Below are 57,393 nucleotides of genomic sequence, written 5' to 3'. Positions count from 1 at the left end.
CGACGCGCGGGGGCCGACCACCAGACGGCCGCCGCCGCGACCCGCGGCGGCGGACCGCCGGACACTGTCCCGGAATAATCACGGGGCCCGTACAGCGGGCGCTGCTAGCGTCGGCGGGATGTCCTCACTGCATGCGGGAGTGATCCTCTTCCACGACCAACGCCTCGTCGTACACAGCGACTTGAGTCTGCCGCGGGCCCCCGTCCCGTCGCGCGGCGACCCCGCCGAGACCGCCCGCGCGGCTGCCCGCGACCTCCTCGGCGTCGAGGTCAGGACCGACGCCCGGCCCTGTCTGGAGGTGCGCGCCACCGGTGGCACCCAGCTGTACTACCGGGCCGCCGCACCACTGCCGTCCGGGCCCGCGCCCGCCCGGCTGCTCAGCCGGTCCGAGGCCCTGCACCTGCCGCTCGCGCCCTGGACGGCGTGGGAGGCCATCCTGCGCTCCTGGGACGGCCCGCCCTGGTGGCGGGGCCGTCTCGTGCTGGAGGACCCGCTCGGCCGGCCGCCCAAGCGGACCCGGGCCGGCGCGGTGATCATCCGCGACGGGCGGATGCTGCTCATCCGCTACCGGCACCGGCGCGGGGACTACTACGAGATCCCCGGCGGCGGTGTGGAGCCGGGGGAGACCCCCGAGGCGGCCGTGCTGCGCGAGCTCGCGGAGGAGACCGGCCTGAGCGGCACCGTCGGGCCGGAGATAGCCCGGGTGGACCGGGTCCAGCGCGGTTCGCACCCCGGGCACTACTTCCTCGTCGAGGCACACGGCGAGGTCGGCCCCCGCTCCTCCCTCGACCTGGAGAAGACCGCGACCCCCGGCTGGGTCCCGGTCGAGGACCTGCGGCACCTGCCGCTGTGGCCCAAACGGCTGGGCTGGCGCATCGCGCACTGGCACCGCGAGGGCTGGCCGGAAAGCCCCGCCGAGTTCTGCGACTCGCTGATCGACCTGCGGGTACCCTGCGACTGGTGACCCCGCGGGAACGGCCGGGCGGCCGGCCGGCCGCGGTGGCAGGATCGCCGGTATGGCACGCATCACCCTCGTCCGGGGCGACATCACGCAGCAGTCCGTCGACGCCGTCGTCAACGCCGCCAACTCCTCGCTGCTCGGGGGCGGCGGCGTCGACGGCGCCATCCACCGCCGCGGGGGCCCGGAGATCCTCGAGGAGTGCCGTGCGCTGCGCGCCTCGCGGTACGGGCGCGGCCTGCCGACCGGGCAGGCCGTCGCCACCACCGCCGGCCGGCTCCCCGCCCGCTGGGTGATCCACACCGTCGGCCCGGTGCACAGCGCCGGCGAGGACCGCTCCGGGCTGCTCGCCTCCTGCCACCGGGAGGCACTGCGCGTCGCCGACGAGGTCGGCGCGAGGACGGTCGCCTTTCCCGCGATCTCCACGGGCGTATACCGATGGCCCGTCGAGGACGCCGCGCGCATCGCCGTCGCCACCGTGCAGGCCACGGACACCGGGGTCGAGGAGGTCCGCTTCGTCCTCTTCGACGAGGCGGCCTACGGCGCGTTCGCGGCGCGACTGCCCGAGGGAGGGCACGGCGAGCAGTGATCCCGGCTTCCGGGCGGAACTCTTGGTCACCGGCCCGGCGGCCCGGCGGCCCCGGCGCGGTCACCCCGACCGCGCCGGGTCCGCCGCCCCCGCCGCTCAGCGGCGCAGTGCCAGCACCGTCTCGACGGTGTCCGCCTCGGCGGCCGTCTTGTCCTCGCGGTAGCGCAGGACGCGGGCGAAGCGGAGCGTGACGCCCGCCGGGTAGCGGGAGGAGCGCTGGAGGCCGTCGAAGGCGACCTCCACGACGAGTTCCGGGCGGACATGGACCGTCCACCCGTCGTCGCTGACGGCAAGTTCCCGCAGGCGCCCGGTCTGCCAGGCGAGCATGGCGTCGGTCAGCCCCTTGAAGGTCTTGCCCAGCATCGCGAAGGTGCCGTCGGGGTGGCGGGCACCGAGGTGGAGGTTGGACAGCCTGCCGGTGCGCCGGCCGTGGCCCCATTCGGCGGCCAGGACGACCAGGTCGAGGGTGTGCACCGGTTTGACCTTGAGCCAGGCCGCCCCGCGCCGCCCGGCGCTGTACGGGGCGTCGAGCGCCTTGGCCACGATCCCCTCGTGGCCCTGTTCCAGCACCTGGTCCGCGAAGTCGCGGGCCGCCCGCCGGGTGGCCGCGTCGCCCGGATCCGCGGCCACCAGCCGGCGTACCCGGCGCGGCGCGGGGGCGACCCGGGCCAGTTCCTCGTGGCGCTCGGCGGTGGACAGGTCCAGCAGGTCGCGGCCGTCGACCGACAGCAGGTCGAAGAAGACCGGTGCCACGGGCAGCGTCGCGCGCGCGGCCGCGACGTCCAGGCGCGAGCCCACCCGGGAGGAGGTCTCCTGGAAGGCGCGGGGACGCCCGTCCTCGCCGAAGGAGATGACCTCACCGTCGAGTACGGCCTCGGTCACGGCCAACTCCCGTGCCGCCGCGACGACTTCCGGCAGCCGGCCGGTGATCTCGTCCAGCGTGCGGGTGTACACGCGCACGTCCTCGTCCTTGCGGTGCACCTGGACGCGGATGCCGTCCAGCTTCTCCTCCAGCGCGCACGGGCCCAGCCGGTCCAGGGCCTCGTCCACGTCCTTCGCGGTCTGCGCGAGCATCGGCTGCACCGGCGTCCCCACCTCCAGCCGGAACGCCGCGAGCGCCTGCGGCCCTCCGGACAGCAGCGCTTGCGCGACGGCGCCGAGCGAACCGCCCAGCATCACCGCGCGGCGCACGTCCGGCGGGGACGCCCCCGCCGCCACGGCGAGCCCTTCGACCGCGAGCGCGTCGAGCGCCCCCTGCCGCAGTTCCCCGCCGATCAGCCCCAGCAGGAAAGCCTGTTCCTCCTCCGTCGCCGCGCCCATCAGCTCCGCCACCAGTCGCTTGCGTTCGGCCGCCGCCCCCTTGCCGGTGACCGCCGCGATCCGGTCGAGCGTCCCGTGCACCTCGCGCACCGTCAGCCGGGGCTCCGGCGCGGGCTCCCGCCGCTCCCGTAGGGTGCTCCAGCCCACCCCGGTGCGCCGCTGGGGGAGCCTGCCCGCCAGGTACGTGATCACCACGGGCGCGTCGTCGGGCTCCGCGGTACGCAGCAGCCGGGCCAGCGCCGCCACCTTCTCCGACCGGGCGGACGTCGCCGCCACCTGCCGGGACGTACGGGCGAGCTCCGCGAGCAGCATGGCTCCATCCTGGACCGCTGGCGCGCCGCGCGCAGCCGTGGGGCGGGGCAGGTCGTCCGGGCGGGAGCCGTCCGCCGCCGGCGGCGCAAGGGTTGGCGGGTTCCTCCGGCGAGCGGGTGGTGGTCCGGGGCGATGGGCCCGCGATGTCGTGAACGCGTACGTCGTTGCGGCGCCCGGTCCTGTCCGACGCCGGCGGGCGCGGCCGTGCGCGGCCGTGGGCGACCGCGGGGCGGGGCGGTTCGTTCAGGCGGGGGGTCGTCCGCCGGTCAGGCGGCGGTGCTGGACGATGCGCGAGATGTCGTCGCCGGTGACGATGCCGATGGGGCGGCCGCCGTCGACGACGATGACGCGGACGCCGCCGGCGCCGGGGCGGAGGCGGTCGAGGGCGTCGTTGACGGGTTCCTCCGCCGTGCCGGTGGTGGTCTGGGACAGCGGGACGGCGATGTCGCGCACCCGCACCTCGTCGCGGCGCTCCACCGGGACCGACGTCAGCCGGCGCACCTGCAGCACCCCGCTGAGGCGGCCGTCGAAGTCGACGAGGGGCAGGGCGGAGTGGCGGGCGTTCACGGCGACCTCGTCGATGAAGCGGTCCACGGGCAGCCAGTCGGGGCCGGTCACGACGGGCGCGGACATGGCGTCCGCGAGCCGCACCCCGCGCAAGGCGGCGTTGATGACCGCGCGCTGACGCTCGGCGCCCGCGGTGAGGGCCATGAAGAGGCCGACCAGGGCGAGCCAGAGTCCGCTGGGCACGCCGCGCGCGAAGGCGAGCCAGCCGGCCACCACGAAGAGGAAGCCGAGGACCTGCCCGCCGCGCCCGGCGACCCGGTCCGCGCGGTCGCGGTCCCCGGTCCGCCACCACAGCAACGCCTGCAGCACGCGGCCGCCGTCCAAGGGCGCGGCGGGCAGCAGGTTGAAGACACCGAGCAGCAGATTCGCCCAGCCAAGCCAGGTCAGCAACGCCCCCGGCACCGTGCGGTGGGCCGCCGCGTCGATGCCGATGCCCGCGCCGAGCGCGGCGCCGCCGATGACCAGGCTCGTCAGCGGGCCGCTGACCGCCACCAGGAAGGCCGCTCCCGCGGAGCCGGGCCGCCCCATGCGTGTCATGCCGCCCATGGCCCACAAGGTGACGTCCTCGACCGACAGGTGCTCGCGCCGGGCCGTCGCCGCGTGGGCGACCTCGTGCGCGAGCAGGCTCGCCATGAGCAGGACCGCGCCCGCGGCCGCGGCGACCGTGTAGACGGTCGCCGACAGGCCCGGGACCCAGGCGGGCAGGGTCTCGCGGCCGAGTCCGTAGGCGAGCAGCACAACGAGGACGGGGACGCTCCAGTGCATCCGGAGCGGAACCCCGAACACGCGTCCGACCTGGACCGAACCGTTCATGACTCCTCTCTCCAGTGTCACCCCACCCGGACCGCGCCGACGCGGTGCTCCTGGGGGCTCACCCCCCGCACCCGCTTGAAGGCGGCGCTCAGCGCGAAGGGGCTGCCGTAGCCGACCCGGCGGGCGACCGCCCCGAGCGTGGCGTCCGGCTCGAGGAGCAGATCCGCGGCGAGCGCCAGCCGCCAGCCGGTCAGGTAGGCCATCGGGGGTTCGCCCACGAGCTCGCCGAACCGCCGGGCCAGCGCGGCCCGCGACACACCCGCCTCGGCGGCGAGCCCGGCCACCGTCCACGGGTGGGCCGGGTTGTTCTGCAGCAGCCGCAGCGCCCGGCCCACCACGGGGTCGGCGAAGGCCCGGTACCAGGCGGGGGCCGCCTCCCCGCGCCGGGCGAACCATGTCCGCAGAACGGAGATCAGCAGCAGGTCCAGCAGCCGGTCCAGCACCGCCTCCTGACCAGGCTCGTCCTTGACGATCTCCTCGGCCAGCAGCGGCGGCAGCGGGCTCTCCCACTCGTCCGCCGGGAGCATCAGCAGCGGCGGCAGCGCGTCCAGCAGCCGCCGGCCCACCGCGCCGTCCACCTGGTAGGTGCCGACCAGCATGACGTCGCCGCCGTCGGCCCGGTTGCCCCAGGTCCGCACCCCCAGCGCCATGGCGTCGGCCAGGTCGTGGCCGTCCGCGGTGCGGCACACCCCGCCGGGCAGGACCCAGGCGTGCGGCGGCGTGGAGGGGAGGTCGGCGACCGTGTAGGGCACGGGGCCGCGCGCCACGGCCACGTCCCCGGGGCGCAACCGCACCGGCGCGCCCTCCTCGGGCACGATCCACGCCCCGCCGCGCGCGACCGTCATCACGCACAGCGGTGCCCGGTCCTCGATCCGCAGCGACCACGGCGTTTCCATGACCATGCGCAGCAGGAAGGCACCCCGCGCGCGGGGTCCGTCGAGCAAACCCGACAGTGCGTCCATGCCGTCAGCTTAGACGTCCGCATCACGTTGGGTAATTGTCCGGATCTCACGCGTCACTTCCGCGGCGCCCACGGGTCCCGGGGCGGGCGCCCGCCCGGCCCGGGACCGACCCGGCCGCCCGGGGGCCGTGTTGACCGTCACGTCCGCGGCCCGGAAGGCTGGGCCCGGGTGGGTCGGCCGACACGGGGAGCGCGCATGGGCGGCAGGAACGCGGTGGTGATCGGCGGCGGCCTGGCGGGGACGCTGGCGGTACGGGCGCTGCTGGGACACACCGAACGGATCACGGTGGTCGAGCGCGACCGCTACCCGCAGCGCCCGGAGTTCCGCAAGGGCGTACCGCAGGCGCGGCACCTGCACATCTTCGTCACCGCGGGCCAGGAGGCCCTGGACGAACTCCTCCCCGGCACCTGCGCCGAACTCGCGGCGGCCGGCGCCCGCACGCTGGAGATCCCGCGCGACCTGCTCACCTGCGGGGCGACCGGCTGGCAGATCCGCTTCCACGAGGGCCGCCACCGGTTCATGAGCTGCACCCGTCCCCTGCTCGACCACGTCGTGCGCCGCCGCGTCCTCGCCGCGGCCGCGGAGTCCGGCACCGAGGTGGAGATCCTCGAGGCCACCGAGGCCGTCGCCCTGCTCGGCTCCGCGCAGAGGGTCACCGGCGTCCGGGTACGCGGCCGCGGGGAACGGCGCGGGGAGCGGGAGATCCCCGCGACCCTGGTGGTGGACGCCGCGGGGCGCGCGTCGAGGGCACCGCGCTGGCTGGCGGAACTGGGCCGGCCGGCGCCGCGAGAGGAGACCGTCGACGCGGGGCTGCAGTACGCCACGCGCGCGCTGCGGCTGCCCACGCCGCCGGATGCCGCGGTCTACATCCCCTACCGCAGGGACAACTTCGCGGGCGGCGGACTGCTCCCGGTCGAGGACGGCACATGGCTGCTGACGGTCTCGGGGATCGGCGGGCTCGCGGCCCCGTCCTCCGAGGCCGAGTTCGCAGCCTTCACCGGCCGGCTGGTCCATCCGTACCTCCACGAACTGGTCGCCGGGGCCGAGCCGCTCTCGCCGGTCCACGGATCCCGCGAGACCTCGAACCGGCGCCGCCACTACCACGCGCCCGGCGGCGTGCCCGAGGGCTTCGTCGCGACCGGCGACGCCGCCTGCTCCTTCAACCCCGTGTACGGGCAGGGCATGGCGGTCGCCGCGCTCGGCGCGCTCGCCCTGCGCCGCGTCCTGGACGAACGGGGCGGTCCGCGGCCGGGGTTCGCGCCCGTCGCCCAGCGCGCCCTGGCCCGGGCCGCCGACGCCGCGTGGATGATGGCGGCCGGCGCGGACCGGCCTTACGCCGAGGCGGGGAAGGCCACCGCCCCCGCCCTGTCCCAGCGTGTGCAGGGCTGGTACTTCGAACGGTTCCTCGCCCGGGCCGCGGTCGACCCCGTCGTGGGCGCCGTCTACCGGGACGTCGTCACCCTCACCGCGCCGCCGGCCAGGATGTTCTCCCCGGCTGTGGCGCTGCGCACGGTCCTGCTGCCGCGCCGTCCCGCTTTGGCCGATCCCCCGCGGTAGGCCGCCGGGCTCACGGGCGGTGATGGCGTCGGCGACCCGTTCGGGCTCGTCGGCCCGGTGCGCCGCAGGGGTTGTGGGAGCGCTCCCATGAGGTGCATCATGCCCGCATGACCCCACGCGCCGTGATCCGCCCGTACCGCCCGGAGGACCGGGCCGCCGTCTACGACATCTGCGTGCGCACCGGCCACGAGGGCGGGGACGCACGGCACCTCTACGCCGACCACGATCTGCTGCCGGACAACTTCGCGGGCCCCTACGCCCACCTCGAGCCCGAACTCGCCTTCGTCGTCGACGACGGCACGCGCGCCGTCGGCTACATCGTCGGCACCGCGGACACCGCCGCCTTCGTGCGGCGCTTCCGCGCCGAGTGGCTGCCCCGCCTCGAGCACCGCCATCCGAAGCCGTCCGGGCCGCCGGTCACACCGGACGAGCTGATGGCGGACCTCCTGCACCGCCCCGAGCGCATGATCGTGCCCGAACTCGCCGGGTACCCCGCGCACCTGCACATCGACCTGCTGCCCGAGTACCAGCGGCGCGGCTACGGACGGGAGCTGATGGAGCGTCTCCTGTCCGCCCTCGCCGCTCAGGGCGTCGGCGCCGTCCACCTCGGCATGGTGACCGCCAACACCGCGGCCCGCGCCTTCTACGACCGGATGGGCTTCCGCGAACTTCCCGTCCCGGACCCCGGCCCCCTGACGTACCTGGGACGCGGGACGTCGTCCGCGGCGGCGCCGGCCAGGGGATGAGAGGGCGTCGCACGAGGGTCCCCGGTCCCGAGGCCGGGCGGGAGCGCGCCGCTGACCAGGTGGGCTCGGATTCTCGGTGGTGCCCCAGCCGTCACAAGCCCGACGACGAGGTGACCGTCACCCGGGCCGGCGGAGCCACCCACGGGGCCCGGCTGACCACGGCGGACGCGATCGTGGAATCCTCGCTCGCCAACGGTCGTTGAGGCTGCCATGAGCGACAAAGACCTCCTGCGCCTGCTCGCCGACACCAACGGGGGCGTGCTCGTCACCCTCAAGCGTGACGGCCGTCCCCAGCTGTCCAACGTCAACCACCACTACGACCCGGACACCAGGGTGCTGCGGGTCTCCCTCACCGACGACCGGGCCAAGACCCGCAACCTCCGGCGCGACCCCCGGGCGAGCTACCACGTCACCACGGCCGACCGCTGGGCGTGGACCGTCGCGGAGGGCACGGCCGAGCTCACACCCGTCGCGGCGGAGCGGGACGACGCGACCGTCGAGGAGCTCATCGACCTCTACCGGGCCGTGCAGGGTGAGCACCCCGACTGGGACGACTACCGCCGGGCCATGGTCGAGGACAAGCGCCTGGTGCTGAAGCTCCACGTCGAGCGGGCGTACGGCCAGCCCCGCCACGGGTAGCGGCCTTCCGGGCGCCGTCCCGCCGTCCGTCCGCACCCGCTGGGGCGGGCGGCGCCCGGCCCGCGGCAATGGCACCATCGAAAGTGCGGCGCGGCGATCTCCCGGACCGGCGAACTGCCTGGTCAAGGCAGTGCCGCCGGTCATGGGCGGAATCCGGCGGGCCGCCGCCGGCCGATCCCACGAAGGGGAGCGGAACCGGAATGACCGGTGTAGGAGTTGTCGCTGTACATACTGGTTCTGCCGGGGCCCGGACGGCTCACGGCACGTTCGTGACCGCCGACCAACGGGAGGTGCCGTGTCCGGCTCCAGTCCGAAGCGTTCCCTGCTCTCCAGCCTCATCCCCGCATTCGGTGACAACCCCTACGGGGAGAGGATGGAGCGCATCCGGCGGTCGCCGAACTTCGCCGACGGGGTGTTCACCAACCCCGTCGGCGCACGTACGGCGCCCTCCGGATCGATGCTGCGGTTCGCCCGGACGTACTTCCGCAAGGAGGAGCGGGTCCGCAGGGCCCCGGTCGGGGACATCCCGCTGCACACCACGACCCTCGCCGACCTCGCCGCCCCGCCCGCCTCGGGCCTGCGGCTCACCTGGATGGGCCACTCCACCGTCTGGGCCGAGATCGACGGGCGCCGCGTCCTGTTCGACCCCGTCTGGGGCGAGCGGTGCTCCCCGTTCTCCTTCGTCGGTCCCAAGCGCCTCCACCAGCCGCCGGTACCGCTGAAAGAGCTGGGCGAGGCCGACGCGATCGTCATCTCCCACGACCACTACGACCACCTCGACATGCCCACGGTCAAGGCGCTCGCCGGGTCAGGAACCCGCTTCGTCGTGCCGCTGGGCGTCGGCGCCCACCTGGAACGCTGGGGCGTCCCCGCGGACCGCATGACCGAACTGGACTGGCACGAGTCGACGCAGGCCGCCGGGCTGACCCTCACGGCGACGCCGGCGCGGCACTTCTGCGGCCGGGCGATCCGCAACACCCAGCACACCCTGTGGGCGTCCTGGGTCGTCGCGGGGCCCGAGCACCGCGTCTACCACAGCGGCGACACGGGGTACTTCCCCGGTTTCGCGGAGATCGGGGAGACGTACGGACCGTTCGACGCCACCATGGTGCAGATCGGCGCCTACAGTGACTTCTGGCCGGACATCCACATGACCCCCGAGGAGGGCGTCCGCGCCCACCAGGACCTGCGCGGCGGGCTGATGCTCCCCATCCACTGGGGCACGTTCAACCTGGCGCCGCACCCCTGGGAGGAGCCCGCCGAGGGCACCGTCGCGGCGGCGGGCGCGGTAGGGGCCCGGGTCGCCGTACCGCGCCCCGGCGAGCCCTTCGAGCCCACGGCCGGGCTGCCGCTCGACCCCTGGTGGCGGGCGATCGCGCACGGGGCCGCCACCCGCACCTGGCCCGCCCTCACCGACGACACGCGGCCGGCCGCCCCGCAGCCGGACAGCGCCCCGGCCTGAGCGGGCAGGGGGCGGGGCGCCCAGCGCGCCCGCCCCTTCCGCCGCGGGCCGTCAGCTCCCGCCCGCCACCTAACACCTGCCGCCTCGCCGCCTCGCCGCCTCGCCGCCTCGCCGTCGGCGCGGCGGCCGGTACCTCACGGGTGCGCGGCGGTCGCCCCCTCGGTCACGTCGATGCCCGTGAACCGGGCCCAGTTTCGGCCGATCTCGCCCCAGCCCGTCACCGGCTCGCCGTCCAGGCGGCCGGTGAACAGCGGGAGCAGGTCGCTATCGCGTTCCGCCCACGCCGCGGAGAACTGACTGCGCGTCACCCGGAGACTGGTGTTGAGCTGGACGACGGCCGCCCGGGCACAGTCCTCGCGCCATTCGTCGTCCGCCCAGGCGGCGGAGCCGACGGGGGGCCGCGCGGCCAGCGCCAGACTGAGGAAGCACGCGGCGTTGTAGTTGACGAGGTATCCGGCGGCGGCCCGGTTGGAACCGCGGTGCCGGGGTGCGGAACCGGCGATGCCCGCCCGGCGGTGGGCGTCCCCGCCCGCGTGGTCCGCGCCGTCACGGTGGTCTGCGTAGAGCAGGCGGCACAGCCCCCAGTCGGGCCCGCCCCACAGCCGGGCCCAGCGCGCCCAGCCCCCGGTGACCTCCCTCGCCACGTCGCGGAACGCGGTCCGCAGCTCGTCCGGACCGGGCGAGCCGTTCTCGCGCAGCACCTCGGCAGCGCTGGCGATCCGCACCGCCCCGCGGAAGGAGCGGCGGCGGGTGCGCAGGGAGGGGCGCGGCCGCTCCATGGCCCACCACTGCCGCCAGTATCGGCGCTCCCCGAGGTTGCGGCGCCCGGGGAGCCAGGTGCGGGTGTACCGGCGCAGGATGGCGCGCCGCGACAGGCGGCCGAGCAGCAGCCGCAGGTGCTCCCGCGAACCGGGTTCGCCGCGTCTTGCCCGCTCCTGCCTGAGCGCCGGGTGGCGGCTTTCCTCGGCGCGGGCGATGGAGAGCCGGTAGGCCGTCTCGAGGTGCTCCGGCCACAGCCGGACGCAGTACTGGTAGATCTCCACGGCCTGCCGGATGTGGTCGCCGGGCTCGGCGACGCCGGGGAACTGGCTCATCAGTTCCAGGACGCCCGCCTGGTGCAGCCGGACCGTGAGGTTGCCCGGAACCAGAGCCGCGGCCTTGTCGAAATGCTTCAGGGCCTCCTCGTACCTGGCCCGTTCGCGCGCCACGTCCCGGTGCTTGTTCGCGGCCAGCGCCTCCTCCTGCGCCTTGGTGCCCATGCGGTACCAGTGGTACGCGTCGGGGTCGTCGCCCCAGCTCTCCCAGCGCGGGATGCGGTCCTGCGAGCGCGGGTCGGCGAGGATCTTGACGGTGCAGTAGCAGGCGACGCGCTCGTACAGCTCCCGGTCGGCGCCGCGCCTGCCCCCGTCCGTCGCGCCGGGCTCCGGCGCGCCGGCCTCCATGATGGCCGCGGCCACCACCGTGTTCTTCGGCATGTACAGGATCCGCACCGAGAACCGGGTCGGCTGGTCGCCCGTCGACAGGCAGTGCAGCATCACGTGGTACGCACGGGGCCGGAAGAAGGCCAGGCGCTTCATCACGTCCACCCAGCCGTGCGGTGAGGAGGCGGTCTCGGGCGCGGGATCGGGCCCGATGGTCGTGCCGCTGCCGGGGGTCAGGACGTTCGGCCCGAGGGCGTCGGCGGCCATGTGCTCCGTGATGTACGCGGCCAGCTCGGCGGTGGCCGCGGACTCCTGGCCCTGGTCGGGCCCGCCCGGCCCGGCGCCGCGGTGGCCGTTGCCGTGACCGCCGAGCAGACCGCGGTCCTCGCACACCACCACCGGCAGCAGCCGGTTGCCGCGGTGGCGGCGCAGCAGCCCGGAACCCAGCCGTACCAGGCCGATGAACACGGCGACCGCGAAGATGCCGAGCACCCACACGGCGGTGCCCCCGGACTGCTCCCAGAACCCCTGAGGCCACGGTCCGCCCTCCCCGGCGGCCGCGGGCGCGGTGACGACCGTCCCCATGGCACATCCCCCCGACACATCCCCTTTGCGCACTCTTGTGGAGATCCCCACAACCGGAGATCGCCAAGCCCGTGCCGGGGTGGCGAATCGTCAACTCCCCGTCATCAGGGGGGCGCTGTGCGACGCGCTGGACGGATCGCGCCGAAGGGGGGCCACCTTCAGGCGGGAGGGGCGACCAGCGCGTCGGACTGCCCGGCCCGGCCCGCCGCCATCGCCTCGACCGACTTGCGCGCCGCGTCGAAGCACACCGGCTCCGCCGGCACGCCCAGCCGGGCGCCCGGCTCACGCGCGCTGTCGACGGTGACACCGCCGGGGGATTGCGCGGTGCCGTGCGCCGGCAGCGGGTTGCCCAGGTTGACCGACGCCCGCAGGACGCCCGTCGGCGCCGGATCCTTCACGACAGCAGCAGTCACGGTGCGCACGGTCCGGAGTCCAGGCCCCGCAGGCCCGCCATCCCCGGCGGCCCGGCACGGCCCCGCCGGCGCCCGCCTCCGTGGTTCCGGTTGCGGCCCGGCACCTTGTCAACAAGGAGACGGGGGCGTTGTCAGTGGCCTCGCCTACTGTTCCGGTGACTTGATCACGGCGTTGCAGGGAGGCACGCATGGGGTGGGTCACGGCGGGCGACTACGAAATCGCCCTCGACGGTGGGAAGGTCGTGTGCCGCAACGCGGCCGGCCGCCGGCTGAAGTCGGTGCCGGCCAAGCTGGCGGACGACCCGGCGGTGACGGGACTGCGGCAGCTCGCCGAGTGGCTGGAACGGCACGAACGCCAGTGCCTGACCGACGTCGAGCGCTGGATGGTGCGTTCGCTTCCCGTGCCCCTGGCCGTGATCGGCCGCGTGTGGCCCGACCCGGCCTGGCGGACGGCCCTGCGCGACCTCGTCGTCACCGGGGAGGACGGACAGGTCGCCGGCTTCCTGCGGGACGCCGACGCCGAGCGCGGCCTCGGCCTGGTCGACCTCGACGGCGACACCGTGCGCATCGCCCCGGACATGGTCCGCATCCCGCACCCGGTCCTTCTCGACGACCTTGAGGAGCTGCGGGAGTTCGCCGTCGAACTGGGTGTGGAGCAGAAGGCGCGGCAACTCTTCCGTGAGGTGTGGCAGCGGTCCGCCGGGCTCGACCCCGAGGGCACCCTCGTCGAGGAGTACGCGGGCGGCACCTTCAAGGAGCTGCGCTTCCTGCACGGCCGCGCCACCTCCCTCGGGTACCGGGTGCGCGGCGGGCACTCCGTCTGCCCGGTGCTGGAGGACGGCCGCGCGGTCGAGGCCCGTATCTGGATCGGCGACCACGACGGCTGGAGCGAGACCGAGACCGGGCCCCTGTCCTGGACCGACACCGCCGGCAAGACCCTGACGCTCGGCCAGGTCGGCCCCGTCGCCTGGTCGGAGGGCATGCGCATGGCGGCCGCGCTCTACGCGGGACGCGACATCGAGGACGAGGAGCAGGCGGCATGACCACCTACGACCCCACCACCACGGCCGCGCTGCTCGACGCGGGCGCCGTGCTGCCGCCCGGCACCAGCGCCCGCGAGGACGCCGACACCCTCACCGCCCGCACCTACAGCCACCCCGTGCTGGACGGCCGGCGCGTCGTCCGGCTCGTGCCCGGCACCCTCGGCGAGGCCGAGGACCTCGCCCTGGACTTCCTCGGCCTGACCCGCGAGGGCGAGGCCCCCGAGGTCGGCCAGGTCCGCCGGGAGACCCTCGGCTTCCCCGCCTGGGCCCTGGTCAACGACCCGGCCAACGGCCACCACGCGCTCGCCCTGGTCAAGGAGGTCGAGCGGCTCGCCAGGATGGCCAAGTCCCGTGCCGGCGCCGCCAAGGACGGCTTCGAAGCGCTCGCCGAGCGCCTGGGCCGCGCGGTCCCGCACTTCCTGCCCACCTTCCACGAGCAGGCGGCCCGCGCCTTCCTCCAGCACGAGAACACCGCGTACGCTGCGGCCTTCTTCGGCAAGGCCCGCGCCGCCGAGCGCGTCCACGGCCTCGCCGTCGACGAGGACCGGCAGCGCGCCGTCTTCCTGGAGTTCGCCTTCGCCGGCGCCCTCACCGTCAAGGCCCTCAAGGAGCACGTCAAGGATCTGGCGCGGCGGCTGGACCCGGCCGAGGCCTGGCGCCAGTTCCGCCGGCTGATCGTGGAACGCTGCGCCGCCGGGATGCCCCCGTACGCGTCGCTGCCGCAGGACGCCAGGAGCCTGATCAAGGCCGCCGGCCTGAACCGGGTCACCGAGGAGTGCGCCCTGCTCGCCGACCTCGTCGCCTCGCCCGCCGTCGTCCGCGCCCCCGGCTCCTTCTGGACCGCCTACCGCGCCACCCTCGCCGTCCTCGCCGAGCGCGAACCGGCCGTCCGCGCACGGCTGCTGGAGATCATGCCGACCGGACTCGGCCGCGACGCCGAGGGCGACGAGTTCTGGCTCGCCGTGCTCGCCGAGACCGGCGCCGACACCGTGCTCACCGGCGAGGCGGGGGAGGCCGCGCAGGCCGTCGACGCCGCGGACTGGCTCAGCCGCTGGGCCTCCCACCGCAAACACGGCTCCGCGAGCTCCGACCTCTCCCCGGCCACCCTCGATCTCGTCGCCCGCATGGCGCCGCGCCTTCGGGCCGACGGCAGGCCCGTCGACCTCTTCACGGGCCGCTGGCACGCCGGCGCCGAACTCGACCTGCTCGACCTGTGCGCCGCGGAGCGCGTGCCGCTGTCCGTGCCCGCCGAGAACGTCGCCGTACACCTGCCGCTCCACCGGTGGCTGAGCTCCACCGACCCCGCCCGCCGCGATCTGGCCGCCACCGCCGCCGACCCGCGCCTGCGGCGCCTGCTGCACAAGGCGATCGGCAACCTCGGCGAGGACCGGGGGCTGCCCGGCGTACTGGAGGCCCTGGCCGCGCACCCGGTGCTCGGCGCCATCCTGCGCGAGTGGCTGGACGAGGCCGCCGGGCAGTTCACCCACGCCACCGGTCTGCCCGCCGCCCGGAAGGCCTTCGCACGGCTGCGCCCGTTCCGCCCCGTCGCGGCCCGGGTCAACCCCGGAGCCGTGGCCCGCGTCGCCGCGCACGAGATCGCGCCGCTGCTCGGCCGCACACTCCGCGAGGGCGTTCTCGACGAACTGGGCTGGCCCGCCCTCGACGAGGGCCTGCGCCTGCTCGACGCGGCGGTCGCCAAGAACAAGGACAACACCCTGGCCGTGTCCGAAGCCTGGCCCGCGCTGATCCTCGCCCGCGGGGACAAGGCCGTCGTCGTCGGGCCCGACAAGGTGCTGCTCGCCCACGACCTGCGCATCCCCGTCGAACTCGACCGCTGGAACCGCCCCCACTTCCGCTGGGCCGACGGCGAACTGCTCGTCATGTGGCGGCAGGAGGACAAGCAGTTCGGCTACTGGTCCGCCCGCCCCTCCGAGGTGTTCACCCTCGGCGGCGAGCAGCTTCCGCACTGGTGGCACGGCCACGTCGCCGCCCCGTCGATCCCGCTGCCCGGCGGCGGGCGCGCCACCGGCGGCCGCACCCTGCACGCCGGTGACACCGTGCTGCCGCCCGGCCGCCCCGTCCTCGGCGACGGCACCGCCCTGTGGCGCCAGGGCAAGCAGGGCCGCGACGACGTGTGGCTGGAGTACGACCCGGCCACCGGCACCCACGGCCGCGCCTCACTGCCGGCCTTCCTCCGCTCCGGCATCCGCGACGGCGCGCGACTCAGCCAGGAGGACTGCGAGGTCCTGCCGCTGCAGCCCGGCCTCGAGCAGAGCCCCTTCGGCACCGACGGCACCGTCCTCGGCCGCTGGGTCCGCGTCGAGGGCGAGGGCGGGCAGTCCCGCACCGTCACCGGCACGCCCGACGGGCGCACCGTCGCGCTCCCCACCAGGAGCCATGGGTGGGCACGCTGTGTCCCGCTCGGCGCGCTGCGGCTCCCCGGCGGGGCCGAGCCCGTCGTGGCGCTCACCCACCAGAAGGTGTCGTTGTACGCGGCGGGCGACGCCACCTGCGACGACGAACTGGGCAGCGTCGCGTTCGCCGAGCAGGGCGGCGAGTTCGCCGCCGGCACGCGCTACGTGCCGCCGCTCGCTTTCTGGCACGCCCTGCGCCCGCGTGACGAGGGGGCCTCGGCGGTGCTTCGCGCCCTCACCGACGAGCAGGCCGCCGAGCTGATGCGCGTCACCGCCCAAGCCCTGGCGGAACACCACGCCGAAGTCAGCCGGACCAAGACGTACACCGGCCCGTCGGCGGAGACCGTCGCGCGGGCGGCCGTCGCGGGCACCCTCCCCGCGCTCACGGACGCACGGCTGCTCATCGGCGTCACCGCCCTCGTCCGGGGCACACTGCGCCACGCCGGGTCCGTCGCCTCCTTCGTCGCCCCTCCCGACGACACGCCGCGGCAGTCGCTGCGCCGCACCGAGGGCATGTTCGCCGACTACAAGCCGCCGCACGGCGACGACGGCACCCTGCGCTCCGCCCTGGACGGCATCGCCGGCCGGCGCGGCTACTGGTGGAACGGCACCACCCAGTGGAGCGCGCTGCAACAGATCCGGGCGGTCAACCACGTCCTGTCCGGCAAGGAAGCGGACGGCAAGCCACTGCCGGAGTCGGCCGGACTCGGTGCCACGGGCGGCGGCTGGAGCAGCGACGCGTACACCGTCCCCGGCATCGGCATGGTGTGGCTGTCCGCCCTGCCCGTGCTGCGGCCGCTCGCCTACCGGGCCGCGGCGCCCGCCCTCGCACCGGAGGCACGCGAGGCGCTCCTGCTGTTCTTCGACGCCATCAGCGAGGGCCCGCTGGCGGTACCCGGGAGCGGGCTCCGCGAGATTGTCCTCGTCGAGAAGCACGGCAAGCAGCAGCGCGCCGGCCAGGTTCTGCGCAAGGGCGGACGCACCGTCGTGATCCTCGGCTGCCAGAGCGTCGACGGCGACCGCGGCCGCGTCCACTGGCTCGCCCTCGACCACGACCCCACCGGGGTGTTCGGCGCCGTCGCCCACTTCAGCCTGGAGGACGAGACGGACCACGCGCCGGCCTTCCCCGCCGAGCGGCTCGCCGCCGTCACCCGCCTCGTCCGCGACAAGGGCCCCGCGCCCTGGCGCGCCGACGCCCCCGCCGCGCTCGCGGCAGCCACCGGCGGCGGCCTCGGCCCCGTCCAGGCGACGCTGCTCGTGGCCGGGCGACCGGAGGAACCGGGCGCCGAGGCGCTGGCCCTCATGGAACTGAAGCCACGCCAGAAGGACTTCGGCGACGGCATGCTGGAGTCGGTCTCCCGGGACGACCGCGCCGCCCTCATCGGGTCCCTGCTCCCCGACGAGCCCGCCGACCTGTGGACCCGCGGCCCCGACACGGCCGCAGCCGGCCGCCTCTGGCAGGAACGCCTCGGCTCCGCCGTGCGCCTGCCGGAGGACGTCGCCGCCGAACTCGCCGGGGTCACCGCCGCGTCCGCCGAAGCCGTGCTCAACCCCGCCCTGACGCCCTGGCTGAGCCGCACCACCGTGCAGCGCCCCGGCAAGGACGGCGAGCTCGTCCCCGCCGACCCGTCCGCGCTGCCCGGACGGCACGACATCACCAGTTCCGTCGCCACGCTCGCCGGACTCGCCTACGGGCTGCCGTACGGCCATCCGCTGCGCGCCGCCCTCCCCGAGGGCCTGGCCGCGCTGCGGCGGCGGATCGCCGACCCCGGCCTGCTGCTCGACCTCGACGTCGCCTGGACGGAGAAGGGCGGCCCCACCGCCGTCCAGATCCGCAAGGCCTACGGGCTGACCGCCGCCGGGGCCGGCACCCACGGCCTGACCCAGGTGGGCGACGCGCTCGTGCTCCGCCCCTGGTACAGCGACACCGAGGCGGTGCTCGTCCGCCCCGCCGGGCTGACCGGGTCCGAGGACCCCGTCCTCGGTCTCCTCGAGGGGCTCGTCGGCGTCCACCGCGGCGGCGGCGTGCAGGCGCTGCGCGCCGTGCTGGGCGGCGAACTCGCCCGGGCCGTCACGGCGGGCGGTGACCCCGGCGCGCCCGCAGGTCACGCCCAGGACCCCACGGTCACCGTGCCCGACCTGGTCACCGAGGTCGCCGCGGCCCACGGCCTGAGCGAGGACGCCGCCGGGCTCTACCTCCAGCTGCTCGCGCTGCCCGACCCCACGGACCGCAACTGCGCCCGCTGGACGGGCTGGAAGCCCACCCGCATGAGGAAGGCCCGAGCCGAACTGGCCGCGACCCCCCTCGTCGTCGAGGCCAAGCGCCCCCGCGCCGGCCGCACCCTCTTCCTGCCCTGCGGCTGGCGCGACCTCAAGGCCCCCGCCCTCCCCGTGGAGACCTGGAAGGAAAACCTCTACCCCGTCCGCCACCACGCCCGCGTCGTGCCGATGCTGCCCGTGCCCGAGCTGTTCGCCCGCGCCTGGGAACGCGTCCGCGCCGGCGACGCCCCCGCCTTCGAAGAACTCACCACCCGTGCCACCCGGAAGGGCCGCCGCCGATGACCACCACCGCCCCCGCCCCCGCCGCGCGGCAGATCACCCCGCCCGAGGACCGGTACGCCACCGAACTCGCCTTCCTCGCCGCCCACGACGGCGGACCCCGCCCGCCCGCCTGGCGGCTCACCCCGCGCGCCGTCGTCACTTTCGTCATGGGCAGCGACGGGCAGGTCCTGCGTCTGCCCGACGACGCCGAGGTCCCCGAGGGCGTGCCGCGCCGGCTCGTCGTCGAGGCCAAGTTCGTCGGCGACCGCGCCCTGGTGGAACGGTGCGTCGTCACCCTCGCCGGGGAACGCGGCCTGCTCCTCGTCGGCGAACCCGGCACCGCCAAGTCGATGCTCTCCGAGCTTTTGTCCGCCGCGGTCTGCGGCACCAGCGGGCTCGTCGTCCAGGGCACCGCAGGCACCACAGAGGACCAGCTCAAGTACGGCTGGAACTACGCCCTGCTGCTCGCCCAGGGCCCCAGCCGGCAGGCGCTCGTCCCCTCACCCGTGCTCACCGCCATGACGCGCGGCGCCATCGCCCGCGTCGAGGAGGTCACCCGCTGCCTGCCCGAGGTGCAGGACTCCCTGGTCTCCCTGCTCTCCGAACGGCGCATCGCCGTCCCCGAACTCGCCGGCGGCGACGACGCCCTGGCGCACGCGGCGCCCGGCTTCAACCTGATCGCCACCGCCAACCTCCGCGACAAGGGAGTCTCCGAGATGTCCGCCGCCCTCAAGCGGCGCTTCAACTTCGAGACCGTCGGCCCCATCGACGACCTCGACGCCGAGACCGCGCTCGTGCGCAGCCAGTCCCGCGCCGCCGTCGAACGGGCGGGCGCCCCGTACCAGGTCGACGACGCCGTCCTGGAGGCGCTCGTCACCGCCTTCCGCGACCTGCGCGAGGGCCGCTCCGCCGAGGGCTGGGAGGTGGAGCGGCCCTCCACGGTGATGAGCACCGCGGAGGCCGTCGCGGTCGCCGGCGCGCTCGCCCTGGCCGCCGCGTACTTCCCCGGCGACCGGGACGTGCTCGGCCTGCTCCCCGGCCATCTCCTGGGCGTCGTACGCAAGGACGACCCGGCCGACGCCGCCCGGCTGCTCGGCTACTGGGACGGCCCCGTCCGGCGCCGCGCCGAGCAGGGCTCCCCGACCTGGCGCACCCTGTGGGAGCTGCGCGCCGTCCTGGAAGGCTGAGCCCGTGTCCCTCACCCCGGACGAGGCCGCAGACATCCTCACCGACCCGGCCGCGCCCTACCTCGTCGGCGTACGGCACCACGCCCCGTCGCTGGCGGCGGCGCTGCCCGCCCTCCTCGACGGGGCGAAGCCCGACGTTCTGCTCGTCGAACTCCCCGGCGAGATGCAGGAATGGCTGACCTGGCTCGCCCACGAGGACACCCGGGCCCCCGTCGCCCTCGCCGCCGCCCCCGGCGACCGGGGCGGCGGCCCCGCCTTCTACCCCTTCGCCGACTTCTCGCCCGAACTCGCCGCCGTCCGCTGGGCGGCGCGGGGCGGCGTCCCGGTCGTCGCCTGCGACCTGCCGCTCGCCGACCGCGCCTGGCACGCCGGCCGCACGACAGCCGCGGCGGGGAACTCCGGACCCGGGCTGCACGCCGCCCTGCGCGCCCGGCTCACCGGCCGCCCCGGCGACGACCTGTGGGACCGCCTCGTCGAGGCCACCGCCCCGGGCTCACCGCCCGAAGCGCTGCGCCGTGCCGCCCTGCTGACGGGATGGGCGCTACGCCGCGACGCCGCCGAGGGCCCGGGCGTCCCCGGCCTCGACCTGCGCCGCGAGCGGTGGATGCGGGCCCGCATCGCCGAGGCCACCGCGGACGGCCGCCGCGCGGCCGTCGTCGTCGGCGCCTTCCACGCGCCGGCCCTCGTCCCGGCCGAGGTGTGGCCGCGGGGCACCGCGCCCGTGGAAGGCCCGGAGGAGGCACCTCCGGCACCCGGGAGCGGTGCCGCCTGGACGACCTCCCTGATCCCCTACGCGTACCCGCTGCTGGACGAACGCTCCGGCTATCCGGCGGGCATCCGCGACCCCGAGTGGCAGCACATGGTGTTGGAGGCGGCCGGCGACCCCGCCGCCCTCGAGGAGGTGCTCGCCCGCGCCGCCGTCCGCATCTGCGCCGAACTGCGTGCCCAGGGCCACCCGTCGGGCCCGGCCGACGCGCGCGAGATCAGCCGGCTCGCCGGTGACCTGGCACGGCTGCGCGGGCTGCCCGCGGCCGGCCGGGGCGAGCTCGTCGAGGCGGTGCAGACCGTGCTGGCCCAGGGTGAGCCGTACGGCCGCGGACGGGCCGTGGCGCGCGCCATGGAACGGGTGCTGGTCGGCACCCGCGGCGGACGCCCCGCCCCCGACGCTCCGCGCAGCGGTCTCGCGCCCGCCGTCGAGGCGGAACTGGCCGCGCTGGGCCTGCCCGCCCCCGGCCCGGACTCCGCCGCCCCGGCCGGCGCCCGGGACCTGCGCCTGGATCCGCTCCGCTCCGACCTCGACCGCCGCCGCGAACTCCTGCTGCGCAGACTGACCGTGTGCGGCGTGCCCTACGCCGAGCCGAAGGACGTCGCGGGGGCGGCCGGCACCGAGGGCCTCACCACCCGCTGGGAGCTGCGCTGGACACCCGCCACCGCGGCGCTGCTCACCGCCGCCGGGGTCCGCGGCGTCACCGCCGCCCAGGCCGCCGAGGGCGTGCTGCGCGAACGTCGCCGCCAGGAGACGGACGAGGGCGGCCCCACCGCGGCACAGACCCTCACCGGACTGGCCCAGGCCGCCGAGTGCGGGCTCCCCGCACTCGCCGGGGAACGCCTGGCCGAGACCGCCGAGGTGCTCCCCGCCTCCGGCACGCTCCCCGAACTCCTCGCGGGGCTCGCCTTGCTGGACCGCGTCCGGGCCGGCCACATCGCCGGGCTCGGCGCGGACGAGGCCCGCACCGCCCGCGCCACCGCCGTCGCCGACCTGCTGACCGCGGCGGCGGTCCGCCAGGTGGACGGCCTGACCGGCTCCGAGGACCCCGCCGACGCGCACGCCCTGCTCGAACTCGCCCACCGCGCCGACCTCCTGGGCGGCGTCCGGCTCACCGACGCCCTCGCGCGACTCGCCGCGGACGGCTCCCCGCTGATGCGCGGGGCCGCGGGCGCCGTCCGGGTCCTCCTCGGCCACGAGGCGCCCGAGACCCTCGGCGCCCGCGTCGCCTCCTGGGTCGACGCGGCGGGTGACCCCGACTCCCGCGCCGCCCTCACCGCCCGGCTCACCGGGCTGCTGACGGCGGCCGGCCCGCTGCTGGAGGCGGCGGCGCCCGTCCTGGAACCGTTGCTGGACCGCGTCCGGGACCTGCCCGACCAGGCCTTCCTGTCGCGCCTGCCCGCCCTGCGCGGCGGCTTCGACACCCTCAGCCCGGCCGCCCGCGACCGGCTCCTGGCCGCAGTCGAGGAACGCCTGGACACCGACGGCATCGCCGACACCGAGGGCGTCGACCCCGTCGCCCTCGCCATCTGGACCCGCGCCGACCTCGCGGCCCGCGCGGCCCTGGACCGACTCGGCCTGCTCCCCCCACGGGCGACGCCGCCCTCGCACGAGTTGCCGGAGGCAGTGTCAACGGCCGTCGCGGCGGCAACAGTCCCCGTGGAGCCGGGCACTTCGTACGACCAGGCCACCGACGCGGCTGTCCGCGAGGACGGGCCCGCGGGCCCGTCGGCGACGGCGTTCCCCGCCGGCCCCGCCGCCACGGCGTTGCTGAGCGCACCGCACGGTGCCACCGCCCCCGGCGCGGTCACCGGCGAAGGCGGACCCGTGGGCGCGGCGGCCGACGGTGCGGGCCACGCCCACCGGACGCCGCCGGGCACGCAGCGGTCCGCCGGCGCCCCCGGAGCACCGGGTGAGACCCCCGCCGTGGCGGCCTTCACCCTCGCCCCCGCCCACCGGTGGCGCCTGGTGCTGGGCCGCCGCGGCGACCGGCTGCCGCTCTCCGCCGCCGCCCTGGCCACGGCACTGGACGAGCTGTACGGCAACGGCCGGGGCGAGGGCAGCCGCGGCGACCTCGGCGGGCGCGGCACGGCGGGCGGCGACCGCGGTGGCCGCGAGGCACCCTACCCCGGGGTGCGCGAGTGGTCCGAGGAACTGGCCGCGCTGTTCGGGCCCGGCATCCGCGAGGAGGTGCTGGCGGCCGCCGCCACGTCCGGCCGCAAGGACGTCGTCGCCGAACTCGGCCCCGACAGCGTGCGCCCCTCCGTGGACCTGCTGCGCAGCGTCCTGCGGCACGCGGGCGGGCTGCCGGAGGCCCGGCTGGTCGCGCTCCGCCCGCTCGTACGGCGCCTGGTCGAGGCCCTCACCCGTCGACTCGCCACCCGCCTGCGCCCCGCGCTGCACGGCACCGCCCTCCCGCGACCCAGCCGGCGCCCCGGAGGCGGCCTCGACCTGGCCCGTACGCTGCGCGCCAACCTGGCCACCGCACGCCGCGGGCCCGACGGCACCGTCCAGGTGATCCCGGAGCGGCCGGTGTTCCGCTCCCGGGCCCAGCGGGCCGCCGACTGGCGGCTGATCCTGGTGACCGACGTGTCGGGGTCCATGGAGGCCTCCACGATCTGGGCCGCGCTCACCGCCTCCGTCCTGGCCGGGGTGCCCACCCTGTCCACGCACTTCCTGGCGTTCTCCACCGAGGTCATCGACCTCACCGACCATGTCGAGGACCCGCTCTCCCTGCTCCTGGAGGTGAGCGTCGGCGGCGGCACCCACATCGCCGCCGGGCTGCGGCACGCGCGCGAACTGGTGACCGTGCCCTCGCGCACCCTCGTCGTGGTCGTCAGCGACTTCGAGGAGGGATATCCGCTCGGCGGCCTCCTGGCCGAGGTCCGTGCCCTGGTCGGAGCCGGCTGCCACGTCCTGGGCTGCGCCAGCCTCGACGACGCCGGGCGCCCCCGCTACTCCACCGGCGTCGCCGGGCAGCTCGTCGCCGCGGGCATGCCCGTCGCCGCCCTCAGCCCCCTCGAACTCGCCCGATGGGTGGGGGAGAAGATCGCATGAGGCGGCAACTTCACCGGGCGGGTCCGGCCGTCCCTTGGGCGGTCGTGGACGGCCCTCGCCCGCGGATCGTCGTGGATGCCGGTGGTGAGGACATTCGCTGCGGCTGCCGCCTTCCGCCCTCGCGAAGGCTGCTGGGTGGGGGAGGAGATCGCATGAGGCGGCAACTTCATCCGGCGGCCCCGGCCGTGGCCCGGGACGCGGGGGTGCCGGGGTTCGCGGCCGCCGCCTTCCGCCCTCTCGAATTCGCCCGCTGAACAGGGAAGAGCTCACATGGACCAGCAACTCCCCCCGGTCGCGCCGTCCGTGACCGCGGAACTCGTCGAGGCCCTGTCCCCGCGGCTGCGCAAGCGCCTCGACGCCGGCGTCGCCAAGCTCGTGGCCCGCCCGGTGGCCGTCGACGGCGACATCACCCGGATCGCCGTCGACGACGGCACCGACCTCGAACTGCACGCCCCCGGCGGCACGGTGAGCCGGGTCGAGGACGTGCGCTGCGGCTGCCTGCTCGCGCCCGACTGCCTGCACCGTGCCGCCGCCGCCTCGGCCGCACCCGTCGCCGAGGCTCCCGAGCCGGCAGCCGAGGAAGTCCCGCCGGAGACGGCCGGGGAGACGGCGCCCGAGGCCGCGCCCGAGACCGCCACCCCGGAGCAGCGTGCCGCCGCCGGCGCCCTGCGCGCAGCGGGCGCCGTAGTCCTCGACGCGGGCATCGACGGCTCCGGCGCCGTCGTCCAGGCCGAACTGCTCCGGGCCGCGCACGCCGCCCGGCTGGGCGGACTGCACCGCTGCGCCGCCGCGGCGGTCTCCGTCGTCACCCGGCTGCGCGCCGCCCGGGCCGCCGACCCCGGGCACCGTCTCGCCGACCTGGTCGCCGCACTCCGCGAACTCCTCGGCACCGCGTACCGCGTCCCCCACGCGAGCGGCCCCGAGCTGGCTGCCGTGCGCGGCACCGCACGGCAGCCGTACACCCCGGACGGCTCGCTGCGGCTGTACGGGCTGTTCTCCGAGCCCGTGCTCACCGCGAGCGGCTACGCCGGCGCCGTCACCTGGACCGCCGACGCCGACGGCCGCCTCTACACCGTCTCCGACGTCGCCCCCGGCGGCCCCGGCCGCGCCACGGGAGCCGGCGACCGGGCCGTGCGCATCGGAGACACCGCCCTCACCCACCGCGAACTGTCCCGCGCGGGCCTTGCGGTGTCCGGCGCGACGGTCTCGCCCACCGGGCGGCTCGGCGCGGGAGCCGCCGTCCGCGCCGTCCGGGCCACCGGCGCCGCCTGGACGGCCGAGCCCCTGGACCGCCTCTGGCGGGTGCCCGTCGCCGAGCAGGCCATGCGCGCCCTCGGCACCGGCGACGGCCTGCTCTTCCTCGACGTCACCCTGATCGGCACCGCCCCCGAGGCCGGCGGTGACTGCCTGCTCGCCCAGTGCGGTGATCTGACGGTCCGGCTTTCCGCAGCGCACGACCACCCCGCGCTGCCCCACCGCGACAACCTGCGGCTGCTCGCGGGCACGCCGGGCACCACGCTGCGTGTCGTCGCCCGGCTCGACCCCGCCCCGCACCCCCGCGCGCTGCTGCTGGCCACCAGCCACCCGGCCGACCCCGAGGCCCGCGTCGACACCGGCCTCGACCGCCTGCAGCGCGCCGACCTCCCCGCCGCCGCACCCGCGGTCCCCCTGCCGCCGTCTCCCGCGCCCGACGAGGCCCCCGTCCACCTGTTGCTCCGCCGCGTCCACCAGGCAGCCTCCGGCGGCCGCCGCGTCCTCGCCCTCCCCACGAACTCCGCGCCCGACGCGGGACACCTGCGCCGCTCCGCGCTCCCGACGGCCGCGGACCTCCTCGACGACCTCCGCCACGCCGCGGCCGACCGCGGCCGGGACCCCTTCGGGCGCCTCCTGCCCGCCGACACCGACCGCTTCGCCCTCGCCTGGCTCGCCGCCGCCGTCTACGCCGACGAACTCTCCCGTGCCCTGTGCGCCGCGGCCTGGGGCGCCGATCCGTCCGCCGACGCGCCGGTCTCGCCCGCCGGGGCGACGGGCGCCCCGGTGTAACGGCTCAGCGGCGCAGGGAACGGCGGGCCGGCGGTCAGCCCTCCGCCGACCAGCCGGGAGGCGTGCACGGCTGGTCGGCACCGGGACCGGATCCGGGGGCGAAGCCGCGCCCGCTCGATGTGCGGCGCAACCCGGATCCGGCCCCTGCCGCCTTCAGCCGGGTGCCCTGCACGACCACGAGCGGTACGGAGTCCGGCAGTTGCCTGCCCCGCCGCGCGCTCAGCCCCGGCATGGACCGAAGCGCCCGCACGACCGGCACCCGGTCCGCGTTCCCCGGCCCCGACCCGGTCAGCAGCACGCTGTGCGTCAGGACACGATGTCCTTCCCCCGGAAGCCGCGGAAGGCCAGCGCGAAGAACACCACCGCGAAGGACAGCGACACCGAGGTGCCCTTGAGCATGCCCGACCATTCCAGGCGGGGCTGCAGCGCGTCGATCCAGGCGTACTGCCAGTGCGTCGGCAGGACGTCCCGCAGCGAGCCCAGCGCCGAGATCGTGTCCAGGATGTTGGAGAGGATCGCGACGCCCACGGCCCCGCCGACCGCTCCCAGCGGCGCGTCGGTGAGCGTGGAGAGCCAGAAGGCGAAGCCCGCGACGGCCAGTTGGCCCACGAAGACGTACAGGGCGGCGATCGCCAGGCGCCCCGTCGCGGTGCCCGGGGGCAGGGAACCGGCCGTGGTGAGCTCCAGGTCCCCCCAGCCGTAGGCGAGCGTGCCGACGGCGAGCGCCACCGTGGGCAGCGCCAGCACGGCGGCGGCGCTGAAGGCGAGGGACACCAGCGCCTTGGAGGCGAGCAGCCGGGCGCGGGGCACCGGGGCGGCCAGCAGGTAGCGCAGGGAGGACCAGTTGGCCTCCGAGGCGATCGTGTCGCCGAAGAAGAGGGCGACCGGGATCGTCAGCAGGAAGCCGGAGGAGACGAAGAGGACCGCCAGCGAGAAGTTGACGCCGGAGGCGGTGGCCACGTCCATCATCGTCGGGCCGGTGTCCCGCCCCCGCGGGGTGCCGCCGATGGCGAAGGCCGCCCACACGATCACGGGCAGGCCGAGGACGACGGCGGACGCGACGAGCGTACGGCGGCGCAGCAACTGCCGCACCGCCTCGACCCGCAGCGGGAGGGTGCGGCCCGGACGGTACCCCTCGGCCAGTTCCAGGGTCTCGGTCACGCGGGACCTCCGATCAGGGTCAGGAACGCGTCCTCCAGGCGGCGGTGCGGGCCGACCCGCTCCACCGGCACATCGAGCCGCAGGAGTTCGGACAGCAGTTCCGGCACGGCCGTCGCACCCGGCCGGACCAGCAGCCCGCCGTCCACGGCCTCGGCCGCCTCGACGCCGGGCAGCGCCGACAGCTTCGCGGCGACCGCCTCCCGCGCCTCGTCGGCCATGCCCGGCGCGCCGACGAAGAGCGTCTGTCCGCTCCCGGCGATCTCGCCGACCGGACCGGCCGCGACGAGCCGCCCCTTGTCCATGACGACCAGGTGCGTGCAGCTCCGCTCCACCTCCGACAGCAGGTGGCTGGAGACGAGGACGGTACGGCCGGCGGCCGCGTAGCGCCGCACCACCTCGCGCATCTCGCGGATCTGCGGCGGGTCGAGCCCGTTGGTCGGCTCGTCGAGGATGAGCAGGTCGGGCAGGCCCAGCATGGCCTGCGCGATGGCGAGCCGCTGGCGCATGCCCTGCGAGTACGTGCGCACCGCGCGCCCCAGGGCCTCGCCGAGGCCGGCGATCTCCAGGGCCTCCTCGACGTGGGCGTCGGCCGCCGGCCGGCCCGTGGCCCGCCAGTACAGCTCCAGGTTGGCCCGCCCCGTCAGGTGCGGCAGGAAGCCCGCGCCCTCCACGAAGGCCCCCACCCGGGACAGCACGGGCGCGCCCGGCCGGATCGCGTGGCCGAACACGCGGATGGTGCCCGCGTCGGGCCGGATGAGGCCCATCATCATGCGCATCGTCGTCGTCTTGCCCGCGCCGTTGGGGCCGAGCAGCCCCAGCACCTGGCCCCGCTCCACCCGGAACGACAACTCCCGCACGGCGTAGCGGTCCGCCGCCCCACGGTAGCGCTTGGACAGCCCGGAGATCTCCAGCGGGACCTGCGCGAGCGCCGGGTCCGGCGCCTGCCGCACCGCACCCGCCCGGCGGCGGCCGGTCAGCAGCAGCGCCGCCGCCAGCGCGAGCGCGCCGGCCGGCACCAGCCACACCCAGGCGGGCAGCGCGCCCTGGTCGGTGGTCAGCTCCGGGTCGGTCGGCACGGTCAGCGCGGTGCCCTCGGGCAGGGACACCCGGTACGTGGCGGCCGCGACGGGGGAGGCGTAGCCCAGGTCGGTGGTGGACAGCACCAGCCGCAGCCGGTGGCCGACGGCGAACTCGTGGTCCACGGCGGGCAGTCGCACCCGCACCGTGCCGCTCCCGGCGACCCGCAGCGGCGCGACCAGCTGGTGCGGCAGGGTCTCGTTGCCGCCCGGACCCACGTCGTACAGCTTCGCGAAGAGCACCGCTCCGGCAGGCGCGTCCGTGCCGACGGTGACCCGCGTCGTCGGAGCGCCGGTCAGCCGCAGCGCCGAGGTCAGCGGCGCCGAGTCGAAGGCGGCGCGCTGACCGGGGAAGTCCAGGGACAGCGACAGCCCCTGGCCGAGGTCGGAGAGCTGGGACAGCGCGCCCACACCGGGCACCGCGGAGATCGCGGGCGGACTGCCGCCGGCCGGGTTGGCCACCGTCTGAGCGCGCCCGCCGAGCGGGACCGTCCGGGTCCGTGTGCCCTCCAGCCCCGGGTACGCGTCGGCGTCCGCGCCGCGGCGTACGGCCCTGCCGTCGGTGGTGTCGACGCCTCCGGTGCGGGTGACACGGAACGCGGGCCCGGTGTCGATGCCCTTGTCGCGCTTCAGCCAGCGGTCGAACCAGGCCGTGGTGCGCGCCTCGATCCGGGAGGTCTCCTGGTCGCCGCCGTCGTGCCCGCCGGAGAACCAGTCGACGGCCACGGGCGCGCCGTTCGCGGCGACGGCACGCGCTATGGCGTCGCCCTGGCCGAGCGGGAAGAGGGAGTCGTTCTGGCCCTGCACCACCAGGGTCGGCACCTTGATGCGCCCGGCCACCGAGGAGGGGCTGGAGCGCTTCAGCAGCCGCAGCGTCGCGGCGTCCGGGCGGCCGGCGACGGCCGACCTGTCGTACATCGCGCACAGTTCGGCGGTGAAGCCGCACGCGGCGCCGCGCGAGCCCGTGGAGAAGAAGATCCCCGCCCACAGCTTCTTGAACACGCCCTGCGGGAACAGCGCTTCGCCCAGGTCCCACCAGGTGATCGCGGGCGCGATGGCGTCCACCCGCCGGTCGTGGCCGGCCGCCAGCAAGGAGACGGCCCCGCCGTACGAGGCCCCCGCGATGCCGACCCGCGGATCGTCCCGGCCGTCGCGCAGCACCTCGGGCCGCCGGCCCAGCCAGTCGATGAGCCGCGAGACGTCCGCGACCTCGGCGTCGGGGGAGTTGAGCCCGATCCGCCCGCCCGAGGCGCCGAAACCCCGCGCGGACCAGGTCAGCACGGCGTAGCCGCTGCGGGCGAGGGACTCGGCCTGGGCCCTCATGTCGTCCTTGCTGCCGCCGAATCCGTGCGCGAGCAGCACCGCCGGGCGCGGCGCCGACCCGCCGGAGGTGAAGTAGGAGGTGTCGATCCGCACCTCGGCGGCGCTGCCCGGGGCCTCGGGCAACGAGAGGACCCGGTCCTGGCGGCGCACGGGCGCGGGGTCGTCGGCCACCGCGAGGGTGACGACGCCGCCTCCGGCGAGCAGGGCGAGGGCGGCGACGGCGGCCGCCGGCCGCCGTCGCGTGCGCCAGGTCCTGGGCAGGGCGAATCGCATGCGTGATCCTCGGACGGGGACGAAGAGCCGGACGTTCCCACTATGCATTCCGGTGATCACCCGCGACGTCCGCCTCAGGCACCGGATCGGCGTACTCCACCGGGAGTACGGTGGCGACCGTGCCCTTCGAACGACTCGCCACCGCCCCCCTGCCCCGGCTGGGTCTCGGTCTCGCCGCCGTCGGCCGACCCGCCTACATCGACCTCGGCCGCGCCGCCGACCTGCCCGCCGAGCGCACCGTCGAGGCGATGCGGGACCGCGCCCACGCGGTCCTCGACACCGCCTACGCGCTCGGCATCCGCTACTTCGACGCGGCCCGCTCCTACGGGCGGGCCGAGGAGTTCCTGGCGAGCTGGCTGGACGCCCACCCCGAGGCCACCGACGTGGTGATCGGCAGCAAGTGGGGCTACACCTACACGGCCGGCTGGCGGGTCGACGCCGAGGTGCACGAGGTCAAGGACCACGGAACCGCCACGTACGACCGGCAGATCGCCGAGACGCGCGCCCTGCTCGGCGACCGCCTCGACGTCTACCACATCCACTCCGTCACCCCGGACAGCCCGGCCCTGTCCGACCGCGACCTCCACGCCCGCCTCGCCCGGCTGGCGGCCGACGGCGTCGAGGTGGGCCTGTCCACCAGCGGGCCGCTGCAGGCCGAGGCGATCCGCGCGGCGCTGAAGGTGACGGTGGACGGGCGGCGCCTGTTCACCGTCGTGCAGGCCACCTACAACCTGCTGGAGCCCTCCGCCGGCCCGGCCCTGGCCGAGGCGCACGACGCCGGAGCGACCGTGATCGTCAAGGAGGCCATGGCCAATGGCCGCCTGGCCACGGCCGATCCGGACTCCCCCCTCGCGGAGGTGGCCGACCGGACCGGTGCCACGCCCGACGCCGTGGCCCTCGCCGCGGTCCTGCGCCGCCCCTGGGCGGGCATCGTGCTCTCCGGCGCCGCGACGACCGGTCAGGCCGCCGCCAACGCCAGGGCCGCCTCCCTCGGGCTCGAGGCCGGGGACCTGACCCGGCTCGCCGCCCTGGCCGAACCGGCCCCGGCGTACTGGCGGCACCGATCGGAGCTCCCCTGGAGCTAGCGGACGCCCCCGGCTACCGGACGCCCGAGCCCACGAGGCCCGCCGGGCGCGGGGAGCCTGCCAGGAAGCCGCCGATCCGCGCCCGCAGCCCGGCCGCGTCCAGGCCGTGGGCCGCCACATGCTGCTGCCAGGTGCCGTAGCGGCGCAGCTCCTGGCGGGCCGTGCCCAGGGCGAGGACGCGGTGCGGCAGGTCGAGCAGGGCCTCGGCGGCGAAGGGCGCCGACGTGCCCGCCAGGTACGGCTCGACCAGCACCACGTCCGCCGCGTCCGTGCGCGCCACGGCCGCCCGCAGCCCGGCCGCGTCGAAGGGGCGCACCGTGGAGGCGTACAGCACCGTCACGTCCATGTCCTCCACGGCCTCCAGCGTGGCGTCGAGCAGCGGGCCCACGGCGACGACGACGCCCGCCCGGCCCTCGCGCAGCACCCGGAAGCGGCCCGGGGAGACCGGCTGCGCCGTGCGGTTGGACTGCTCGCCGAGCCGTACGTAGACCCGGTTGTCGTCGTCGGCCGCGGCGTGCCGGAGCAGCGCCTCGGCCTCGTCGGGGTGGCCGGGCACGTGCACGGTCCAGCCGTCGAGGGTGTCCAGCAGGGCGACGTCACCGGGAGCCTGGTGGGTGCGGCCGCCCGCGGCGATGTCGTACGAGGCCCCCGAGCTGACCAGCACCGCGCCGACGCCCTGGTGCCCCAGGTCCAGCTTGACCTGCTCGAAGGGGCGTTCCACGAGGAAACTGCCGAAGGTGTGGACGATCGGCCGCAGCCCGGTCAGCGCCAGCCCGCCGGCGACGCTGACCAGCAGCTGCTCACGAATGCCGACGTCGATCACCCGGTCGGGATGGTCGCGGGCGGCGTCCTTGAAGCGGTCCCCGGAGATGACCGCCAGCACGACGGCCAGCCGCGGGTCATCGTCCAGCAGGCGTCCGGCGACGGCGGCGAAACGGTCACGCATGGTGTCCATGGGAAGGTCTCCTCGGCTCGGGGCGGCGGTCACCGCTTGGACTCGACACGGGCGACGACGGCGCGCGGCCGTCCGGGGTGCGGCGCGGTGAACGCCTCGTACAGCGCCTCGTGGTCACGGCCGTCGACGGCCGTCACGGACCAGCCCTCGCCGGCGAAGAGCGAGGCGGGACCGCCGGGGCGCCGGTAGGTGGCGGAGGCGTTGTCGACCGCGACGACGTGCAGGCCCTCCAGGCCGATGGCGCCGGCGAAGGCCACGGCCTCGTGGTTGCTGCCCTCGTCCAGTTCCGCGTCGCCGACCAGCACCCACACCGCGGCGTCGGTCAGGCCGTGCGCCCGCAGCCCCAGGGCGCTGCCCACGGCGATGGGCAGTCCGTGGCCGAGCGAGCCGGAGCCGATCTCGGCGCCCGGCACGAGCACGCGGTCCGGGTGGTGGCCCAGCGGCGACTCGAAAGAGCCGAAGCCCGGCAGCCACTCCTCGGGGACGAAGCCCTTGGCCGCGAGCACCGCGTAGTACGCCATCGGTCCGTGGCCCTTGGAGAGCAGGAAGCGGTCCCGGCCGGCGTCCTCCGCCGTACCCGGGGTCACCCGCAGCACCCGGTCGTAGAGCACCCACAGCACGTCGAGGGTGGAGGTGGCGGCGGGCCCGTGCTTCTCGTCGCCGGTCATGAGCGACATCAGCCGCCGGAGATCGTCGTAGTCGTACGCGGTGTCCGCGCTGGTCAAAGTCATATGGGGATGGTGCGACTTCAAGTCGGCTTGAGGTCAAGCGGTACGCTCGGCCCCATGAGCGACTTCGCACCTCGCCGCGACCGCCTGGCCATCGGCGAGCTCGCCGCCCGCAGCGGCCTGGCCCCCTCCGCCCTGCGCTACTACGAGGAGCTCGGCCTCATCCGCTCCGAGCGCACCGCGGGTGGGCAGCGTCGTTACGCCCGCGCCACGCTGCGCCGCGTCGCCTTCATCCGGGCCGCCCAGCGCGTCGGCCTGTCGCTGGAGGAGGCCGGCGCGGCCCTCGCCAGGCTCCCCGAGGACCGCGCCCCCAGCGCCGCCGAGTGGAACGCCGTCGCCCGCACCTGGACGCACCGCATCGACGAGCAGATCGCGGAGCTGGAACGGCTCAAGGGCAACCTCACCGGCTGCATCGGCTGCGGCTGCCTCTCCCTGCGCAAGTGCGCCCTGTACAACCCGGGCGACACCGCCGCCGCCAAGGGCCCCGGCGCGCGGTACCTGCTGGGCGACCAGGCGGCTAGACCCCGTCGACCTTGAACGGGTCGTGCTCGGCCAGCAGCTTGTCCAGCCGGGCCTGGTCCACCCGGCTCGTCACCTGGCCGGCCTCCTGCCGGTCGCGGACGACCTTGGCGAGCGTGAACGCCGAAGTCACCACGTAGAGCAGCCCCACCGCCAGGAAGGCCCGCACCCACGGGCCGACCGGCAGGTAGGCGATGCCCACGACCATCGCCCCGAGGGCGACGGCGAACGAGATCGCGGCCTGCGCCGAGTAGGCCGCGGTCGTCTGCTGCTGGATCGGATTCGCCATGCCTGAAGCATCGGCGGTCGTGGCCCGCGCCACATGAGTACGGCTACTCATCCCGGGCCGGGCACCCCGCCGCGGTGGCGCCGCGCGGGGTGCGGGAATGGTGCGAGCGAGCACCCGGCGACGTGCGGTATTGTTCTCGTGCGCGGTCGGCCGGGCGGGAAGCCCGGCGCGAACCGGCACCGGGACGTGGCGCAGCTTGGTAGCGCACTTGACTGGGGGTCAAGGGGTCGCAGGTTCAAATCCTGTCGTCCCGACGGTGCTGACCAGCGGGTTTGTCATTCATGACAAACCCGCTGGTCGCGTTCTGGGGCAGTTGTGCGGCACATGAGGCGCGAACGGAGCGAGGCGGCACCGCCCGACCGCCCCCGCCGCCCCCCGGCCGCCGGGAGCCCCGCCCGTGCGCCGGGAAGCCTCCGTGCGCCGTGCCGCCGGGCCGGAAAACGCTTGGACGCCGCCCAGCCCGTCGCGGGACACTGCCACTTCCGGACCGCCCCTCATCGCACCGCCGGCATCGTCGCGAGCCGCGCGGACCCGCCGGCCCGGACGAAGCGCCGCGCCGGAACGACGGCAGCGGCGGCACCTCCCGGAGAAGGACGCGGCAGCGCGCCGCACGATACCGCAGGGTGGAGATGGGATCGCCTGAATCACACAGGTTCCGCGCGGCCGGGGGCCCGGTGCTCCTGGCACTTCGTCACTACGGAAGGGAACTCGCCCGGCTACGGTGGCTGACACTTCCGGCGATGCTGTCGCCGGCCCTCGGCAACATCGGCATCAACTACGTCGCGCCGCTGGTCGTCGCGAAGCTCGTCGGCGGCTTCGTCGACGGCACCACCCCCGGCCTCGGGGCGACCCTGCCCTACGTCCTGGCCTTCGCCGGCGTGCTGCTGCTCGCGGAGACGCTGTGGCGGATCGGCCTGCACTGCCTCAACCGCCTCGACGCCCTCGGCATCGAGCACCTGTACGTGGTCGGCATGGACGAGCTGTTCGCCAAGGACGCCTCGTTCTTCCACGACAACTTCGCCGGGTCGCTCACCAAGCGGGTGCTGAGCTTCGCCTCGCGCTTCGAGGAGTTCGTCGACACGCTGACCTTCAACGTCCTGGGCAGCTTCGTACCGCTGCTGTTCGGGTCGGTGGTGCTCTGGGCCTACGAACCACTGCTGGTCGTCGGCCTCCTGGTGATGATCGCGGTGACCGCGCTGTGCGTGGCGCCCCTCATCCGCCGGCGTCAGGCGCTCGTCCGCCAGCGCGAGGAGGCGATCGCCCGGGTCTCCGGGCACGTCGCCGACAGCCTGATGAACATGGACACCGTCCGGGCGTTCGCCGCCGAGGAACGCGAGGCCGCCGAGCACCGCTCACGCGTCGCCGAGTCGCGCAGGCTCACGCTCAAGTCGTGGGACTACGGCAACCTGCGCATCGACACCCTGGTCGCACCGCTGTCCGTGCTGACCAACGCGCTCGGCCTGCTGCTCGCGGTCACGCTCGGCGCTGGCACGCACGGCGTGGAGGCGGTCGTGGTGGCCTTCACCTACTACTCCAACGCGACGCGGATCATGTTCGAGTTCAACCAGATCTACCGCCGTCTGGAGAGCTCGATGACGGAGGCCGCGCAGTTCACCGAACTGCTGCTGAAGCCGCCGACCGTGCTCGACCCGCCCGCGCCGGAGCCGCTGCGGTCCCGGGGCGCCGACATCCGCTTCGAGCACGTGACCTTCGCCCACGGAGGCGCGCAGCCGCTCTTCGAGGAGCTCGAGCTGACCGTGCCCAGCGGGGCCCGGATCGGTCTCGTCGGCCGGTCCGGCGGCGGCAAGACCACGCTCACCCGGCTGCTGCTGCGGATGAACGACATCGACGGCGGCCGGATCCTGATCGGCGGGCAGGACATCAGCCGGCTGCGCCAGGCCGACCTGCGCAGCCTTATCTCCTACGTCCCGCAGGACCCGGCGATGTTCCACCGCTCGCTGCGGGACAACATCGCCTTCGCCCGGCCGGACGCCACCGAGAGCGAGATCCGCCGTGCGGCCCGGGCGGCCCACGTCACGGAGTTCGCGGACGCGCTGCCGGACGGTTTCGACACCATGGTCGGCGAGCGCGGGGTCAAGCTCTCCGGCGGACAACGGCAACGGGTCGCGCTCGCCAGGGCGATCCTGCGCGACGCTCCGATCCTGCTGCTGGACGAGGCGACCAGCGCCCTGGACTCGGAGAGCGAGATCCTCGTCCAGGAGGCGCTGTGGCGGCTGATGGACGGGAGGACGGCGCTGGTGGTGGCGCACCGGCTGAGCACGGTCGCCGGCATGGACCGGCTGGTCGTCCTGGACCGCGGGCGCATCATCGAGCAGGGCACGCATCAGGAGCTGCTCACGGAGGACGGCGCCTACGCCAGGCTGTGGCAGCACCAGTCCGGGGGCTTCCTGGACGACACCGCCGAGCGGGCCGGTCTGCACTGAACCGGGCCGCCCGGCCGCCCCACCGGTCAGGCCGCCCCGGTGGGCTGTGCCACCGCGATGGACACGTCGGTGCCCGGCACCTCGTGGCCGTCGTCGGTGAGGAAGGCGACGTGGACGGCCTCGCCGGTCGAGCGGGTCCGGCGGCGCGCGGAGGGGCCGGAGGGGCGCGGCCGGTGCCGGTCGCCCCACTGCTGGAGGGAGGCCATGACGAGGTCGAGCTCGCGGCCGGCCTCGGTCAGGTGGTAGCTCTGCCGCGGCCTGCTGCCCGGCTCCTGGTACGTGCGCGTGCACAGCACCCCGGCCTCGACGAGCAGCTTGAGCCGGGTGCTGAGGAGATTGGGCGCGATGCCGAGCGACGTCTGGATCTCGGCGAAGCGGTGCCGTCCGGCGAAGATCTCGCGCAGCACCAGCAGGGACCAGCGCTCACCGAGGATCTGCAGGCTCCGCTCGATGGAGCAGGCCGGCTCGTCCTCCTCGGGGCCCGACACGTGCCGTCCGGTCGCCACGGGTCTCCTCACCTCCTGCCCGATGCTGTTTCCGTGCCGCCCCGCCCCGCCAGGTCGCGCGGCCGCGCGAGGGCGGAACGACAGTGTACACCTAGGTTTCCTCTTGCTACTCAGCCCCGGGCCGGAGGGCGCCCGCCCACGGACAGGGGACGCGTCGCGGCCGTTGTCGGAGGCGATGGCTACGGTGTTCGCATGCCCGATTCCGAAGACGTCCGCCGCATCGCCCTCTCGCTGCCCGAGACGGTGGAGAAGGAGGCCTGGAGCATGCCCACGTTCCGGGTCGCCGGGAAGATGTACCTCACGCTGCCCGACGACGAGACGTCCTTCGCGGTGCGGTGCCCCATGCACGAGCGCGGCGAGCTGATCGCGGCCGAGCCGGGGAAGTTCTGGGTCCCGCCGCACGAGGCCGGATCGAACTGGGTGCGGGTGCGGCTGGCCGCCCTGGACGACATGGACGAGCTCCGTGACATCGTCACCGACTCCTGGCGGCAGGCCGCGCCGCCGCGGCTCACCGAGGCGGCGGGCCCGGCAGCGGGAGCCGGCGCGTGACGAACCCGGCCGTGTCCCCGCCCCTCAGGACCGACTTCACCTTCACCGGCCGGATCGAGCAGACCGCCGCCGCGGCTGCCCGTGCCGAGGCGCATGGCGCGGACGGCGTGCTGGTCAACGAGATGCGCCACGACGCCTTCCTTCAGTGGCCCTCGCCGCGGGCGCCACCCGGCGGGCGGACGTCTCCCTCTCCCAGGACGCCGACGACGCCCTCGCACTCGACGTGCTCGCCGGGGTGCGGGACTGACCGGCCCACTTCGCGGCTGACCAGGCCGCACGATGATCGGCGGACCCTACATCGATCCGGAGACTTCCGTGCGACTTACGGAACCTTCACATCCGCGAACGTTCTCGTGCGGCAATGTGTCCCCATGAGATCGCGCCCGTACGTACTGCTGTCCGTGGCCTCCTCGCTGGACGGATGCCTGGACGACACGAGCACGACCCGGCTGCTGCTCTCCAACGAGGAGGACTTCGACCGGATCGACGAGGTCCGCTCCGGGATGGACGCCATCCTCGTCGGCGCCAACACCATACGGGCCGACGACCCGCGGCTCCTGGTGTGCGGCGCTGAGCGCCGCGAACGGCGCGTCCGCGCCGGGCTGCCGCCGACCCCGCTGAAGGTCACGGTCACCGAGAGCGGGAAACTGGACCCCGGCGCCCGGTTCTTCACCACCGGGGAGTGCGAGAAGGTGGTCTACACGACCTCCGGCGTGGGCGACCGCGTTCGCGAACGCCTGGGCGGCCTCTGTACCGTCGTCGAGGCGGGCGACCCGCTGGACCTCCGGATCCTGTTGGCCGACCTCGCGCGGCGCGGTGTCGAACGGCTCATGGTCGAGGGCGGGGGAGTCGTCCACACCATGTTCCTCAGCGCCGGGCTCGTCGACGAACTCCACCTGGTGTACGCGCCGTTCTTCGTCGGCCAGGCCGACGCGCCGCGCATGGTGAACCCCGCGGTCTTCCCCCAGGGCCCCGAGCACCGGATGACACTCGCGGAGACCCGCCAGATCGGCGACGTGGTGCTGCTGCGCTACCTGCCCCACCAGGGCGCCTGACCAGGCTCCACGGCCGATGCTCCCGGCCCTGCGGCCTGTGCTCCGTGCGGTCCGCGGGCTCCTTGACGGCGGGTGACCTCGGGGCGATCCCCGTACCGGCTGCGTGAAGTCGGCCGGCCGTCGGCGGGTCCGAGTGCCGGACGGACCAGAGGAGCCACGGCCACATGCGCGGGCCCGGCGTACGGGCGCGCTGCGATGTGCTGTGCTGTTCTGTTCTGTTCTGTGCTCCGTCGGCCGTCGGCCGTCGGCCGGCCCGACATGACGGCATGAAGGCCATGAGTGGGACGGGTGGCTGCTCTCGCCGGCCTGGTGTCCCGGGGCGATGCGGTGCGCTCTTCCTGGCCCGTCAGACCGGGATTCCGGCCGCTGGTGGCACCTGCGGGGAGCCCGAACTCGCCGCGCCAGGAGCTGTGGCCGCCGGGTGGTGCCGCGCTGAGCCGGGGCGGCCCTCGCGAGGCCCGCGGCGGCAAGGCCGTGAAGCGGCGCGCCGTTGCCGGCCGGCCGGGCCGGGCCCCGGCAGCGGAAGTCGCTGCCGGGGCCCTGACACGTACCGGGTCAGGCGGAACGGCCGTCCGCGGACGCGGAGACCAGATCGCGGGTCTCCGCGGATGCCCCCGCCGCCTTAGGGAAGACCGCGGCGGACCGCGGGGCCGGCCGGTGCCGCCACAGCCACAGCACGTCGCGGCCGAACGACCACACCAGCGAGGCCAGCGCGAGCACCGTCAGGGCCGCGGAGACCCCCGCGGGCACGAGCCCCGAGCAGGCCACGAGCAGGACGACGCCCTGCGTGGCCGCCACCGTCTTGCGCGCGAAGCTCGGCGGCAGCGGCGAGTCGAGCCACGGCAGCACCCACGCCGCCGCCACGAAGGCGTAGCGCATGGCACCGATCAGCAGCACCCACGGGCCCAGAGTCAGGGCGAGCCGCGCGCTCAGCACCAGGATCAGGAAGGCGTCGACCTCCATGTCGAAGCGCGCGCCCAGGGCGGACGCCGTGCCCGTGCGCCGCGCGACCTTCCCGTCCACCGCGTCGAGCGCCAGCGCCACCGCGGTCAGCCCGGTCAGCAGCGGCTCGCCGTGCGCGACGCCGCCCGCCACCATCGCCGTCACGCCGCCCACGAGCACCGCCCGGGCCAGGGTGACGTGGTCGGCCGGGCCCAGCGAGCGGCGTCCCGCCCGCCGCAGGCCCGCGGCCAGCAGCGCCCAGGTGCCCGCCGCGAAGACGGTCCCGGCCAGCCAGCCCACGGTGTCCAGGCCCACGGTGGCCCACAGCGCGGCCAGCAGCGCCAGCTGGGCTGCCGCCGCCCTGGCCTGCTCGCGGCCCGCGGTACCACCACGGAACTCGGATCCAACGGTCATCACGGTCATGAGACGTCCCCGCTTGTCGCCTGTGCGGCACAGCCGCGTACGGTACGGGCCCGGCACCACCCGGATGGCGGGTGCTCGTTGCCCGCCATGGAGTACGGAGGAAATCGGTGGAGCGTTCGGCGCGTGCGTTCTGGCTTCGTGAACCAGGCGAGGGCGAAATCAGGCAGGCCCCCCTGCCGGAACCGGGCCCGGGGGAGGTGCTGGTGCGGACCCTGTACTCCGGGGTGAGCCGTGGCACCGAGACCCTGGTCTTCCGGGGCGGGGTGCCCGTGAGCCAGCGCCAGGCGATGCGGGCGCCGTTCCAGGACGGCGAGTTCCCGGGACCGGTCAAGTACGGCTACCTCAACGTGGGCGTGGTCGAGCAGGGGCCGTCCGAGCTGCTCGGCCGCACCGTCTTCTGCCTCTACCCGCACCAGACCCGGTACGTCGTACCGGCCGCCGCCGTGACGCCCGTGCCCGACGACGTCCCCGCGGGGCGTGCGGTACTGGCGGGCACCGTCGAGACCGCGGTCAACGCGGTCTGGGACGCGGCCCCGCAGATCGGGGACCGGATCGCCGTGGTCGGCGCCGGCATGGTCGGCTGCAGCGTCGCCGCCGTCCTCGCGGGCGTCCCGGGCGCGCGGGTGCAGCTCGTCGACGTCGACCCCTCCCGCGCCGCCGTCGCCGAGGCTCTGCGCGTCGGCTTCGCCCACCCCGACGCGGCCGAGGGCGGCTGCGATCTGGTCGTCCACGCCAGCGCCACCGAGGCGGGGCTCGCCCGCTGTCTGGAACTGCTGGAGCCGGAGGGCACCGTAGTGGAGCTGAGCTGGTACGGCGACCGGCGGGTCAGCCTGCCGCTGGGCGAGGCCTTCCACTCCCGGCGCCTGGTCGTGCGCAGCAGCCAGGTCGGCACCGTCTCACCCTCGCGCCGCACCCGGCGTACCTACCCGGACCGGATGGCACTGGCCCTGCGCCTGCTCGCCGACCCGGTCTACGACGCCCTCGTCACCGGCGAGAGCGACTTCGAGGAACTGCCCCTGCTGATGAAGGAGATCGCAGGCGGTGAACGTTCCGTGCTCTGTCACCGTATTGCCTACCGTCCCGGTTAGGCCGTTGGGGAAGGTTGTCCTCGCGTGTTCAGTATCACCGTCCGCGACCACGTCATGGTCGCCCACAGCTTCCGCGGCGAGGTCTTCGGACCCGCGCAGCGGTTGCACGGCGCGACGTTCCTGGTGGACGCCACGTTCCGCCGCCCGGAGCTCGACGCCGACAACATCGTCGTCGACATCGGCCTGGCCACCCAGGAGCTGGGCGTGGTGCTCGCCGCGCTCAACTACCGCAACCTCGACGACGATCCGGACTTCTCCGGGATCAACACCTCCACCGAGTTCCTGGCGAAGGTCATTGCCGACCGGCTCGCCGACCGCGTGGCCGCGGGCAAGCTCGGCGCGGGCGCGCACGGCCTGACCGGCATCACCGTCACGTTGCACGAGTCGCACGTCGCCTGGGCGAGCTACGAGCGTTCTCTGTGAGGACGCCCGCGCGCTCGACCGCCCCCGCTCCGGCGGGGGCGGACCCCGCGTACGTCGTCCTCCCGGGCGACGTCGACGACACCGCCGCGCCCAGCGGCGGCAACGTCTACGACCGCCGCCTGATCCAGACCCTGGCGGCGGCGGGCCGTCCGCTGCGGGAACTTCCGGTGCGGGGCGCGTGGCCGCGTCCGGACACCGTCGCCCGGCAGCACCTGGCCAGGGCGCTCACGGCGGTGCCGGACGGCGCCGCCGTCCTGCTCGACGGGCTCGTGGCCTGCGGCGTCCCCGAGATCGTCGTACCGCACACGCGCCGGCTGCGCACCGCTGTCCTGGTGCACCTTCCGCTGGCCGACGAGACGGGCCTCGACCCCGCGGACGCCGCGGAACTGGACGCCCTGGAGCGCGAGACCCTGCGGGCGGCCGCCGCGGTCGTCGCCACCAGTCCCTGGGCCGCCCGGCGCGTCGCCGAGCGGCACGCGCTGCCCGCCGGCCGGGTCCACGTCGTCACCCCGGGCACCGATCCCGCGCCGCTCGCGCCCGGCACGGAGGCCGGCACGCGCCTGCTGTGCGTCGCCTCGCTGACCCCGCGCAAGGGCCACGACCTGCTGGCCGGGGCGCTCGCCGCCGTCGCCGACCTGCCCTGGACCTGCCGCTGCGTGGGCCCGCTCGGCCGTGACCCCGGACACCTCGCACGCGTACGCGAACTGATCGGCCGGCACGGCCTCGACGACCGGGTGGACCTCACCGGCCCGCTCACGGGTGAGCCCCTCGCGGCGGAGTACGCCGCCGCCGACCTGCTCGTCCTGCCGTCCCGCGCCGAGACCTTCGGCATGGTCGTCACCGAGGCCCTGATGCGCGGCACACCCGTCCTGGCCACCGCCGCCGGGGGAGTGCCCGACGCGCTCGGCCTGGCACCGGACGGCACACCGCCCGGCCTCCTCGTCCCCCCGGACGACAGCGGCGAACTCGCCGCGGCGCTCCGCCGCTGGCTCGACGACGCCGGCCTGCGCGGCCGGCTGCGGACGGCGGCCGGCCGGCGGCGCGAGACGCTGCACGGCTGGGAGCACACCGCGCGGCACATGGACACGGTGCTGGAACTGCTGCGGGAGGGAACCCGATGACCACGTCCGACACCGCCCCCTTCACACCGCGCTGGCTCGCGCTGCGCGAGGACGCCGACGCCGCGGCCCGCGCCGCGGACCTGCTGGGCCCGCTCCGCGAGCACTTCGCGGGTGTGCCCCGAGGCACCGGCCCGCTGGTCGTCCGCGACCTCGGCTGCGGCACCGGGTCCATGGGCCGCTGGCTCAGCGGACGGCTGCCCGGACCTCAGCACTGGATCCTCCACGACCACGACGCCGCCCTGCTCGCCCTCGCCGCGGCGAGCCTGGCCGGCCGCACCGCGGGCGGCAGCCCCGTCACCGCCGAAACCCGCGAGGGCGACCTCACCCGGCTCACCGCCGCCGACCTCGCCGGGACCTCGCTCGTCACCGGCTCCGCGCTGCTGGACCTGCTCACCGCCGACGAGATCGACGCCCTCGCCGCCACCTGCGCCGCCGCCGCGGTGCCCGTGCTCTTCGGTCTCTCCGTGGTCGGCGAGATCGAACTCGGGCCCGCCGACCCCCTCGACGCGGACATCACCGCCGCCTTCAACGCGCACCAGCGGCGCACCGCCGGCGGCCGCGCACTGCTCGGACCCGACGCCCTCGACGCCGCCACCCGGGCGTTCACCTGGTACGGCGCCACCGTCACGACCCGTGCCAGCCCCTGGAGGCTGGGCGCGGACCAGGCCGCGCTCACCGCCGAGTGGCTGCGCGGCTGGGTCGGCGCCGCGGTCGAGCAGGAACCCGCCTTGGCCGCCCCCGCGCGGGCCTATCTGCACCGCCGCCTCGAGGACTGCGCGGCCGGGCGGCTGACCGCCGTCGTCGGTCACGGCGACCTGCTCGCCCTGCCCGGAGGTGCGGCCCGGTGAGGCAACGACTGTGGGCCTGGCTGCGGTTGCTGATCGGCGCGGGCATCCTCGCCGCCCTCGTGTGGCGGCTCGGCACCGGCGCCTTCGTCGACGGCCTGCGGGTCGTCGACGGCCCCGCCGTCCTGGCCGCTCTCGCGATCGGCCTGCTGACCACCGTGACGAGCGCCTGGCGCTGGTGCCTGGTCGCCCGCCGGCTCGGCCTGCGGCTCCCGCTGGCCCGGGCCGTGTCCGACTACTACCGGGCGCTGCTGCTCAACGCGGTGCTCCCGGCCGGCGTCCTCGGCGACGTCGACCGGGCCGTACGCCACGGCAAGAACTCCGGCGACGTCGGCCGCGGCGTGCGCGCGGTCGTCCTGGAGAGGGCCGGCGGCCAGGTCGTCGTCCTCGTGCTCGGCGGGGCCGTCCTGCTCACCCGGCCCGCCCTGGTCACGGCCATCGCCGGGGACCTCGTGCCCGGCCGGGCCGCCGCCGAGGTGACGGCCGGTGTGCTGGTGGCCGTCGTGGCGCTCGGCGGATGGCTGCTGTGGCGGCGCGGCGCCAAGGGCCGGCAGGCGCTGGCCACCGGGCTTGCCGACCTCCGCGGCGGACTGCTCGCCCGCGGCACCTGGCCGGGTGTGGTCGCGCTCTCCGCGGCGGGACTCGTCGGCCACATCGCCCTGTTCGTGGTCGCGGCCCGCGTCGCGGGCTCGTCGGCGCCGGTCACCGCGCTCGTGCCGCCGCTCGTCCTGGCCCTGCTCGTGATGGGACTGCCCGTCAACATCGGCGGCTGGGGCCCGCGGGAGGCCGCCGCGACGCTCGCCTTCGGCGCGGCCGGGCTGGGCGCCACGCAGGGCCTGGCGACCGCCGTCGTGTACGGGGTGCTGACCCTCGTCTCCAGCCTCCCCGGGATCGTCGTGCTCGCCCTCCCCGGCCTGCGCGCGCTCGCCGCCCGCTTTCAGCGCGCGGAGGGCGGCGGCGTCCCGTCGCCCAGCTCGCGGACGAACCGGAGCCCGGGGCGGCCGTCGAGCTCGACCGTGCCCGCCGAGACGAACCCCGTGCGGGTCAGCACCGTGCGCGAGCCCGCGTTGTCCAGCGTGGTGACCGCCCACAGCGTCGTCAGCCCGTACTCCCCGGCGGCCAGGGCGCACACCTCGTGAACCGCGGCCGTGGCGAGCCCGCGCCCGGCCGCGCTCTCGGCGATCCGGTACCCCAGCTCCGCCGACCCCTCCGCCACGTCCACCACGTTGACCCGGCCCAGCACCTCGCCGCCCGCGCCGACCAGCACATGGAAGTGGCAGAACCCGGCGTCCTGCTCGGCGAGCAACGCGTGGTGCCGCGCGTCGAAGTGCGCGAACCAGTCGTCGCCCCGGTCCGGTATCGACGCGGCGAAGTAGGCCCGGTTCGCCACCTCGAACTCCAGGAGCGCGGTGGCGTGGTCGGCACGGAGACGTTCGAGGCGAGGCATGATCCGATGCTAGGCCCTGCGCGGCGCGTGCCCGGACGTGCCGCTGACGCGGCGGATGCGCCGCCGTGCCCCGGCACGGGCGGTGGCGTTTCCGGGCACGCGGCACCGGACCGCCCGGCACGCGGAGCAGGAGGACGCCGGCTCCTGGCCGGATGTGATGCTGAGCCGGCCGCCGCCCGCTCCACGCCGGCGTCCGGCCCGACGCCTGACCGGCTGTCATACGCGGCACATCCACGTCTCGGTGGTCTGCCCGCCCCGGACGGCCGCCCGCCCGGCCGCCCCAGGGTCAGGAGGCCGGCGAGGCGGCGGCGTCGGGTCGGGCGGGGCGGCCCGCGCGGGGGGTCTCGACGCCGAGGGCGTCCTTGTCGGAGACGAAGAGCGCGGCGACCGCGGAGATCAGGGCCAGGCCCGTGCAGAGCACGAAGCCGGCGTGGTACGCGCCCAGATTGGCCTTGGTGGCGCCGCCCGCCGCCACGGCGGTGGTCCCGACCGCGGTGAGCAGCGTGGCGATGAGCGCGGTCCCGAAGGCGCCGCCCAGTTGCCGCTGCATGTTGAACACGGTCGCCGCCCGCCCGGTCGAGGGGGCGGGGATCGTGGCGAAAGCGGCGTTCTGCGCCGACATCATCACGTGCCCGATGCAGTAGCCCAGGACGAAGAGCACCCCGCGCAGCACCCACGGCGAGGTGGCCGTCGTGAACCCGGTCATCACCGCCACGCAGACGCCCATGCCCGCCGAACCGCCCACCATGAGCCACCGCGGCCCGATCCGCCGGTACAGGCGCGGGGCGATCTGCGCGGCGGCCATCACGCCCACGGCCTCCGGCCAGGTGGCCAGCCCGCTCTCGAAGGCGTTGAAGCCCAGCGCCTCCTGCAGGAACATCGGGTACAGCCACACCGTGCCGAGGAACACCGCGCTGAGCGGGAACATCACCACGGTGTTCGCGCGGAACAACCGGTCCCGGAAGAGCTCCAGGTCCAGCATCGGCATGGCGATCCGCCGTTCCACCAGCACCATCGCGCCGAGCGCCGCGATCCCCACGAGCAGCGGCACGAGGATGCCCGTGCTGCCCCAGCCGTCCTTGGCGCCGTTGGTCAGCGCGTACAGCGCCAGCGACAGCCCGCCGCCGGCCAGGACGAAACCGAGGAGGTCGAAACGCCCGGGGCGCTCCAGCCGGTAGTCCGGCAGGAAGAGCAGACCGAAGACCACGGCCGCGGTGCCGACGGGCAGGTTGACCAGGAACACCCAGTGCCAGGACACGGCGTCGCACAGCCAGCCGCCCAGCACCGGGCCCACGGCCGGGGCGATCGCGGTCGGCACCATCAACGCGCGCTGCGCCTTGATCCGTTCCGCCGGCGGGTAGGCCCGGAAGAGCATGGTCTGGCCGACCGGGACGAGCAGACCTCCGCCGGCACCCTGCAGGATCCGGTACAGCGTGAGCTGTTCGAGACTGGTCGACATCGCGCACAGCGCCGACGCCCCGGTGAAGGCGACCAGCGCGGCGAGGAACACCTTGCGGGTGCCGTACCGGTCGGCGAGCCAGCCGGCGACGGGGATGAAGACCGCCAGGCTGACCAGGTAGCCGATGTTGACACCGCCCAGACCGGAGGCCGGTACGCCGAAGTCCTCGCCGATGGCCGGTACGGCGACGTTGACGATGGTGGTGTCCATGATCGCCATGAACAGCGCGGCGACGAACACCACGGCGACCGCGGTGGTCGGCGGAATCCTGCGTGCCAAAAGGAAGCTCCTCGCTCGGGGCGCCTTCTGCGCGGCGGACCGCCCGGACGACACCGGTCACGGCTTCCAGATAAGCCCGGCCCCCGGTGTGGCGCACGCCGGAGTCACCCGGGTGCGTGTATCCGCCGGTTACCGGGGTGTCAGCGGCCGGTCCAGCGGGGCGGTCGCCTGTCGAGGAAGGCGGCGACGCCCTCGTGCCGGTCCTCGGAGTCCATCACGGTGCGGGTCGCCTCCTCGGTGGCCCGCCAGCCGAGTCCGTCCGAGCCGGACAGCCACGCGTCCATCGCCACCAGGCTCGCCCGGACCGCGACCGGGGCGTTCTCGCAGACCCGCGCGGCGAGTTCGAGCGCGCCCGCCAGCGCCCCGCCCTCCGGGACGATCCGGTTGACCAGCCCCGCGGCGTGCGCCCGCGCGGCGTCGACGGGGTCGCCGGTCAGCACCATCTCCCTGGCCAGGTTGACGGGTAGGGCGCGCGGGCCGCGGAACAGCCCCGCGCACGTGGGCACCAGGCCGAGCCGGACCTCCGGCAGCCCGAAGCGGGCGGTCGCCGCGGCCACCACCAGGTCGCAGGCGAGCACGAGTTCCATCCCGCCGCCCAGGGCGGCGCCCTCCACGGCGGCGACCAGCGGCTTGCGCCGGTGACGGCGGATCAGCCCGTACTCGCCGCCGCGCTCGGTGACGTAGTCGCCGATGGCGTTCAGGTCGCTGCCCGCGCTGAAGACCCCGCCGGAGCCGGTGAGCACCCCCGCCCACAGCTCCGGGTCGTCCTCCAGGGTGTTGAACGCCGCGTCGAGCGCGTCGGCCAACTGCCGGTCCACCGCGTTGCGCTTGTGCGCGCGGCACATCCGGATCACCAGGACGCGGCCGTGCCGCTCCGTGCGCACCAGCGGCTCCACGAGGGGCTCGGACTGGGCCATGGCGGGCACCTCCGGTCGTGGTCGTCCGTGTCCGGGGCCTCCCCGGGGTCAGCCGACGATATCCCCGCGCCCGTGGTCGCCGGTGGACCGGGGCGGCCGCGCACGGCACGATGGCCAGGGGCTGCACGAGGAGGGCGCCTTGGAGGCGACGCAGGACGGATCCACCGGTGAGACGCCGCGCTGGCTCGAACTCGCGGAGGTCGACAACATCCGCGACCTGGGCGGCCTGCCGGTGCGCGGCGGGGGCACGACCCGGCGCGGCGTGGTGTTCCGGGCCGGCACCCTCCAGGAGGCCACGGCGGACGACGTCGAACTCCTCCTCGGCCGGTACGGGCTGCGCACCGTCCTCGACCTGCGCGGCCCCGACGAGGCCGCCCGCGAGGGCCACGGCCTGCTGGCGGACACCGCCGTGCGCAGGATGAACCTGCCGGTCAGCCGGGTACGGGCGCTGGTCACCGACACCGTTGCGGTGACGACCGCGGACGACGGTGACGCGACCGGCTTCTATCTCGGGCTGCTCGACGGGAGCGGCGAGTCCCTGGTCGCCGCGGCGCGCGTCGTCGCCGACACCGACCAGCACGCCGTTGTCTTCCACTGCGCCGTCGGCAAGGACCGCACCGGCGTCCTCGCGGCCCTCCTGCTCGACGCCGTGGACGTGCCCGCCGCCGCCATCGCCGCCGACTACGCGCTCACCGCCCAGCGCGTCGTCCGCATCCGCGCCCGCCTGACCCGCCTCCCCTCGTACCGCGACCTGCCCGCCGTGGAGCACGCCTTCATGGCCTCGGAGCCCCGCGTCATGCACCGCTTCCTGGACACCCTCCACACCGACCACGGCGGCGCGGCCGCCTGGCTGCGGGACCGCGGCCTGACGGCGGCCGAACTCGCCCGCCTGAGGGAGGTCCTGGTCATCCCGGCCCCGCGCTGACCGCTGTCGCTCGTGCGGGCGCGACCCGGCCCCGGGATGCCGCGGTCCGGGCCGGTGGCGGCGAACGCGTCGCCGGGGCGGAGCGGTGCGGGTCCGGCAGGGGCCGAGCGCGGCCGTGCCCCCGGGGCAGGGCCTATGCCCGGGGCTTGCCGTCCCAGCGCCACGACGTGGGACGAGGGTGTCCGGGCAGGGCCTCGCGCTCCGGGCGGCCGTCCGCCGCTTCGGCCGATGTGCGCCGCGGAGAGCGGTGGCGGACCGGGCTGCCGGGACCGGCCCGATGAGGGAGGGGAGCACCGCGCCCTGGGCCGGGCCGGTCCGCGCCGCATGCCGGTGCGGGTCAGGCGGTGGGCCAGAGCGTGACGTGGACCGCGGGGTGGGAGCGGGAGGGGGCGACGCCCGTGCCGGGGGCGCGCATGACGCGCGTGGCGGCGGCCGTGTGGACGAAGTGGAGGAAGACGTCCGTCGCGGGGGAGCGGAAGCCGGGGGGCAGGACGGTGGCGTACCAGGTGGCGTCCACCGGGGTGGCCGGGGTGTCGAGCAGGCGCAGTTCGTCGCGGCGCAGGCGCGGGCTGACCAGGTGGGCCGTCGCGGGGGCCACGCCCGCGCCCTCCGCGGCGGCGGCCCAGGCCGCGGTCTGGTGCGGGAAGACCCGGACGCGGGCCTCGGGCACCCGCAGCCTGCGCAGCAGGCGTCCCGCGTCGGCGCCCGGGTCGGTGCCGGAGGGGTCGACCAGCCACGTCCACCGGGACGGCGGCCCCGCGGGCCGGGGCGACCGGGTACCGGTCACCGCGACCAGCAGGGCGCGGAAGACGGGCTCGCCGATCAGCCCTCCGCCGCCCACCGAGCCCAGGTCCGGGCCGAGCGCCACGTCGGCCAGACGGTGCTCCACCAGCGCCCGCATCCCGCTCGTCGTGGCGACCCCGAAGGACGTGTCGATACGGCCGCCCGTCCGCTCGGCGAAGGCCTCCGTCAGCGAGGGCAGCACGAACTCCGCGAGTGTGCCCGCGGCCACCACGCGCAGCTCGTCGGGCTCGCCCTGCGCCGCCCGCACGGCGGCCTCCGCGTCCGCGCCCAGCGCGACCATGCGCGAGGCGACGGGGAGCAGCCGCGCGCCCGCCGGGGTGAGTCGCATCCCGCCGCCCGGCGCACGGCGGATCAGGGGGTCGCCGAAGTGCGCGCGCAGTGCGCCCAGGGACTGCGACACAGCGGACTCGCTCACGTTCAGCGTCCGCGCGGCGGCGGTGACCGAACCGAGCCGGGCCACCAGCACGAAGGTGCTGAGCTGCGTCACGGTCACCCCTCGATTTTCCCGCTTTCGCCCCGATAAGTGAAGGCTTATCGGCCCATTGCCCGCCCCCGCGGGCAGGCGCAGCATCGGCCCCACAGGGGGCCACGTCCGGACCCAGGAGGGCGTATGCAGGTTCCGGCCACCTTCCAGTACGCGCGCGCGACCGGCGTCGACCACGCCATCGAGCTGCTCACCCGGTACGGGCCCGAGGCCCGCGTGGTGGCGGGCGGGCACAGTCTGCTGCCGATGATGAAGTTGCGGCTCGCCCAGCCGGAGGCGCTGATCGACATCAACGGCCTCGACGAGCTGACGCGCATCCGCGTGGACGGCGGTGAACTCGCCGTCGGCGCCATGGTCCGGCACGCCGACCTGCTGGCCTCTGCCGTGGTCGGCGAGCACTTCCCCGTCCTCCGCGACGCGGAGCGGATGATCGCCGACCCGCTGGTGCGCAACCGCGGCACCGTCGGCGGCTCGCTCTGCCAGGCCGATCCGTCCGAGGACCTGTCCGCCGCGTTCTGCGCGCTGCGCGCGACCCTCGTCGCCCAGGGGCCGGGCGGGCGACGGGCCGTGCCGGTCCGGGAGTTCTTCCTCGGCCCGTACGAGACCGTGCTCGGCGAGGCTGAGTTGCTGCTGGAGATCCGGGTGCCGATCCGCTCGCACGCCAGCGCCTACCGCAAGGTGGAGCGCCGGGCCGGAGACTGGGCGGTCGCCGCGGCGGCCGCGGTGCTGGAACTCTCCGCGGGAGTGGTCGCCGAGGCGGGCATCGGGCTGACTGCGGTCGGCGCGCCCCGCTTCGTCGCGGAGGAGGCCGAGCGACACCTGCGCGGCGGGCCGCCCGGCGAGGAGCGGTTCACCGAGGCGGGCCGGATCGCGGGGGAGGAGTGCCGGCCCTCCGCCGACCAGCGCGGCCCCGTCGACTACAAGCGGCACCTCGCCGCCGAGCTCACCGTGCGGGCGCTGCGCGCCGCGGCCGCCCGCGCCCAGGGGCAGGAGGCCTGACATGCAGATCACGGTCACCGTGAACGGCGAGCGCCACACCCGGGACGTCGAACCCCGGCTGCTGCTCGTGCACTTCCTCCGCGACGAGCTGGGCCTCACCGGCACGCACTGGGGCTGCGACACCTCCAACTGCGGGGTCTGCGCGGTCTGGCTGGACGGCACGCCCGTCAAGTCCTGCACTGTGCTCGCGGTGATGGCCGACGGCCACGAGGTGCGGACCGTCGAGGGCCTCGCCGAAGGATCGGAACTCGACCCCGTCCAGCAGGGGTTCGTCGCCTGCCACGGACTGCAGTGCGGCTTCTGCACCCCCGGCATGATGATGACCGCCCGCTGGCTGCTCGACCACGACCCGGACCCCTCCGAGGAGGACATCCGCGAGGCCATCTCCGGACAGATGTGCCGCTGCACCGGCTACGAGAACATCGTGCGCTCCATCCGCTGGGCCGCCGAGCACGGCGGCACCGCGCGCCCCGCCGAGGAGACGGCGCGGGGGGCGCCCGGCCGCGAGGAGGTGCGGACATGACCACCACCGCGGGACGGCCGGTCGGCTTCGGGCGGATGACCCGCAAGGAGGACGCCCGCTTCGTGCGCGGCCACGGCACCTATGTCGACGACGTGCGACTGCCCGGCATGCTGTACGGCGCGGTGCTGCGCAGTCCGCTGGCGCACGCGCGGATCGTGTCCGTCGACACCTCCGCCGCCGAGGCGCATCCCAAGGTGAAGGCCGTCATCACCGGGCAGACCCTGGCCGGGCTCGGGCTGGCGTGGATGCCCACGATCTCGTACGACACCCAGGCGGTGCTGGCCACCGACAAGGTGCGCTTCCAGGGGCAGGAGGTCGCCTTCGTCGTCGCCGAGGACCGCTACGCGGCCCGCGACGCCCTGGAGCTCATCGACGTCGAGTACGACCCGCTGCCGCCCGTCGTCGACGCCCGCAGGGCGCTCGACCCCGACGCGCCGCTGATCCGCGACGACAAGGAGGACCAGACCGGCAACCGCGTCTTCGACTGGTCCGCGGGCGACCGCGAGCGCACCGACGAGGCGTTCGCCCGCGCCGACGTCGTCGTCACACAGGACATGCTCTACCCCCGGGTGCACCCCGCCCCGCTGGAGACCTGCGGCACCGTCGCCGACATGGACGCCGTCACCGGCAAGCTCACCGTGTGGTCCACCACCCAGGCCCCGCACGCGCACCGTACCCTGTACGCGATGGTGGCCGGCATCCCCGAGCACAAGATCCGCATCATCTCGCCGGACATCGGCGGCGGCTTCGGCAACAAGGTCGGCATCTACCCCGGGTACGTGTGCGCGGTCGTCGGCTCCATCGTCACCGGCAAGCCCGTCAAGTGGGTGGAGGACCGCTCGGAGAACCTGATGAGCACCTCCTTCGCCCGCGACTACCACATGCACGGAGAGATCGCGGCGACCGCGGACGGGCGGATCCTGGCCCTGCGCGTCAAGGTCCTCGCCGACCACGGCGCCTTCAACGCCACCGCCCAGCCCACCCACTTCCCCGCCGGTTTCTTCGGGGTCTTCACCGGCTCGTACGACATCGAGGCCGCGCACTGCGAGGTCACCGGCGTCTACACCAACAAGGCGCCGGGCGGCGTCGCCTACGCCTGCTCCTTCCGCGTCACCGAGGCCGTCTACCTCGTGGAGCGCATGGTCGACGTGCTCGCCGCCGAACTCGGCACCGACCCGGCGGAACTGCGGATGCGCAACCTGCTGCGGCCCGAGCAGTTCCCTTACCGGAACACGACCGGCTGGGAGTACGACTCCGGCGACTACCCGCGGGCCCTGCGGCTCGCGATGGACCTGGCGCACTACGAGGAGCTGCGCCGCGAGCAGGCGGAGCGGCGCGAACGCGGCGAACTCATGGGCATCGGGCTCTCGTTCTTCACCGAGGCCGTCGGCGCGGGCCCGCGCAGGCACATGGACATCCTGGGCCTGGGCATGGCCGACGGCGCGGAACTGCGCGTCCACCCCACCGGCAAGGCGGTGCTGCGGATCTCCGTGCAGACGCAGGGCCAGGGCCACGAGACGACGTTCGCGCAGATCGTCGCCGAGGAACTGGGCATCCCTCCCGAGGACATCGAGGTCGTGCACGGCGACACCGACCAGACGCCCTTCGGCCTCGGCACCTACGGCTCCCGCTCCACCCCCGTGTCCGGCGCGGCGGCCGCGCTGGTGGCCCGCAAGGTCCGCGAGCGGGCCCGGCTGGTCGCCTCGGCGATGCTCGAGGTCAGCCCGGACGACCTGGAGTGGGAGAAGGGCCGCTGGTTCGTCACCGGCGACCCCGACCAGGGCCGCACGATGGCCGAGATCGCGTTCGCCGCGCACTCCACCCTCGAACTGCCGGAGGGCGTGGAGGGCCACCTCGACGCGACCTGCGTCTACAACCCGCCCAATCTCACCTTCCCGTTCGGCGCCTACATCTGCGTCGCCGACGTCGACGCCGGCACCGGGCAGGTCAAGGTGCGCCGCTTCGTCGCCGTCGACGACTGCGGCACCCGCATCAACCCGATGATCGTCGAAGGACAGGTGCACGGCGGGCTCGCCGACGGGCTCGGCATGGCGCTCATGCAGGTGATCGCGTTCGACGAGGACGGCAACTGCCTCGGCGGGTCCTTCATGGACTACCTGCTGCCCACCTCCGTCGAGTGCCCCTCCTGGGAGCTCGGCGAGACCGTCACCCCCTCCCCGCACCACCCGATCGGCGCCAAAGGCGTCGGCGAGTCCGCCACCGTGGGCTCGCCCGCCGCCGTCGTCAACGCCGTCGTCGACGCACTGCGGCCGCTCGGGGTACGCCACATCGACATGCCCCTGACCCCGGCGGCGGTCTGGCGGGCCGCGCGGGGACAGCCGCTCCGCAGCGACCTGGCGATCACCTGAGGCACCCGATGACGAGCACCGAACTGCTGCACCGAGCGGACGAACTGCGGCACGGCCGCACCCCGTTCGTCCTCGCCACGGTCGTCCGCGCGCAGCGCCCGACCAGCGCCAGGCCCGGCGACAGCGCCCTGGTGCTGCCCGACGGCACCGTGGAGGGCTTCGTCGGCGGCGTCTGCGCCGAGTCGACCGTGCAGCTGCAGGGGCTGCGCCTGCTGGAGACCGGGGAGTCGGTGCTGCTGCGGATCACCCCCGGCGGCGCGGAGACGGGCGCCCAGGACGAGGGCCTGGTGACCGTCGGCAACCCGTGCCAGTCCGGCGGGACCCTCGACATCTTCCTGGAGGCCCACCTGCCGCCCCTGCTGGTGCACGTCCAGGGCCACGCGCCCATCGCCCGCGCCCTGCTCGACGTCGGCCGGGCGCTCGGCTACGACGCCCGGCCCGCGGAACCCGGGACACCACTGCCCGACGACCTGGACGCCGTCGTGATCGCCTCGCACGGCCGGGACGAGGAGGCCACGCTGGCCGGGGCGGTGCGCGCGGGGGTCCCGTACGTCGGACTCGTCGCCAGTCCCCGGCGCGGCGCGGCCGTCCTGGCCGGGCTCGGGCTGACACCGCGGGAGCGGGCCCGCGTCCACACCCCGGCGGGGCTGGACATCGGCGCCCGCACCCCGGCGGAGATCGCCGTGTCGGTGTACGCCGAGGTCATCGCGGTGCGGCCACGGCCGGCCGCCCCTCCCGCCGCCCGACCCGCCGCCCCGGACACCGCGGCGCCCGGGCCGCCCGTCGCGGAGGCCGTCGACCCGGTGTGCGGCATGGCGGTCGCCGTCACCCCCGGCACCGTCGCACTGACCGGACAAGGCGGCGGCAGCGTCTACTTCTGCGGCCCCGGCTGCCGGCACGCCTACACCGACGACCCCGCCCGCTACGCGCATGCCTCCTGACCCCGACGCCCTCGTCCCCGACGTCCCCGCCCTGCGCGCGCGGCTCGACGCCGCCGACTACCTCGCCGACGACGCGCTCGCCACGGCCCTGCTGCTGGCCGTCCGCATGCGCCAGCCGATCCTGCTGGAGGGCGAACCGGGCGTCGGCAAGACGGAGGCGGCCCGCGCACTGGCCACCGTCCTCGACACGCCGTTGATCCGGCTCCAGTGCTACGAGGGGCTGTCCGCCGCCGAGGCACTCTACGAGTGGAACTACCCGCGCCAGCTGCTCGCGATCCGGCTGGCCGAGTCCCGCGGCGAACCGCTGCGCGACGCCGACCTGTTCACGGAGGACTTCCTGATGCCCAGGCCCCTGCTCGCCGCGATCACGCACCCGGGGCCGCGACCGGCCGTCCTGCTCATCGACGAGGTGGACCGCGCCGACGACGAGTTCGAGGCCTTCCTGCTGGAGCTGCTCGCCGACGCCGCCGTCACCGTCCCCGAACTCGGCACGCGCACCGCGACGGTGCCGCCCGTCGCCGTCCTGACCTCCAACCGCACCCGCGACCTGCACGACGCGCTGAAGCGGCGCTGCCTCTACCACTGGATCGAGTACCCGGACACCGAGCGCGTCGCCGCCGTCATCCGGCGGCGCGTGCCCGGGGCGGGGGAGTGGCTGGCGTCCCGGGTCGCGGGGGCCGTGGACCGGTTGCGCGCCGATCAGCGGCTCACCAAGCCGCCCGGCATCGCCGAGGCCGTCAACTGGGCCGCCGCGATGCGGGCGCTGGGCCTCACCTCGTTCGACGCGAACGCGGCCGACCGGACCCTTGGCGCGGTCCTCAAGTACGCCGAGGACCTCGCGGCGGTCCGGGCCGGGGGCCTCGCGCACCTGGTGGACAGCGATGCGTGAGCGTGGAGGCCAGGCAAGTAATGCGAGGGTCGAGATGCCCTCGGCACCGGGGCTGGCCGAGGTGGTGGCCGCGTTGGGCGAGTCCCTGCGGCGGGCGGGGATACCGGTGGGCCCGGACAGGGCGGGGCGGTTCGCCCGTGCGGTGACCGCACTGGGGCCTGCGACGACGCGGGAGTTGCGGCACTGCGCGCTGGCGACGCTGGTGTCGGACCCGGAGCAGATCACGCTGTTCGACGCGGTGTTCCGGGAGGTGTTCGGCGGCGAGGCCCCCGCGCACGCGGTCGCGCGGGGGCAGCGGGGCGACCCGCCGCGGTCGCCCGCCGGCGCCGGGCGTACCGCGCCGAGGGGCGGTGCCGCCGGGCGCGCGCAGGATGCCCGCGGGCGGTCGCGCGAGGTGGAGACGCCGACCATCGCCAGCCCCACCGACCGGCTCGCCACCCGGGACTTCGCGGAGCTGTCCGAGGACGAACTCGTCCTTCTGGCACGGGCGATGCGCGCGATCGTGCTCAACACCCCTCTCCGCCCCTCGCGCAGGCGCCGCGCCGCCCGGCACGGTGAGCGCGTCGACCTGCGCCGTACGCTCGCCGCCGGGCGCCGCACGGGCGGACACCCTCTGCGGCTGCGCCGCTTCGTGCCGCGGACCCGGCGCCGTGACCTGGTCGTCCTCTGCGACATCTCGGGGTCGATGGAGCCGTACGCCCGGGCCATGCTGCAGTTGCTCTACTGCGCGTCGCGCGGCGCGCGGGCCGAGGTCTTCACGTTCGCCACCCGGCTCACCCGGCTGACCTCCGTCCTGCGGCGGCCCGGTCTGCCCTCGGACGCGCTGGCGCGTGCCGGGCGTACGGCGCCGGACTGGTCGGGGGGCACGCGGATCGCCAGGTGCCTGGGGGAGTTCAACGAGCGGTACGGACGCCGCGGCATGGCCCGCGGTGCCGTCGTGGTGATCGTCTCGGACGGCTGGGACACCGGCGACCCCGCGCTCCTCGCCCGGCACATGGCCGCGCTCGCGCGGGTAGCCTTCCGTGTCGTGTGGGTCAACCCCCGTACGGCCAGTCCCCGTTACCGTCCGCTCGTGGGCGGCATGGCCGCGGCGTTGCCGTACTGCGACACCGTCGTCAGCGCCCACGACCTGGCCGCCCTGGACGATTTCGCCGCCGCGTTGTCCGCGCCGGGGCGCCGCCGCGCCGGTGCGAAGCAGGGCACGGCGGGTTCCGTCGCGTCCGCGGGGGATCGCTCGTCCTGATTCCGTCCTCCCGGCAAGGCCCGGCAGCGGCCCACGAGGTTCGCCGAACGGGGTTGTGCGGCGCTCGCCTTCGGCCACCGCGGCCGGTTGGCAGGCGAGGGTGCGCCGCGCCGGTACGAGGACGCGACCGCCGGGGTCGACGACCTGCGGGAGGCCGGCAGTTTCCCGACGACGCGGCCCGAGGCCGGCCCCGGCCGCACCGCGGTGTGCAAGGCCTGTCTCGGCGGCATCCACGCCACGCGGTTCACCGCGTTCGGCCCCCGGGCCAAGCGTCAGGAGCTCACCCTGGCGGCCGACTCCCACCTCCCGCCGGCCGCGTCTCAGCCGCCCAGCGCCTTGGCCTCCTTCTCGGGGGCGAGGCCGACCACGGGGCGGTCGGGGCGCTGGGGTGCCGTGCCGCCGACGGAGCGCAGCCATTGCCAGGTGTCGGCGACGGTCTCGGTGACGGGGCGGCAGCGCAGGCCGGTGGCCAGGGCGCGGGAGACGTCGGCGGTGTGGAGCGTGTCGTAGAGCTCGCCCGGCGGGAGCCAGACGGGCAGTTCGGTCCAGGGTTCGATGCCCGCGGCCAGGACGGTCTCCGGGTCGGTCCAGCGCAGTTCGGCGTCGGAGCCGGTCACCGCGGCGCAGGTGGCCAGGAGTTCGCCGGTGGTGGTGTGCCCGGGTGGGCTGACGAGGTTGTAGGCGCCGCCGAGGCCGGATTCGGCGGCGTCCAGGACCCATGCGGCGAGGTCGCGGGCGTCGACGTACTGCAGGGGCAGGTCGTGGGGGCCGGGGGCGAGGACGGGGCCGCCGCGGGCGATGCGGTTGAGCCACCAGGGCAGGCGGCCGATGTTCTCGTGGGGGCCCAGGATCAGGCCCGCGCGCACCAGCAGGGCGCCGTCGCCGAAGGACTCGGCCGCGGCCAGTTCCCCGCCGCGTTTGGCGCGGGCGTAGTCGACGTCGGGTCCGTCGCCGGGGGAGGCGTCCACCACGGGTCCGTCCTCGTCGAGTCCGGCGGCGGCGGGGTAGGTGTAGACGGAACGGCTGGAGATGTAGGCGTAGGTCCGGGCACGGCCGGCCAGGAGGCGGGCGGTCTCCCGTACGGCGGCAGGCGCGCCGGACCAGGTGTCGACGACGGCGTCCCACCGGCCGTGTCCGAGGGCGGCCAGGCCGCCCTCGGTGCCGCGTTCCCCGAGCAGCTCGGTGGTGCCGGGCGGCGCCTGGTGGCGGCCGCGGTGGAAGACCGTGACCTCCCAGCCCCGTTCGAGCGCGTCCTCGACGACGGCGCGTCCCACGAACTCCGTACCACCCAGTGTCAGCAGCTTCATACCGGCCACTGTGCCCGGTGGCGCGGCCGGGCGGCACCGATCACGCTGTGGGCGCAATCGCGCGGCCAGGCGGTGAGCACCGCCGCCGAGTGGACCGCCGCGATGCCCGGCACCACCTCGACCGTCTGCACGTCGTCGTCGCCCCCGACGTCGCCGCCCGCTTCCCCGCACCGGGCGCCATCGCCGACGTTCAGGCGCCGTTGGCCGCACAGTGCCGCGCATGGACGAGCTCACGCTGCCTTTCCCCGGCCCCGAACGGGCCGCCCGGCAGTACCGGTTCGGCGACCTGTCGCGCTGTGGCGCCATGCCCGCCGCCGGCAGCGGCCGGCCGGTCAGCAGCCCCGGCCGGTTCCAGGCCCCGCACGCCGCGGTCAACCGCCGCACCCCGGACGCCCCGGAGGGCGTCCCGTGTCCCTGCCGGAGGAGGGCCTGGGTGAACCACCTCGACGACGCCGGCACGTTCACCCCGGGCGGGCTCGGCGACCTCGTCGTCCTCGACCGGGATCCCTTCGCCGGGCCGCCCGCGGAGACGCCGCCACCCGGGTGCCACAGACCCTTCGGCGGCGAGCGGGTGGCCGCGGGGCCCCGGACGCGCGACCGCCCCGGT

At 75.5% G+C, this 57,393-nt stretch carries 44 protein-coding genes, 1 tRNA gene and 2 pseudogenes; 30 read left to right on the top strand and 17 right to left on the bottom strand.

From position 1 onward, the window contains the following. Positions 1-118 precede the first annotated feature (118 nt). Positions 119-964: an NUDIX domain-containing protein gene (locus ACRWNP_RS27525; RefSeq protein WP_431965931.1), complete on the top strand. Its 846-nt coding sequence runs from the start codon at positions 119-121 to the stop codon at positions 962-964. 52 nt (positions 965-1,016) lie between these two features. Continuing rightward, complete coding sequence (locus tag ACRWNP_RS27520; RefSeq protein WP_431965929.1) at positions 1,017-1,547, top strand: O-acetyl-ADP-ribose deacetylase; 531 nt, start codon at positions 1,017-1,019, stop codon at positions 1,545-1,547. Between the two features lie 96 nt (positions 1,548-1,643). On the opposite strand, the gene ACRWNP_RS27515 is transcribed toward ACRWNP_RS27520, so the two are convergent. The 3 genes from ACRWNP_RS27515 to ACRWNP_RS27505 form a co-directional block, all read right to left on the bottom strand. Further along, entirely contained in the window at positions 1,644-3,179 is a 1,536-nt protein-coding gene (locus ACRWNP_RS27515) for an ATP-dependent DNA ligase (protein WP_431965927.1), read from the bottom strand. Positions 3,180-3,422: 243 nt separating this feature from the next. After that, positions 3,423-4,559 (bottom strand): site-2 protease family protein, encoded by a 1,137-nt coding sequence (locus tag ACRWNP_RS27510; RefSeq protein ID WP_431965925.1) that lies wholly within the window; start codon positions 4,557-4,559, stop codon positions 3,423-3,425. Between the two features lie 17 nt (positions 4,560-4,576). Continuing rightward, positions 4,577-5,521: an AraC family transcriptional regulator gene (locus tag ACRWNP_RS27505; protein ID WP_431965923.1), complete on the bottom strand. Its 945-nt coding sequence runs from the start codon at positions 5,519-5,521 to the stop codon at positions 4,577-4,579. Between the two features lie 195 nt (positions 5,522-5,716). Between ACRWNP_RS27505 and ACRWNP_RS27500 the strand changes: the two genes are divergently transcribed. The 4 genes from ACRWNP_RS27500 to ACRWNP_RS27485 all read left to right on the top strand — a co-directional run bounded on the left by ACRWNP_RS27500 (position 5,717) and on the right by ACRWNP_RS27485 (position 9,925). Continuing rightward, positions 5,717-7,078: an NAD(P)/FAD-dependent oxidoreductase gene (locus tag ACRWNP_RS27500; RefSeq protein ID WP_431965922.1), complete on the top strand. Its 1,362-nt coding sequence runs from the start codon at positions 5,717-5,719 to the stop codon at positions 7,076-7,078. 107 nt (positions 7,079-7,185) lie between these two features. Then, on the top strand, positions 7,186-7,824 hold the full coding sequence (locus ACRWNP_RS27495; RefSeq protein ID WP_431965920.1) for a GNAT family N-acetyltransferase: 639 nt from the start codon (positions 7,186-7,188) through the stop codon (positions 7,822-7,824). A gap of 210 nt (positions 7,825-8,034) precedes the next feature. Then, on the top strand, positions 8,035-8,463 hold the full coding sequence (locus ACRWNP_RS27490) for a PPOX class F420-dependent oxidoreductase (RefSeq protein ID WP_431965918.1): 429 nt from the start codon (positions 8,035-8,037) through the stop codon (positions 8,461-8,463). A gap of 295 nt (positions 8,464-8,758) precedes the next feature. Next, complete coding sequence (locus tag ACRWNP_RS27485) at positions 8,759-9,925, top strand: MBL fold metallo-hydrolase (protein ID WP_431965916.1); 1,167 nt, start codon at positions 8,759-8,761, stop codon at positions 9,923-9,925. Between the two features lie 134 nt (positions 9,926-10,059). Here ACRWNP_RS27485 and ACRWNP_RS27480 read toward each other — a convergent pair whose 3' ends face one another. Both ACRWNP_RS27480 and ACRWNP_RS27475 read right to left on the bottom strand, forming a co-directional pair. Beyond that, the gene (locus ACRWNP_RS27480) at positions 10,060-11,931 is read right to left on the bottom strand and encodes a hypothetical protein (protein ID WP_431965914.1); all 1,872 of its coding nucleotides are present in this window, start codon (positions 11,929-11,931) and stop codon (positions 10,060-10,062) included. Between the two features lie 158 nt (positions 11,932-12,089). Further along, on the bottom strand, positions 12,090-12,344 hold the full coding sequence (locus tag ACRWNP_RS27475) for a hypothetical protein (RefSeq protein ID WP_431965912.1): 255 nt from the start codon (positions 12,342-12,344) through the stop codon (positions 12,090-12,092). A 188-nt stretch (positions 12,345-12,532) separates the two neighbouring features. On the opposite strand from ACRWNP_RS27475, the gene ACRWNP_RS27470 reads away from it, so the two are divergent. The 5 genes from ACRWNP_RS27470 to ACRWNP_RS27450 all read left to right on the top strand — a co-directional run bounded on the left by ACRWNP_RS27470 (position 12,533) and on the right by ACRWNP_RS27450 (position 25,395). After that, complete coding sequence (locus ACRWNP_RS27470; RefSeq protein ID WP_431965910.1) at positions 12,533-13,387, top strand: DUF4132 domain-containing protein; 855 nt, start codon at positions 12,533-12,535, stop codon at positions 13,385-13,387. Next, positions 13,384-18,363, top strand: a complete 4,980-nt coding sequence (locus tag ACRWNP_RS27465; protein WP_431965908.1) for a hypothetical protein — start codon at positions 13,384-13,386, stop codon at positions 18,361-18,363. Before ACRWNP_RS27470 ends, ACRWNP_RS27465 begins: the two co-directional genes overlap by 4 nt. Next, positions 18,360-19,529: an ATP-binding protein gene (locus ACRWNP_RS27460; RefSeq protein WP_431965906.1), complete on the top strand. Its 1,170-nt coding sequence runs from the start codon at positions 18,360-18,362 to the stop codon at positions 19,527-19,529. Before ACRWNP_RS27465 ends, ACRWNP_RS27460 begins: the two co-directional genes overlap by 4 nt. A 4-nt stretch (positions 19,530-19,533) precedes the next feature. After that, positions 19,534-23,352 (top strand): DUF5682 family protein, encoded by a 3,819-nt coding sequence (locus tag ACRWNP_RS27455; protein WP_431965904.1) that lies wholly within the window; start codon positions 19,534-19,536, stop codon positions 23,350-23,352. A gap of 270 nt (positions 23,353-23,622) precedes the next feature. Next, positions 23,623-25,395 (top strand): hypothetical protein, encoded by a 1,773-nt coding sequence (locus tag ACRWNP_RS27450; RefSeq protein ID WP_431965902.1) that lies wholly within the window; start codon positions 23,623-23,625, stop codon positions 25,393-25,395. A gap of 306 nt (positions 25,396-25,701) precedes the next feature. Here ACRWNP_RS27450 and ACRWNP_RS27445 read toward each other — a convergent pair whose 3' ends face one another. Together ACRWNP_RS27445 and ACRWNP_RS27440 are read right to left on the bottom strand one after the other, a co-directional pair. Then, on the bottom strand, positions 25,702-26,556 hold the full coding sequence (locus ACRWNP_RS27445) for an ABC transporter permease (RefSeq protein WP_431965900.1): 855 nt from the start codon (positions 26,554-26,556) through the stop codon (positions 25,702-25,704). Then, positions 26,553-29,228 carry an alpha/beta fold hydrolase gene (locus tag ACRWNP_RS27440; protein ID WP_431965898.1) on the bottom strand — a complete coding sequence of 892 codons (2,676 nt, stop codon included), beginning with the start codon at positions 29,226-29,228 and terminating at the stop codon, positions 26,553-26,555. Before ACRWNP_RS27440 ends, ACRWNP_RS27445 begins: the two co-directional genes overlap by 4 nt. Positions 29,229-29,347: 119 nt before the next feature. On the opposite strand from ACRWNP_RS27440, the gene ACRWNP_RS27435 reads away from it, so the two are divergent. Then, a complete protein-coding gene (locus ACRWNP_RS27435) occupies positions 29,348-30,313 on the top strand; it encodes an aldo/keto reductase (protein ID WP_431965897.1) in 966 nt (321 codons plus the stop codon). Positions 30,314-30,326: 13 nt separating this feature from the next. Here ACRWNP_RS27435 and ACRWNP_RS27430 read toward each other — a convergent pair whose 3' ends face one another. Together ACRWNP_RS27430 and ACRWNP_RS27425 are read right to left on the bottom strand one after the other, a co-directional pair. Next, positions 30,327-31,268: a transketolase family protein gene (locus tag ACRWNP_RS27430; RefSeq protein WP_431965895.1), complete on the bottom strand. Its 942-nt coding sequence runs from the start codon at positions 31,266-31,268 to the stop codon at positions 30,327-30,329. 29 nt (positions 31,269-31,297) lie between these two features. After that, entirely contained in the window at positions 31,298-31,999 is a 702-nt protein-coding gene (locus ACRWNP_RS27425) for a transketolase (protein ID WP_431965893.1), read from the bottom strand. Positions 32,000-32,053: 54 nt separating this feature from the next. Between ACRWNP_RS27425 and soxR the strand changes: the two genes are divergently transcribed. Next, positions 32,054-32,533, top strand: a complete 480-nt coding sequence (gene soxR / locus ACRWNP_RS27420) for a redox-sensitive transcriptional activator SoxR (RefSeq protein ID WP_431965891.1) — start codon at positions 32,054-32,056, stop codon at positions 32,531-32,533. On the opposite strand, the gene ACRWNP_RS27415 is transcribed toward soxR, so the two are convergent. After that, positions 32,514-32,804 carry a YiaA/YiaB family inner membrane protein gene (locus ACRWNP_RS27415; RefSeq protein ID WP_431965890.1) on the bottom strand — a complete coding sequence of 97 codons (291 nt, stop codon included), beginning with the start codon at positions 32,802-32,804 and terminating at the stop codon, positions 32,514-32,516. The genes soxR and ACRWNP_RS27415 overlap by 20 nt on opposite strands. Before the next feature lie 180 nt (positions 32,805-32,984). Between ACRWNP_RS27415 and ACRWNP_RS27410 the strand changes: the two genes are divergently transcribed. Together ACRWNP_RS27410 and ACRWNP_RS27405 are read left to right on the top strand one after the other, a co-directional pair. Further along, positions 32,985-33,058: transfer RNA gene (locus ACRWNP_RS27410), tRNA-Pro, on the top strand. Positions 33,059-33,433: 375 nt separating this feature from the next. Further along, entirely contained in the window at positions 33,434-35,248 is a 1,815-nt protein-coding gene (locus tag ACRWNP_RS27405) for an ABC transporter ATP-binding protein (RefSeq protein WP_431965888.1), read from the top strand. Between the two features lie 26 nt (positions 35,249-35,274). Here the strand turns inward: ACRWNP_RS27405 and ACRWNP_RS27400 are convergent, their stop codons facing one another. After that, positions 35,275-35,754 (bottom strand): winged helix-turn-helix transcriptional regulator, encoded by a 480-nt coding sequence (locus ACRWNP_RS27400; protein WP_431965886.1) that lies wholly within the window; start codon positions 35,752-35,754, stop codon positions 35,275-35,277. Between the two features lie 192 nt (positions 35,755-35,946). On the opposite strand from ACRWNP_RS27400, the gene ACRWNP_RS27395 reads away from it, so the two are divergent. After that, positions 35,947-36,303: an MmcQ/YjbR family DNA-binding protein gene (locus ACRWNP_RS27395; RefSeq protein WP_431965884.1), complete on the top strand. Its 357-nt coding sequence runs from the start codon at positions 35,947-35,949 to the stop codon at positions 36,301-36,303. 371 nt (positions 36,304-36,674) lie between these two features. After that, positions 36,675-37,358, top strand: coding sequence for a RibD family protein (locus ACRWNP_RS27390; RefSeq protein WP_431965882.1), 684 nt, complete (start codon positions 36,675-36,677; stop codon positions 37,356-37,358). A 555-nt stretch (positions 37,359-37,913) separates the two neighbouring features. Here ACRWNP_RS27390 and ACRWNP_RS27385 read toward each other — a convergent pair. Further along, positions 37,914-38,714 carry a CDP-alcohol phosphatidyltransferase family protein gene (locus ACRWNP_RS27385; RefSeq protein ID WP_431965880.1) on the bottom strand — a complete coding sequence of 267 codons (801 nt, stop codon included), beginning with the start codon at positions 38,712-38,714 and terminating at the stop codon, positions 37,914-37,916. A gap of 116 nt (positions 38,715-38,830) precedes the next feature. Between ACRWNP_RS27385 and ACRWNP_RS27380 the strand changes: the two genes are divergently transcribed. The 5 genes and pseudogenes from ACRWNP_RS27380 to ACRWNP_RS27360 form a co-directional block, all read left to right on the top strand. Beyond that, the gene (locus ACRWNP_RS27380) at positions 38,831-39,811 is read left to right on the top strand and encodes a dehydrogenase (protein ID WP_431965878.1); all 981 of its coding nucleotides are present in this window, start codon (positions 38,831-38,833) and stop codon (positions 39,809-39,811) included. 24 nt (positions 39,812-39,835) lie between these two features. After that, entirely contained in the window at positions 39,836-40,234 is a 399-nt protein-coding gene (locus ACRWNP_RS27375) for a 6-pyruvoyl trahydropterin synthase family protein (protein ID WP_431965876.1), read from the top strand. Then, positions 40,231-41,355, top strand: a complete 1,125-nt coding sequence (locus ACRWNP_RS27370; protein WP_431965874.1) for a glycosyltransferase family 4 protein — start codon at positions 40,231-40,233, stop codon at positions 41,353-41,355. Before ACRWNP_RS27375 ends, ACRWNP_RS27370 begins: the two co-directional genes overlap by 4 nt. Then, complete coding sequence (locus tag ACRWNP_RS27365) at positions 41,352-42,203, top strand: SAM-dependent methyltransferase (RefSeq protein WP_431965872.1); 852 nt, start codon at positions 41,352-41,354, stop codon at positions 42,201-42,203. The genes ACRWNP_RS27370 and ACRWNP_RS27365 overlap by 4 nt, the downstream gene beginning before the upstream one ends. After that, positions 42,200-43,030, top strand: a pseudogene (locus tag ACRWNP_RS27360) (lysylphosphatidylglycerol synthase transmembrane domain-containing protein); the annotation flags it as partial. The gene ACRWNP_RS27365 and the pseudogene ACRWNP_RS27360, both read left to right, overlap by 4 nt. A gap of 107 nt (positions 43,031-43,137) precedes the next feature. Here ACRWNP_RS27360 and ACRWNP_RS27355 read toward each other — a convergent pair. The 3 genes from ACRWNP_RS27355 to ACRWNP_RS27345 all read right to left on the bottom strand — a co-directional run bounded on the left by ACRWNP_RS27355 (position 43,138) and on the right by ACRWNP_RS27345 (position 46,302). Then, positions 43,138-43,647, bottom strand: coding sequence for a GNAT family N-acetyltransferase (locus ACRWNP_RS27355; RefSeq protein WP_431965870.1), 510 nt, complete (start codon positions 43,645-43,647; stop codon positions 43,138-43,140). A 286-nt stretch (positions 43,648-43,933) separates the two neighbouring features. Next, the gene (locus ACRWNP_RS27350; RefSeq protein WP_431965868.1) at positions 43,934-45,385 is read right to left on the bottom strand and encodes an MDR family MFS transporter; all 1,452 of its coding nucleotides are present in this window, start codon (positions 45,383-45,385) and stop codon (positions 43,934-43,936) included. 140 nt (positions 45,386-45,525) lie between these two features. After that, entirely contained in the window at positions 45,526-46,302 is a 777-nt protein-coding gene (locus ACRWNP_RS27345) for an enoyl-CoA hydratase-related protein (RefSeq protein WP_431965866.1), read from the bottom strand. Positions 46,303-46,441: 139 nt separating this feature from the next. On the opposite strand from ACRWNP_RS27345, the gene ACRWNP_RS27340 reads away from it, so the two are divergent. Continuing rightward, positions 46,442-47,227, top strand: coding sequence for a tyrosine-protein phosphatase (locus ACRWNP_RS27340; protein ID WP_431965864.1), 786 nt, complete (start codon positions 46,442-46,444; stop codon positions 47,225-47,227). Positions 47,228-47,564: 337 nt separating this feature from the next. Here the strand turns inward: ACRWNP_RS27340 and ACRWNP_RS27335 are convergent, their stop codons facing one another. Then, on the bottom strand, positions 47,565-48,524 hold the full coding sequence (locus tag ACRWNP_RS27335) for a LysR family transcriptional regulator (protein WP_431965862.1): 960 nt from the start codon (positions 48,522-48,524) through the stop codon (positions 47,565-47,567). A 117-nt stretch (positions 48,525-48,641) separates the two neighbouring features. Here ACRWNP_RS27335 and ACRWNP_RS27330 point away from each other — a divergent pair, with 117 nt between their 5' ends. From ACRWNP_RS27330 to ACRWNP_RS27305, 6 genes are read left to right on the top strand one after another with little or no spacing between them, the layout of a single operon-like run. Then, complete coding sequence (locus tag ACRWNP_RS27330; protein WP_431965860.1) at positions 48,642-49,514, top strand: FAD binding domain-containing protein; 873 nt, start codon at positions 48,642-48,644, stop codon at positions 49,512-49,514. A 1-nt stretch (position 49,515) separates the two neighbouring features. Continuing rightward, entirely contained in the window at positions 49,516-50,037 is a 522-nt protein-coding gene (locus tag ACRWNP_RS27325) for a (2Fe-2S)-binding protein (protein WP_431965858.1), read from the top strand. Further along, a complete protein-coding gene (locus ACRWNP_RS27320; RefSeq protein WP_431965856.1) occupies positions 50,034-52,406 on the top strand; it encodes an aerobic carbon-monoxide dehydrogenase large subunit in 2,373 nt (790 codons plus the stop codon). Before ACRWNP_RS27325 ends, ACRWNP_RS27320 begins: the two co-directional genes overlap by 4 nt. Before the next feature lie 8 nt (positions 52,407-52,414). Further along, complete coding sequence (locus tag ACRWNP_RS27315; RefSeq protein WP_431965854.1) at positions 52,415-53,347, top strand: XdhC family protein; 933 nt, start codon at positions 52,415-52,417, stop codon at positions 53,345-53,347. Then, positions 53,337-54,236 carry an AAA family ATPase gene (locus tag ACRWNP_RS27310; RefSeq protein ID WP_431965852.1) on the top strand — a complete coding sequence of 300 codons (900 nt, stop codon included), beginning with the start codon at positions 53,337-53,339 and terminating at the stop codon, positions 54,234-54,236. Before ACRWNP_RS27315 ends, ACRWNP_RS27310 begins: the two co-directional genes overlap by 11 nt. Positions 54,237-54,270: 34 nt before the next feature. After that, positions 54,271-55,479, top strand: coding sequence for a vWA domain-containing protein (locus ACRWNP_RS27305; RefSeq protein WP_431965850.1), 1,209 nt, complete (start codon positions 54,271-54,273; stop codon positions 55,477-55,479). Positions 55,480-55,799: 320 nt separating this feature from the next. On the opposite strand, the gene ACRWNP_RS27300 is transcribed toward ACRWNP_RS27305, so the two are convergent. After that, entirely contained in the window at positions 55,800-56,786 is a 987-nt protein-coding gene (locus tag ACRWNP_RS27300) for an NAD-dependent epimerase/dehydratase family protein (RefSeq protein WP_431965848.1), read from the bottom strand. A 220-nt stretch (positions 56,787-57,006) separates the two neighbouring features. Between ACRWNP_RS27300 and ACRWNP_RS27295 the strand changes: the two are divergent. Further along, positions 57,007-57,393: pseudogene (locus ACRWNP_RS27295) on the top strand (amidohydrolase); the annotation flags it as partial.

The organism is Actinacidiphila sp. bgisy160, from assembly GCF_965342435.1.
Classification (GTDB): domain Bacteria; phylum Actinomycetota; class Actinomycetes; order Streptomycetales; family Streptomycetaceae; genus Actinacidiphila.
This window is presented reverse-complemented; position numbering and strand designations above follow the sequence as displayed.

Bases quoted from the DNA above. Each gene is read 5' to 3' on its own strand.
- ACRWNP_RS27330 (WP_431965860.1), top strand. From the start codon at position 48,642: ATGCAGGTTCCGGCCACCTTCCAGTACGCGCGCGCGACCGGCGTCGAC.
- ACRWNP_RS27415 (WP_431965890.1), bottom strand. From the start codon at position 32,804: ATGGCGAATCCGATCCAGCAGCAGACGACCGCGGCCTACTCGGCGCAG.
- ACRWNP_RS27430 (WP_431965895.1), bottom strand. From the start codon at position 31,268: ATGGACACCATGCGTGACCGTTTCGCCGCCGTCGCCGGACGCCTGCTG.
- ACRWNP_RS27515 (WP_431965927.1), bottom strand. From the start codon at position 3,179: ATGCTGCTCGCGGAGCTCGCCCGTACGTCCCGGCAGGTGGCGGCGACG.
- ACRWNP_RS27465 (WP_431965908.1), top strand. From the start codon at position 13,384: ATGACCACCTACGACCCCACCACCACGGCCGCGCTGCTCGACGCGGGC.
- ACRWNP_RS27355 (WP_431965870.1), bottom strand. From the start codon at position 43,647: ATGCCTCGCCTCGAACGTCTCCGTGCCGACCACGCCACCGCGCTCCTG.
- ACRWNP_RS27310 (WP_431965852.1), top strand. From the start codon at position 53,337: ATGCCTCCTGACCCCGACGCCCTCGTCCCCGACGTCCCCGCCCTGCGC.
- ACRWNP_RS27490 (WP_431965918.1), top strand. From the start codon at position 8,035: ATGAGCGACAAAGACCTCCTGCGCCTGCTCGCCGACACCAACGGGGGC.
- ACRWNP_RS27320 (WP_431965856.1), top strand. From the start codon at position 50,034: ATGACCACCACCGCGGGACGGCCGGTCGGCTTCGGGCGGATGACCCGC.
- ACRWNP_RS27500 (WP_431965922.1), top strand. From the start codon at position 5,717: ATGGGCGGCAGGAACGCGGTGGTGATCGGCGGCGGCCTGGCGGGGACG.
- soxR (WP_431965891.1), top strand. From the start codon at position 32,054: ATGAGCGACTTCGCACCTCGCCGCGACCGCCTGGCCATCGGCGAGCTC.
- ACRWNP_RS27300 (WP_431965848.1), bottom strand. From the start codon at position 56,786: ATGAAGCTGCTGACACTGGGTGGTACGGAGTTCGTGGGACGCGCCGTC.
- ACRWNP_RS27365 (WP_431965872.1), top strand. From the start codon at position 41,352: ATGACCACGTCCGACACCGCCCCCTTCACACCGCGCTGGCTCGCGCTG.
- ACRWNP_RS27305 (WP_431965850.1), top strand. From the start codon at position 54,271: ATGCCCTCGGCACCGGGGCTGGCCGAGGTGGTGGCCGCGTTGGGCGAG.
- ACRWNP_RS27470 (WP_431965910.1), top strand. From the start codon at position 12,533: ATGGGGTGGGTCACGGCGGGCGACTACGAAATCGCCCTCGACGGTGGG.
- ACRWNP_RS27395 (WP_431965884.1), top strand. From the start codon at position 35,947: ATGCCCGATTCCGAAGACGTCCGCCGCATCGCCCTCTCGCTGCCCGAG.
- ACRWNP_RS27325 (WP_431965858.1), top strand. From the start codon at position 49,516: ATGCAGATCACGGTCACCGTGAACGGCGAGCGCCACACCCGGGACGTC.
- ACRWNP_RS27450 (WP_431965902.1), top strand. From the start codon at position 23,623: ATGGACCAGCAACTCCCCCCGGTCGCGCCGTCCGTGACCGCGGAACTC.
- ACRWNP_RS27425 (WP_431965893.1), bottom strand. From the start codon at position 31,999: ATGACTTTGACCAGCGCGGACACCGCGTACGACTACGACGATCTCCGG.
- ACRWNP_RS27405 (WP_431965888.1), top strand. From the start codon at position 33,434: ATGGGATCGCCTGAATCACACAGGTTCCGCGCGGCCGGGGGCCCGGTG.
- ACRWNP_RS27345 (WP_431965866.1), bottom strand. From the start codon at position 46,302: ATGGCCCAGTCCGAGCCCCTCGTGGAGCCGCTGGTGCGCACGGAGCGG.
- ACRWNP_RS27315 (WP_431965854.1), top strand. From the start codon at position 52,415: ATGACGAGCACCGAACTGCTGCACCGAGCGGACGAACTGCGGCACGGC.
- ACRWNP_RS27460 (WP_431965906.1), top strand. From the start codon at position 18,360: ATGACCACCACCGCCCCCGCCCCCGCCGCGCGGCAGATCACCCCGCCC.
- ACRWNP_RS27525 (WP_431965931.1), top strand. From the start codon at position 119: ATGTCCTCACTGCATGCGGGAGTGATCCTCTTCCACGACCAACGCCTC.
- ACRWNP_RS27480 (WP_431965914.1), bottom strand. From the start codon at position 11,931: ATGGGGACGGTCGTCACCGCGCCCGCGGCCGCCGGGGAGGGCGGACCG.
- ACRWNP_RS27520 (WP_431965929.1), top strand. From the start codon at position 1,017: ATGGCACGCATCACCCTCGTCCGGGGCGACATCACGCAGCAGTCCGTC.
- ACRWNP_RS27390 (WP_431965882.1), top strand. From the start codon at position 36,675: ATGAGATCGCGCCCGTACGTACTGCTGTCCGTGGCCTCCTCGCTGGAC.
- ACRWNP_RS27505 (WP_431965923.1), bottom strand. From the start codon at position 5,521: ATGGACGCACTGTCGGGTTTGCTCGACGGACCCCGCGCGCGGGGTGCC.
- ACRWNP_RS27510 (WP_431965925.1), bottom strand. From the start codon at position 4,559: ATGAACGGTTCGGTCCAGGTCGGACGCGTGTTCGGGGTTCCGCTCCGG.
- ACRWNP_RS27495 (WP_431965920.1), top strand. From the start codon at position 7,186: ATGACCCCACGCGCCGTGATCCGCCCGTACCGCCCGGAGGACCGGGCC.
- ACRWNP_RS27385 (WP_431965880.1), bottom strand. From the start codon at position 38,714: ATGACCGTTGGATCCGAGTTCCGTGGTGGTACCGCGGGCCGCGAGCAG.
- ACRWNP_RS27440 (WP_431965898.1), bottom strand. From the start codon at position 29,228: ATGCGATTCGCCCTGCCCAGGACCTGGCGCACGCGACGGCGGCCGGCG.